55 protein-coding genes (2 of these 55 running past the window's edge) are annotated in these 55,998 nt (G+C 61.9%); 24 read left to right on the forward strand and 31 right to left on the reverse strand.

Annotation, left to right across the window (positions count from 1 at the left end):
• From glnT to E8Q41_RS19800, 9 genes are all read right to left on the reverse strand, one after another.
• A protein-coding gene (gene glnT, locus E8Q41_RS19760; RefSeq protein WP_137157268.1) for a type III glutamate--ammonia ligase crosses the window boundary here: on the reverse strand, positions 1–440 show its start. It extends 868 nt beyond the left edge of the window; 440 of the gene's 1,308 nt are visible here — the first part of the coding sequence; its start codon is at positions 438–440; its stop codon lies off the left edge, out of view.
• Between the two features lie 94 nt (positions 441–534).
• The gene (locus E8Q41_RS19765; protein ID WP_137157269.1) at positions 535–996 is read right to left on the reverse strand and encodes an OsmC family protein; all 462 of its coding nucleotides are present in this window, start codon (positions 994–996) and stop codon (positions 535–537) included.
• Position 997: 1 nt separating this feature from the next.
• The gene (locus tag E8Q41_RS19770) at positions 998–2,326 is read right to left on the reverse strand and encodes an FMN-binding glutamate synthase family protein (protein ID WP_137157270.1); all 1,329 of its coding nucleotides are present in this window, start codon (positions 2,324–2,326) and stop codon (positions 998–1,000) included.
• 14 nt (positions 2,327–2,340) lie between these two features.
• Positions 2,341–3,027 carry a GXGXG domain-containing protein gene (locus E8Q41_RS19775; protein ID WP_137157271.1) on the reverse strand — a complete coding sequence of 229 codons (687 nt, stop codon included), beginning with the start codon at positions 3,025–3,027 and terminating at the stop codon, positions 2,341–2,343.
• Between the two features lie 37 nt (positions 3,028–3,064).
• Complete coding sequence (locus E8Q41_RS19780; RefSeq protein ID WP_137157272.1) at positions 3,065–3,970, reverse strand: glutamine amidotransferase family protein; 906 nt, start codon at positions 3,968–3,970, stop codon at positions 3,065–3,067.
• A gap of 75 nt (positions 3,971–4,045) precedes the next feature.
• Positions 4,046–4,708: an XRE family transcriptional regulator gene (locus E8Q41_RS19785; RefSeq protein WP_137157273.1), complete on the reverse strand. Its 663-nt coding sequence runs from the start codon at positions 4,706–4,708 to the stop codon at positions 4,046–4,048.
• 73 nt (positions 4,709–4,781) lie between these two features.
• Entirely contained in the window at positions 4,782–5,675 is an 894-nt protein-coding gene (locus tag E8Q41_RS19790) for a GlxA family transcriptional regulator (RefSeq protein WP_137157343.1), read from the reverse strand.
• 68 nt (positions 5,676–5,743) lie between these two features.
• Complete coding sequence (locus E8Q41_RS19795; RefSeq protein WP_137157274.1) at positions 5,744–6,199, reverse strand: cyclic nucleotide-binding domain-containing protein; 456 nt, start codon at positions 6,197–6,199, stop codon at positions 5,744–5,746.
• Positions 6,200–6,212: 13 nt separating this feature from the next.
• Positions 6,213–6,896, reverse strand: coding sequence for a response regulator transcription factor (locus E8Q41_RS19800; RefSeq protein ID WP_137157275.1), 684 nt, complete (start codon positions 6,894–6,896; stop codon positions 6,213–6,215).
• Between the two features lie 151 nt (positions 6,897–7,047).
• Between E8Q41_RS19800 and E8Q41_RS19805 the strand changes: the two genes are divergently transcribed.
• Positions 7,048–7,578: a L,D-transpeptidase family protein gene (locus E8Q41_RS19805; protein WP_137157276.1), complete on the forward strand. Its 531-nt coding sequence runs from the start codon at positions 7,048–7,050 to the stop codon at positions 7,576–7,578.
• 25 nt (positions 7,579–7,603) lie between these two features.
• On the opposite strand, the gene E8Q41_RS19810 is transcribed toward E8Q41_RS19805, so the two are convergent.
• Positions 7,604–8,176 (reverse strand): histidine phosphatase family protein, encoded by a 573-nt coding sequence (locus tag E8Q41_RS19810; RefSeq protein ID WP_137157277.1) that lies wholly within the window; start codon positions 8,174–8,176, stop codon positions 7,604–7,606.
• 146 nt (positions 8,177–8,322) lie between these two features.
• Here E8Q41_RS19810 and E8Q41_RS19815 point away from each other — a divergent pair, with 146 nt between their 5' ends.
• Positions 8,323–9,153: an aldo/keto reductase gene (locus E8Q41_RS19815; RefSeq protein ID WP_137157278.1), complete on the forward strand. Its 831-nt coding sequence runs from the start codon at positions 8,323–8,325 to the stop codon at positions 9,151–9,153.
• 96 nt (positions 9,154–9,249) lie between these two features.
• On the opposite strand, the gene E8Q41_RS26175 is transcribed toward E8Q41_RS19815, so the two are convergent.
• From E8Q41_RS26175 to E8Q41_RS25990, 4 genes are all read right to left on the reverse strand, one after another.
• Positions 9,250–9,690 carry a hypothetical protein gene (locus E8Q41_RS26175; RefSeq protein ID WP_137157279.1) on the reverse strand — a complete coding sequence of 147 codons (441 nt, stop codon included), beginning with the start codon at positions 9,688–9,690 and terminating at the stop codon, positions 9,250–9,252.
• A 338-nt stretch (positions 9,691–10,028) separates the two neighbouring features.
• Positions 10,029–11,210 (reverse strand): hypothetical protein, encoded by a 1,182-nt coding sequence (locus E8Q41_RS19825; protein WP_137157280.1) that lies wholly within the window; start codon positions 11,208–11,210, stop codon positions 10,029–10,031.
• A gap of 80 nt (positions 11,211–11,290) precedes the next feature.
• Entirely contained in the window at positions 11,291–14,194 is a 2,904-nt protein-coding gene (locus tag E8Q41_RS19830; RefSeq protein WP_137157281.1) for a hypothetical protein, read from the reverse strand.
• Positions 14,155–14,541, reverse strand: a complete 387-nt coding sequence (locus E8Q41_RS25990) for a hypothetical protein (RefSeq protein WP_246660257.1) — start codon at positions 14,539–14,541, stop codon at positions 14,155–14,157. The genes E8Q41_RS19830 and E8Q41_RS25990 overlap by 40 nt, the downstream gene beginning before the upstream one ends.
• Here E8Q41_RS25990 and E8Q41_RS19835 point away from each other — a divergent pair.
• The 5 genes from E8Q41_RS19835 to E8Q41_RS19855 are packed head-to-tail and all read left to right on the forward strand — an operon-like array spanning position 14,440 to position 21,526.
• Positions 14,440–16,086 carry a type I secretion system permease/ATPase gene (locus E8Q41_RS19835; protein WP_246660256.1) on the forward strand — a complete coding sequence of 549 codons (1,647 nt, stop codon included), beginning with the start codon at positions 14,440–14,442 and terminating at the stop codon, positions 16,084–16,086. The two genes, E8Q41_RS25990 and E8Q41_RS19835, sit on opposite strands and share 102 nt — an antisense overlap.
• Before the next feature lie 13 nt (positions 16,087–16,099).
• Positions 16,100–17,488 (forward strand): HlyD family type I secretion periplasmic adaptor subunit, encoded by a 1,389-nt coding sequence (locus E8Q41_RS19840; protein ID WP_137157283.1) that lies wholly within the window; start codon positions 16,100–16,102, stop codon positions 17,486–17,488.
• 3 nt (positions 17,489–17,491) lie between these two features.
• Positions 17,492–19,534, forward strand: coding sequence for a glycosyltransferase (locus tag E8Q41_RS19845; protein WP_137157284.1), 2,043 nt, complete (start codon positions 17,492–17,494; stop codon positions 19,532–19,534).
• Positions 19,524–20,288, forward strand: a complete 765-nt coding sequence (locus E8Q41_RS19850) for a methyltransferase (protein ID WP_137157285.1) — start codon at positions 19,524–19,526, stop codon at positions 20,286–20,288. The genes E8Q41_RS19845 and E8Q41_RS19850 overlap by 11 nt, the downstream gene beginning before the upstream one ends.
• The gene (locus E8Q41_RS19855) at positions 20,285–21,526 is read left to right on the forward strand and encodes a glycosyltransferase (protein WP_170976543.1); all 1,242 of its coding nucleotides are present in this window, start codon (positions 20,285–20,287) and stop codon (positions 21,524–21,526) included. Before E8Q41_RS19850 ends, E8Q41_RS19855 begins: the two co-directional genes overlap by 4 nt.
• On the opposite strand, the gene E8Q41_RS19860 is transcribed toward E8Q41_RS19855, so the two are convergent.
• From E8Q41_RS19860 to E8Q41_RS19910, 11 genes are all read right to left on the reverse strand, one after another.
• Positions 21,514–22,743, reverse strand: coding sequence for a glycosyltransferase (locus E8Q41_RS19860; RefSeq protein ID WP_137157287.1), 1,230 nt, complete (start codon positions 22,741–22,743; stop codon positions 21,514–21,516). The genes E8Q41_RS19855 and E8Q41_RS19860 overlap by 13 nt on opposite strands.
• A gap of 8 nt (positions 22,744–22,751) precedes the next feature.
• Positions 22,752–23,327 (reverse strand): hypothetical protein, encoded by a 576-nt coding sequence (locus E8Q41_RS19865; protein WP_137157288.1) that lies wholly within the window; start codon positions 23,325–23,327, stop codon positions 22,752–22,754.
• Between the two features lie 13 nt (positions 23,328–23,340).
• A complete protein-coding gene (locus E8Q41_RS19870) occupies positions 23,341–24,144 on the reverse strand; it encodes an exodeoxyribonuclease III (protein ID WP_137157289.1) in 804 nt (267 codons plus the stop codon).
• A 110-nt stretch (positions 24,145–24,254) separates the two neighbouring features.
• Positions 24,255–24,902 (reverse strand): outer membrane lipoprotein carrier protein LolA, encoded by a 648-nt coding sequence (locus E8Q41_RS19875; protein WP_137157290.1) that lies wholly within the window; start codon positions 24,900–24,902, stop codon positions 24,255–24,257.
• A 78-nt stretch (positions 24,903–24,980) separates the two neighbouring features.
• Positions 24,981–27,656, reverse strand: a complete 2,676-nt coding sequence (locus E8Q41_RS19880) for a DNA translocase FtsK (protein WP_137157291.1) — start codon at positions 27,654–27,656, stop codon at positions 24,981–24,983.
• A 119-nt stretch (positions 27,657–27,775) separates the two neighbouring features.
• The gene (locus E8Q41_RS19885; RefSeq protein ID WP_137157292.1) at positions 27,776–29,152 is read right to left on the reverse strand and encodes an FGGY family carbohydrate kinase; all 1,377 of its coding nucleotides are present in this window, start codon (positions 29,150–29,152) and stop codon (positions 27,776–27,778) included.
• An 8-nt stretch (positions 29,153–29,160) separates the two neighbouring features.
• On the reverse strand, positions 29,161–30,168 hold the full coding sequence (locus tag E8Q41_RS19890) for an ABC transporter permease (protein ID WP_137157344.1): 1,008 nt from the start codon (positions 30,166–30,168) through the stop codon (positions 29,161–29,163).
• Positions 30,169–30,170: 2 nt separating this feature from the next.
• Positions 30,171–31,151: an ABC transporter permease gene (locus E8Q41_RS19895; RefSeq protein WP_137157293.1), complete on the reverse strand. Its 981-nt coding sequence runs from the start codon at positions 31,149–31,151 to the stop codon at positions 30,171–30,173.
• Positions 31,148–32,650, reverse strand: a complete 1,503-nt coding sequence (locus tag E8Q41_RS19900) for a sugar ABC transporter ATP-binding protein (protein ID WP_137157294.1) — start codon at positions 32,648–32,650, stop codon at positions 31,148–31,150. Before E8Q41_RS19900 ends, E8Q41_RS19895 begins: the two co-directional genes overlap by 4 nt.
• Positions 32,651–32,794: 144 nt before the next feature.
• On the reverse strand, positions 32,795–33,787 hold the full coding sequence (gene rhaS, locus E8Q41_RS19905) for a rhamnose ABC transporter substrate-binding protein (RefSeq protein WP_137157295.1): 993 nt from the start codon (positions 33,785–33,787) through the stop codon (positions 32,795–32,797).
• 49 nt (positions 33,788–33,836) lie between these two features.
• Positions 33,837–34,640, reverse strand: coding sequence for a DeoR/GlpR family DNA-binding transcription regulator (locus E8Q41_RS19910; protein WP_137157296.1), 804 nt, complete (start codon positions 34,638–34,640; stop codon positions 33,837–33,839).
• Positions 34,641–34,826: 186 nt separating this feature from the next.
• Here E8Q41_RS19910 and E8Q41_RS19915 point away from each other — a divergent pair, with 186 nt between their 5' ends.
• The 4 genes from E8Q41_RS19915 (at position 34,827) to E8Q41_RS19930 (ending at position 39,133) form a co-directional block, all read left to right on the forward strand.
• A complete protein-coding gene (locus tag E8Q41_RS19915) occupies positions 34,827–36,926 on the forward strand; it encodes a bifunctional rhamnulose-1-phosphate aldolase/short-chain dehydrogenase (protein WP_137157297.1) in 2,100 nt (699 codons plus the stop codon).
• A gap of 20 nt (positions 36,927–36,946) precedes the next feature.
• The gene (gene rhaI / locus E8Q41_RS19920; RefSeq protein WP_137157298.1) at positions 36,947–38,236 is read left to right on the forward strand and encodes an L-rhamnose catabolism isomerase; all 1,290 of its coding nucleotides are present in this window, start codon (positions 36,947–36,949) and stop codon (positions 38,234–38,236) included.
• Between the two features lie 131 nt (positions 38,237–38,367).
• Positions 38,368–38,625, forward strand: coding sequence for a GlsB/YeaQ/YmgE family stress response membrane protein (locus E8Q41_RS19925; protein ID WP_137157299.1), 258 nt, complete (start codon positions 38,368–38,370; stop codon positions 38,623–38,625).
• 79 nt (positions 38,626–38,704) lie between these two features.
• Positions 38,705–39,133: a metallopeptidase family protein gene (locus E8Q41_RS19930; RefSeq protein WP_137157300.1), complete on the forward strand. Its 429-nt coding sequence runs from the start codon at positions 38,705–38,707 to the stop codon at positions 39,131–39,133.
• Here the strand turns inward: E8Q41_RS19930 and E8Q41_RS19935 are convergent, their stop codons facing one another.
• The gene (locus E8Q41_RS19935) at positions 39,134–40,030 is read right to left on the reverse strand and encodes a LysR family transcriptional regulator (protein ID WP_137157301.1); all 897 of its coding nucleotides are present in this window, start codon (positions 40,028–40,030) and stop codon (positions 39,134–39,136) included.
• Positions 40,031–40,130: 100 nt separating this feature from the next.
• Here E8Q41_RS19935 and E8Q41_RS19940 point away from each other — a divergent pair, with 100 nt between their 5' ends.
• Positions 40,131–41,126, forward strand: coding sequence for an NAD-dependent epimerase/dehydratase family protein (locus E8Q41_RS19940; protein WP_170976544.1), 996 nt, complete (start codon positions 40,131–40,133; stop codon positions 41,124–41,126).
• 24 nt (positions 41,127–41,150) lie between these two features.
• On the opposite strand, the gene leuD is transcribed toward E8Q41_RS19940, so the two are convergent.
• Entirely contained in the window at positions 41,151–41,756 is a 606-nt protein-coding gene (leuD, locus tag E8Q41_RS19945) for a 3-isopropylmalate dehydratase small subunit (protein WP_137157303.1), read from the reverse strand.
• Positions 41,757–41,884: 128 nt separating this feature from the next.
• On the opposite strand from leuD, the gene E8Q41_RS19950 reads away from it, so the two are divergent.
• A complete protein-coding gene (locus tag E8Q41_RS19950) occupies positions 41,885–42,763 on the forward strand; it encodes a LysR family transcriptional regulator (RefSeq protein ID WP_137157345.1) in 879 nt (292 codons plus the stop codon).
• Between the two features lie 56 nt (positions 42,764–42,819).
• Here the strand turns inward: E8Q41_RS19950 and E8Q41_RS19955 are convergent, their stop codons facing one another.
• Positions 42,820–43,104, reverse strand: coding sequence for a type II toxin-antitoxin system ParD family antitoxin (locus tag E8Q41_RS19955; RefSeq protein WP_137157304.1), 285 nt, complete (start codon positions 43,102–43,104; stop codon positions 42,820–42,822).
• 309 nt (positions 43,105–43,413) lie between these two features.
• Between E8Q41_RS19955 and E8Q41_RS19960 the strand changes: the two genes are divergently transcribed.
• The gene (locus E8Q41_RS19960; protein ID WP_137157305.1) at positions 43,414–43,893 is read left to right on the forward strand and encodes a formate dehydrogenase subunit gamma; all 480 of its coding nucleotides are present in this window, start codon (positions 43,414–43,416) and stop codon (positions 43,891–43,893) included.
• A complete protein-coding gene (locus tag E8Q41_RS19965) occupies positions 43,890–45,446 on the forward strand; it encodes an NADH-quinone oxidoreductase subunit NuoF (protein WP_137157306.1) in 1,557 nt (518 codons plus the stop codon). The genes E8Q41_RS19960 and E8Q41_RS19965 overlap by 4 nt, the downstream gene beginning before the upstream one ends.
• 140 nt (positions 45,447–45,586) lie before the next feature.
• Here E8Q41_RS19965 and E8Q41_RS19970 read toward each other — a convergent pair whose 3' ends face one another.
• Entirely contained in the window at positions 45,587–46,012 is a 426-nt protein-coding gene (locus E8Q41_RS19970) for a type II toxin-antitoxin system HicB family antitoxin (RefSeq protein WP_137157307.1), read from the reverse strand.
• A gap of 33 nt (positions 46,013–46,045) precedes the next feature.
• The gene (locus E8Q41_RS19975; RefSeq protein WP_137157308.1) at positions 46,046–46,240 is read right to left on the reverse strand and encodes a hypothetical protein; all 195 of its coding nucleotides are present in this window, start codon (positions 46,238–46,240) and stop codon (positions 46,046–46,048) included.
• A 218-nt stretch (positions 46,241–46,458) separates the two neighbouring features.
• Here E8Q41_RS19975 and fdhF point away from each other — a divergent pair, with 218 nt between their 5' ends.
• From fdhF to E8Q41_RS19995, 3 genes are all read left to right on the forward strand, one after another.
• Positions 46,459–49,341, forward strand: a complete 2,883-nt coding sequence (gene fdhF, locus E8Q41_RS19980) for a formate dehydrogenase subunit alpha (protein WP_137157309.1) — start codon at positions 46,459–46,461, stop codon at positions 49,339–49,341.
• 207 nt (positions 49,342–49,548) lie between these two features.
• Complete coding sequence (fdhD, locus tag E8Q41_RS19990; protein WP_137157311.1) at positions 49,549–50,379, forward strand: formate dehydrogenase accessory sulfurtransferase FdhD; 831 nt, start codon at positions 49,549–49,551, stop codon at positions 50,377–50,379.
• Positions 50,369–50,602: a formate dehydrogenase subunit delta gene (locus tag E8Q41_RS19995; protein ID WP_137157312.1), complete on the forward strand. Its 234-nt coding sequence runs from the start codon at positions 50,369–50,371 to the stop codon at positions 50,600–50,602. Before fdhD ends, E8Q41_RS19995 begins: the two co-directional genes overlap by 11 nt.
• A gap of 77 nt (positions 50,603–50,679) precedes the next feature.
• On the opposite strand, the gene E8Q41_RS20000 is transcribed toward E8Q41_RS19995, so the two are convergent.
• Positions 50,680–52,587 (reverse strand): methyl-accepting chemotaxis protein, encoded by a 1,908-nt coding sequence (locus E8Q41_RS20000; protein WP_170976545.1) that lies wholly within the window; start codon positions 52,585–52,587, stop codon positions 50,680–50,682.
• Between the two features lie 360 nt (positions 52,588–52,947).
• Here E8Q41_RS20000 and E8Q41_RS20005 point away from each other — a divergent pair, with 360 nt between their 5' ends.
• The 6 genes from E8Q41_RS20005 to E8Q41_RS20025 all read left to right on the forward strand — a co-directional run.
• Positions 52,948–53,451 carry a hypothetical protein gene (locus E8Q41_RS20005; protein WP_137157313.1) on the forward strand — a complete coding sequence of 168 codons (504 nt, stop codon included), beginning with the start codon at positions 52,948–52,950 and terminating at the stop codon, positions 53,449–53,451.
• A 110-nt stretch (positions 53,452–53,561) separates the two neighbouring features.
• Positions 53,562–54,050 (forward strand): chemotaxis protein CheW, encoded by a 489-nt coding sequence (locus E8Q41_RS20010; protein ID WP_137157347.1) that lies wholly within the window; start codon positions 53,562–53,564, stop codon positions 54,048–54,050.
• A gap of 406 nt (positions 54,051–54,456) precedes the next feature.
• Positions 54,457–54,621 carry a hypothetical protein gene (locus E8Q41_RS25635; protein ID WP_170976546.1) on the forward strand — a complete coding sequence of 55 codons (165 nt, stop codon included), beginning with the start codon at positions 54,457–54,459 and terminating at the stop codon, positions 54,619–54,621.
• A 123-nt stretch (positions 54,622–54,744) separates the two neighbouring features.
• Positions 54,745–55,056 carry a hypothetical protein gene (locus E8Q41_RS20015; RefSeq protein WP_205910400.1) on the forward strand — a complete coding sequence of 104 codons (312 nt, stop codon included), beginning with the start codon at positions 54,745–54,747 and terminating at the stop codon, positions 55,054–55,056.
• Between the two features lie 45 nt (positions 55,057–55,101).
• Complete coding sequence (locus tag E8Q41_RS20020; protein ID WP_170976547.1) at positions 55,102–55,413, forward strand: ATPase inhibitor subunit zeta; 312 nt, start codon at positions 55,102–55,104, stop codon at positions 55,411–55,413.
• A gap of 11 nt (positions 55,414–55,424) precedes the next feature.
• Positions 55,425–55,998, forward strand: partial view of an exopolysaccharide biosynthesis protein gene (locus tag E8Q41_RS20025; RefSeq protein WP_137157315.1) — the 5' portion only. It continues 62 nt past the right edge of the window; 574 of the gene's 636 nt are visible here — the first part of the coding sequence; its start codon is at positions 55,425–55,427; its stop codon lies off the right edge, out of view.

A 55,998-nucleotide genomic window follows, 5' to 3' on the forward strand; every position in this document is an offset into this window, starting at 1 on the left:
CAGGGCTTTTCGGCGGTGTCGGCAGGGTCCGAAATGGTCGAACCGTCGGGCGTGATCAGGAAGAATTCGGCCTCGACGCCGGTCTTGACGCGCAGGCCTTTCTCGGCGGCTTCGGCGATGCGCTTCTTCAGCACCACGCGCGGCGCCTGTTCGACCAGTTCGTCCTCCATGATGCAATCGGCGGCCACCCAGGCGACGTCCTTCTTCCAGGGCAGCTGGATGACCGAGGACGGATCCGGCTTGGCGAAGAGGTCGGGATGGGCGGGCGTCATGTCGAGCCAGGTGGCGAAGCCGGCAAAGCCTGCGCCTTCCTCCTGCATGCCCCTGATCGCGGCGGTGGGGACCAGCTTGGCGCGCTGGGCGCCGAACAGGTCGGTATAGCTGACCATGAAATATTTGACGCCGCGCTCCTTGGCCCAGCTTTCAAGATCCAGTGTCATTTCAGTTCCCCTTGATGCGGGGCTCTACGGCCCCTGAAACATGTGGATGTCGCGAGGTCCGGACGCGCCTGCGGCGTTCTCTCCGGTCTCGCTCTCAGTCGACGGGCTCGCAGCGGATCTCGGTGCGAACCGAATTGGCGATGAAGCACTCCTCATGTGCGAGATGATGAAGGTCGTCGATCACAGACTTTTCCGGCGCATTGCCCTCCCAAGCGATGCGGGGCCGGAGCGTCACCCGGCTGACCCAGAAACGTCCCGAGGCGTTCTTTTCCATGACGCCTTCGGCGTGATCCTCATAACGATTGACCACCAGTCCCCGCTTTGCCGCGAGGTAGAGGAAGGTCATCATATGGCAGGACGAGAGGCTGGCGACGAAGGCCTCCTCCGGATCGACCCCTGCCGGGTCGGAAAAACGGGGCACGACATGCGGCGATGACGATGCCCTGAGAACCACACCGCCGTCGAACGCCCAGGAATGCCCGCGGCTGAAGCGGCTGTCCGAAAACACCTCGCTCTCCGCGCGCTCCCAGAGGATCGTGGCGGTGTAGCTCGCCATGTCAGAAGCCTCCCTTGCCCGGGTACCAGCTGGTGCCGGCAAGCGGCACCTGAGCCATGGCGGCGGCTTCCATCGTCAGCGCGCAGAGATCTTCCGGCTCGAGATTGTGCAGCTTGTTCTTGCCGCAGGCCCGGGCGATGGTCTGAGCCTCGAGCGTCATCACCTTGAGATAGTTGGCGAGACGGCGGCCGGCGGCGACAGGGTCGAGACGGGCGGCGAGCTCCGGATCCTGCGTGGTGATGCCGGCCGGGTCCTTGCCTTCATGCCAGTCGTCATAGGCGCCGGCGGTGGTGCCGAGCTTCTGATATTCTTCTTCCCATTTCGGGTCGTTGTCGCCGATGGCGACCAGCGCCGCCGTGCCGATGGCGACGGCGTCGGCGCCCAGCGCCAGGGCTTTCGCGACATCTGCGCCCGAGCGGATGCCGCCCGAAATCACCAGCTGCACCTTGCGATGCATGCCGAGATCCTGTAGCGCCTGGACGGCCGGACGGATGCAGGCGAGCGTCGGCATGCCGACATTCTCGATGAACACGTCTTGGGTGGCGGCGGTGCCGCCCTGCATGCCGTCGAGCACCACGACGTCGGCCCCGGCCTTCACCGCAAGCGCCGTGTCGTAATAAGGACGGGCACCGCCGACCTTCACATAGATCGGCTTTTCCCAATCGGTGATTTCGCGTAGTTCGAGGATCTTGATTTCGAGATCGTCGGGGCCGGTCCAGTCCGGATGGCGGCAGGCCGAGCGCTGGTCGATGCCTTTAGGCAGGTTGCGCATATTGGCGACGCGGTCGGAGATCTTCTGTCCGAGCAGCATGCCGCCGCCGCCGGGCTTGGCGCCCTGGCCGACCACGACTTCGATGGCGTCGGCGCGGCGCAGATCTTTCGGATTCATGCCGTAGCGCGACGGCAGATATTGATAGACGAGCTTCTCGGAATGGCCGCGTTCCTCATCGGTCATGCCGCCGTCGCCCGTCGTCGTCGAGGTGCCGGCGAGCGTCGCGCCGCGGCCGAGCGCTTCCTTGGCGTTGCCGGACAGCGCGCCGAAGCTCATGCCGGCGATGGTGATCGGCGTCTTGAGGTGGATCGGCTTCTTGGCAAAGCGGGTGCCGAGCACCACGGACGTGTCGCATTTCTCGCGATAGCCTTCGAGCGGATAGCGCGAGATCGAGGCGCCGAGAAACAGGAGGTCGTCGAAATGCGGAACCTTGCGCTTGGTGCCGGCGCCGCGGATGTCATAAATGCCGGTCGCTGCGGCGCGACGGATTTCGGCGAGTGTATAGTCGTCGAAGGTCGCGGATTTGCGGGGCGGGGTATAGGGATTGTGATAGGACATGATTTCCCCTTGCCTCAGTAAGCGTCGGCATTGTCGATGTTGAAATTGTAGAGCTTGCGCGCCGAGCCGTAGCGCTTGAACTCTTCGGGCTTGACCCCGGTCACGCCGCCCTTTTCGAGAAGCTCGGCGAGCTTTTCGAGATGTTCGGGCCGCATCTCCTTTTCGATGCAGTCGGCGCCGAGGCTTTTGACCGAGCCGCGCACGAACAGCTTGGCCTCGTAGAGCGAATCGCCGAGCGCTTCGCCCGCGTCGCCGCAGACCACGAGATGGCCAGACTGGCCCATGAAGGCCGACATATGGCCGATCGAGCCGTGCACGACGATGTCGATGCCCTTCATGGAAATGCCGCAGCGCGAGGCGGCGTTGCCCTTGATGACGAGCAGGCCGCCGCGACCGGTGGCGCCGGCATACTGGCTGGCGTCGCCTTCGATGACGACCGAGCCGCTCATCATGTTTTCGGCGACGCCGGGGCCTGCGGAGCCGTGCACGGTGACGGTCCCGCCGTCATTCATACCGGCGCAGTAATAGCCGACGGAGCCCTTGATCTCGACGGTGACGGGGCTGTCGATGCCGACGGCGACGGCGTGATGGCCGCGCGGATTGATGACTTCGAAACTGGTGTCGTTGGCGCCGGCGGCGAGGCCGTGCAGCGCTTTGTTGAGATCGCGCAGCGGCGTTTGCGACAGATCGAATACTGGCATGGATTTCTAACTTTCCTGTCTTGAAACGCGGACGGGCTCAGGCCGCCTTGTCGTGGTCCCAGAAATAGACGGTGGCCGGCTCCGGCTCCCAGACGCGGGCGTTCTCGATGCCCGGCAGGTTCACGAGCGCGCGGTATTCCGAGCCGAAGGCGACATATTGGTCGGTCTCGGCCATCACGGCGGGCTTGCAGGCGATGGGATCGCGCACCACGCCGAAGCCGGATTTGGTGCCGACCACGAAGGTGAAGAAGCCGTCGAGATCGTCGAGCGCGCCGGTCAGGGCTTCGCCGAGATCCTTGCCCTTGGCCATTTCGGCGGTGAGATAGGCGGCGGCGACTTCGGAATCGTTCTGAGTTTCGAAGCGCATGCCTTCGCGGATCAGTTCGCGGCGGAGATTGTTGTGGTTCGACAGCGAGCCGTTATGCACCAGGCACTGGTCCGGCCCGGTCGAAAAGGGATGGGCGCCGAGCGTGGTGACGGCGCTTTCGGTGGCCATGCGGGTATGGCCGATGCCATGCGTACCCTTCATGGCGCGGACGCCGAAACGGGCCACGACATCCTTGGGCAGGCCGACTTCCTTGTAGATCTCGACGCTTTCGCCCGAGCCCATCAGCCTGATGTCCGGACGGATCTCGGCAAGGATCTCGCGCATGCGCGGCAGGTCCGCCTGCGCGACCTCGATCACTGCATGCGTGCTCTTGCGCTCGACGGCGGCGTTGACGCCCGCCTTGGCGAGATCGGCGTCGAGGCCGGCGAAATCCGTCTCGGGCGAGGCCGATTGCACGGTGATTTTCGCCTTGCCGCTTTCCGCGCCGCCATAGATCGCGATGCCGGCGGAATCAGGTCCGCGATCGGTCATCGTGATCAGCATGTCCGAAAGCAGCGCGCCGAGTTCCGGCTCCAGGCTTTTGTCTTTGATGAAGAGGCCAACAATGCCGCACATGGGTTCATTCTCCAGTTCCTACGACTGGACGAATATCACCCACATGAAATTAGTTCAACTGTTATGAAAGAAAATTTAGCGGCGTCCGCGCGCTTTTTCCGGATAGGAAATGATCGAGAGATAGCGCGCCGGCAGTTTCACCAGCACTTCGGGTCCATGCGGCGCATCGGCGTCGAAATACAGGCTGTCGCCGGGGGTCATCGGATAGAGCTTGTCGCCATGGCGGTAATGGACCTCTCCCTCCAGCATATAGAGGAACTCCAGTCCCTCATGCTGAAACGTCGGGAAGACGTCCGAATCGGTGGTGAGCGTGATCAGATAGGGTTCGACCACCACGCCCGACGTGTTGTTGCCGATATGGCCGAGCAGATTGTATTGGTGGCCGGCGCGGGTGCCGCGGCGTTCGAGTTCCACGCCTTCGCCGGCTTTCACGAACATCGCGTTGCGGCTTTCCTCGAAACGCCGGAAAAAGGCGGTGACCGGCACGCCCAGCGCCTGGGCCAGCGCCTGCAGCGTGGTCAGCGACGGCGACGTGTTGCCGTTTTCGATCTTCGACAGCATGCCCAGCGAAATGCCGGTGGCGCTGGCGAGATCCGAGCCGGTGATGCCGAGCTTCTTGCGCAGCGTCCGCACTTCATGGCCGATGGCCCGCTCCAGATTGTTTTCTCTCGCCTCTTCGCGCACGGCGTGGGGGTTCTGAAACGGCAGGCCGTCATGGCCGGCTTTGATCGTCGACATCAGTTGTTCTTTCCGATTTTCCTCAAGGTGAAATTCGTAGCAGAAAATTCTCGCCACAGGAAAGAGGGTTTCGCTATTTTCGCAACTCGCTCGGGCTTTCGCCATAAAGCCTGCGAAAGGCGCGCGAAAATTGCGAGGCGCCGGAAAAGCCGCAGGCCAGCGCGATCTCGGCGATCTTCATCGGGCTCTGTCGTAGGAGGGACCGGCCATGCTCGAGCCGGATGCGCAGATATTCCTGTTGCGAGCTGGCGTTGAGATGGGCGGCGAACAGTCGGTCGAGATGGCGTTCGGAGACGCCGGCGAGCGCCGCGAGCTCCGCCCGGCTTGCCGGCTCCTCCACCGAATGCTCCATGCGTTCGAGCACGGCGATCAGGCCGGCATGGCGAATGCCGTAGCGCGCGGCCACCGACGAGCGTTGCGGACTGGTGGGCGGATCGACATGCCGATGCAAGAACCAGTCGCTCACGGCGCGAGCGAAATCGGGTCCATGCCGATCCTCGATCAGCGCATGCATGAGATCGAGGGGCGCGATGCCGCCGCCGCAGGTGATGCGGTCACGGTCGATCACGAAACGCACTCTTTCGGGCACGAGATCGGGCCAGCGCTCGGTCAGCGCCGCGGCGTGCTCCCAATGCACGGTGAAGCGGCGTCCCGACAGCAGGCCTGCAGCCGCCAGCAGAAATGGGCCGCCCGAAATGCCGCCCAGCGCCAGCCCCGCCCGCGCCATGCGTCTCAGAAAGGCGGTCAACGTCGTATTGGCGAGATAGCGGGCCGGATCGCCGCCGGCCACCACGAGCAGAAGATCGAGTTCGCCCGCATCGCGCGGCGGCGGTTCGACCGGGGCGAGCACGCCAATGGAGGCTTCCGCCATCTCGGTCTCGGCGCCGAAAAAGCGCAGATCGAAAAGCGGTTTGCCGGCCAACAGGTTTGCGGCGCGCAGCGGTTCGACCGCAGAGGCGAAGGACATCAGCGCATAGCCGGGAAGCAGCAGGAAGCCGATCCGGAAAAGTTCGTCGCTGGCGTCCCGTCGCGCCGTCACGTGAACCTCGCCGACAGGGCCTCCAGATCGGCCGCGAGCTTGGTGAAATTCTCCCTCAGCCGGGCTTCGAGCGATACGGCCACTTCGGGATATTCCTCCAGCATGCGGTGAAACAGCGCCCGGGAGATGCGGATCACCTCGCTCGCTTCGGCGGCGACGGCGGAGAACTGCCGTTCCACTTCGGCCACCATAGCGATTTCGGTCAGCATGGAGCCGGGACCGGCTTCGCCCGTTTTGTGCTCGCCGCGCGAGGGCGAATAGCGAACGAGGTCGATGCGGCCCATGGTCACCACATAGGCGCCGTCGGCCGCCTCGCCCTGACGAAACAGGATGCGGCCGGGCTCGATGCGGCGACGCTCGGCGCCGAAGGCCAGGAGCCGCAAATGGTCTTCACTCAGATCCCGGAAGATCGTCAGCCGCTGGAAGAGGGCAATATCGTCCTTGAGCGCCAAAGCCTGTCCTGCCTTACGGAATGATCTTGTAGCCGCCATTCTCGGTCACGAGAATTTCGGCGTTGGACGGATCGCGTTCGATCTTCTGGCGCAGGCGGTAGACATGCGTCTCCAGCGTATGCGTGGTGACGCCGGAATTGTAGCCCCAGACCTCCTCCAGCAATTCGTCGCGGCTCACAGATTTCTGGCCTGCGCGGAAGAGATAGCGGATGATCGCCGCTTCCTTTTCGGTCAGCCTGATCTTCTTGCCGTCCTGATCGGTCAGCAGTTTTTGCGCCGGCTTGAACAGATAGGGGCCGACATTGAAGGTCGCGTCCTCGCTCTGCTCATACTGGCGCAACTGGGCGCGGATGCGCGCAAGCAACACGGCGAAGCGGAAGGGCTTGGTGACATAGTCGTTGGCGCCGGCTTCGAGGCCGAGAATCGTGTCAGCGTCGGTGTCGTGCCCCGTCAGCATGATGATCGGGCTCTTGAAGCCGTTCTTGCGCAACAGTTTCACCGCTTCGCGGCCATCCATGTCGGGCAGGCCGACATCCATGATCAGCAGGTCGATCTGTTCGGAGCGGGCGGTGTGGATGCCCTTGGCGGCTGTGGCTTCCTCGACGACGCGGAATTCCTCGTAGAGCGCCAATTGTTCGACGAGCGCTTCGCGCAGATCCTGGTCGTCATCCACGAGAAGAAGGTTGCGGGCGTTCATGGCGTCGTTCTCTCATTTGCAACGAGTCAATCGATTGGTATGTCAGAATACGCAGCAAGGGCAAGGCCGGGGCGATTCCGCCTTCTCCTAGCTTCGGAAAAAACATCACCTGCAACACAAATCTCTGTGAAAAACGCGCCTGGAGCCGATAATGCCGCCAAAACCGCTCGCTGAAATCATCGTGCGTCTCGCGCCCGGCGATCCCAGTCGCGCCATTCTTCAGGCGGGTCATCTCACCTTTCGCGCCGCGCTCGGCCGTTCCGGCCGGTCGAGCCGCAAGCGCGAAGGCGATGGCGCAACCCCGATCGCGGCGATGAGGATCCTTTACGGCTTCTACCGCCGCGACCATGGCGCCCCGCCGCAATCCCGGCTGAAGCTGATTCCTATCCGGCAATGGATGCTGTGGTGCGACGCGCCCGGCGACGCCAATTACAACCGGCCAGTTCGGGCGCCCTTTCGGAAGAGCCACGAAAAGATGACGCGGAGCGATGGGCTCTACGACATCTGCCTCGTTCTCGACTGGAATGTCGCGATGAGGAAGCAGGGGGCGGGCTCGGCGATCTTCTTCCATCTCGCCCGCCCCGGCTACACGCCCACGGAAGGCTGCGTGGCGATCGCCAGACGCGACATGGAGCGTCTGCTGCCGCTGATCGGGCCGCAGACGGTGCTGCGCGCGCTCTGAAGCCGCGTCGCCCGGTGAGGCGCCGTCAGCTTTTCTTGGCCAACGATTTCGGCGTCACGAAGGTCTTGAGGCGGCCCTTGCCCGGCTGGATAGCGGCCCAGTCGGATGCGTCGAAATCGAAGACGGCCAGCCCCGCCGTCGGATATTTTTCGAGCAGCCGCTCGGCATGTTCGCCCTCGCGCGACGCCATCAGCTGACGGGCGAGATCTTCGAGACCGGGATTATGGCCGATGATCATCAATGTGTTCACCGTGGCCTCCGTCTCCCGGATCACCGCCAGCAGGGCCTCTGCGCTCGTCTCGTAGATCCGCGCCTCCGTCCGAGCGGCCAGTGCTCCCGGCAGCTGCTTCCGAACCAGCAACCATGTGTCTTCGGTTCGCCGCGCCGGCGAGACCAAAACGGCGTCGGGCGTCAGTCGACGCTTGGCCAGATAGGCGCCCATCAGCGGCGCGGCGCGGCGGCCGCGATCGGCCAGGGGTCTCGCAATATCGACGACTCCATCGGGCCAGGCCGATTTGGCGTGACGCAGGAGTATCAAACGTCTCAGGCGTGCGCTTTTTTCTGAATTAAGACGTGTTTCTTCTGGAACTTCGGTCATGGGGAATGTGTTCTGAGCCGCTGTGGTTGGATTGCTGGAAATAGAACCTATATCCGCTGCCGCGGCAAGGCTGGCGCGATGGGCGTTTTCTTGCTGCGCATCCCGGGGGCGGAAACCGTCCGGCCCACAGGCCAGGAGACTATTGAATGACGCACAATCCCTTTATCACCTTGAATGACGGCGCAAAGATCCCGCAGGTCGGCCTCGGCGTCTGGCAGACGCCCAATGACGGGGCAGCCGACGCCGTGCGCACGGCTATCGAGGCCGGCTATCGCCATGTCGATACGGCGGCGATCTATGAGAACGAAGAGGGCGTCGGCGACGGCATCCGCCAGTCGGGCCTGCCGCGCGGCGACCTTTTCCTCACCACCAAGCTCTGGAACGACCGGCAGGGTTACGACAGCGCGCTCCGCGCCTTCGACGAGAGTCTGAAACGGCTGAAGACCGATTATGTCGACCTCTATCTGATCCATTGGCCGTCGCCGCATCGTGGCCAGTATGTCGAGGCCTGGAAGGCGCTGGTTCGGCTGAAAGAAGAAGGCCGCGCCCGCTCGATCGGGGTCTCCAACTTTTATCCCGAGCATCTCGACCGCATCATCGCCGAAACCGGCGTGACCCCGGCCCTCAATCAGGTCGAACTGCATCCGGATTTCCAGCAGAAGCCGTTGCGCGACAAACACGCCGCCTTGGGCGTCGCCACCCAATCCTGGAGCCCGCTCGGCCAGGGCAAGTTGCTGGATCATCCCGCCATCGCCAGGATCGCGGCCACGCACGGCCGCAGCGCCGCCCAGGTGATCATCCGCTGGCATATCCAGACCGGCCTGATCGTCATTCCGAAATCGGTGACGCCCAGTCGAATCAGGGAGAATTTCGCAGTGTTCGATTTCGAGCTCGATGATTCGGACATGGCCAAACTCGCCGAGCTTGATTCGCCGTCGGCGCGAATCGGGCCCGATCCGATGACGGCGACATTCTGAGCGCGCCGGCCGCGTGTCTACCGCATAAAGAAACCCGCCGGCTCGCGCCGACGGGTCTCCCCTATCAATCTTCGGCGCCCGAAGGCGCGCCTGACATCACACGTCGAAGTGATCGCCCGGGTTCTTCTTGAGGTCGGACAGCTTGACGTCCTTGAGGGTGATCTTGTTGCCGCTGCCGAGATCGATGACAACGTCCTTGCCCTTCTGGGAAGCGAACTTCAGGACGTCGGCGTCCTTCTTGAGGTTCTTGAAGCCGGTCAGGCTGAGCTTGTCCTGCTCTTTGCCCTTGGCGGAGAAGTCGGTGATCGTGTCCTTGCCGTCGCCCTTGGCGAAGACGAACGTGTCTTTGCCGGCGCCGCCGACGAGCACGTCATTGCCCTTGCCGCCGAACAGCTTGTCGTTGCCCTTGCCGCCTTCGAGACGATCAGCTTGTCCGAGGCCCTTGAGCGTGTCGTTGCCGCCGAGGCCGAACAGCTTGTCCTTGAACTTGGTGCCGGTCAGCGTGTCTGCCTTGCTGGTTCCCTGCTTGGTCGCCATATCTAAATCCCCTAACTTTCGAATCGCGTTCTCGCAGCCGCAAAAAAACACGTTTGGAGAAGTTTTTCAATTCACAATATGGGCCCCTGTTGTTTTTTGAAGCTCCGCATCCAAAGTATCAGATGTGGCAAAAAAAATTAATTTGAATTTAACTGTATTATTTAAATTGCTCCGGATGCAGCAATCCAAATCACTACTTGCATGCGTGGAAACGGACAGTTTATATTCAGAATGCACAGCAAATCAGTCGGTGCATCGGGTGTATTTTCTCGTTGCGGTAAAATATTACTACATTTTCTCGAAGGTTTGTGAGTTTAAGGCTGGAAATATAAATGTGCCTAATTCTTTTCAATCGATTCTGAATATGCTTTCAAGTGGGTGTTCCTTATATTCTCTTCAGATGGCCGGGTTAAGCGAAAGTCAATGTATTTTTTATTCATCCATAAATTGTAGGGTATGAGATACTGGAAAACAATAAAGTCCAGATATTTATCGATTTCTTCGGCTGTGAAAGTTTCCCCTCTCAGGTGACGATCCACTTGACGCATAGCAATATGCGAGAGCGCGCTTTCTCCTAAAAGATATGTCGCTCTGCCCATCATGAAGGCTTCAAAAGCCACCGAAGAATTTATTGTAAGGATGCGTTTGCACCTATTCACAAATTCCAAGCTGTTTTGTGAATTGTCTAAAGTGGCAAGAAACTGGTCTTGTCCGAGCTTCATCAAGCAGAGAGGATGATTTCGCGCCAAGATCAAATTTTGAGGAAATATCTTCCGTGCAATGTACAGAGTATCGAGGTTTGATAGGCCATTCGAAAAGGCCACAAGATTGCTGTCGTCATCTACTTGCAGTGGAATTCCAAACTCAAAATCATAACTTCCCACTTCTCGCGAATAAAAAGATTTCGCTTCATCCGACAGAAGGAGGTCCGCTATCTCTTGCCGGCTTTTCCTGTTCTGCCGGTTTTTGTCTCTCTCAAATCGAATTGCAGCCTCAGTGTTACCGTTTACACCTCTGAAGTCGAACTGGAATGTAGATGTTTTCCAAACTGGCTCGCGAATATATCCTGCTTCCATGTGAATGACTGGAATATTCAGAATAGCGCATACCCGCTCAAGGGATGCGCAGTTTACGAAAGTCACTGCCGCCTTGATTGGGGATCTGCCATGCAGTGCGCCTATTTCTCGGAACAGGAACTCTTCATATTCGTGGAAGCCAGATTTAATCATCGTTTCAAGCAGTGTGAGCGGGTCTCGCTGACTGTCTGAAATCCGGGATATCATCTCGCGGGGAACGGTGATCTTGGCGACGGAAGACCAATTCGCTTCGTGTTCGAATTGGCCCACCATGCGGTAGACCCAGTCGCCATGAACGATGGCCCCGGGGTCCGAGAGTTGCCAGCCCGAGCCAATGAAACCAACTTCCTCGCTTGGGAAGTTTTTCATGGCCGGTATAACCATCCAGGAGTAGAGATGCCCGTTTGCTTTGACCGGAAACGGACAAAGATTAAACAAGTACATTTACGCCTCCTTTGCAGAGAAGATGCGATGTCGTTGGTCGTCAGTAGTTGTCTTCAATTGATTCAGTCTGCTTCATTCACTCACATGCAGAAAAATCGTCCGGCGTTGGCCAAGAGAATTTTATCCTCAACAATGGGCTTTACGAGCCACCCTCCGTCAATTTTCAACTTTAGGTACATTTTGAACGCCCGTCTGTTAACATCCGAAAGCGGTATCGACACACGGAAGCCGATATCGAAGTCCATAAGGCGCTGCAGACTTTGTGATACATCGGCGCGTAGTTTTCTTTCCGCATGGTAACTTGCCGATGGAACTGTTTCTGACAAATCGTCGACGAACTCCAACTGAATCATGATTGTGTCGGCTTTGCAGAGGCGCGCAGTTTCGTAAGCCCATCCATCGAACACCAATTGACCGGCAACTGGAATTCCCTTTTCGAGGTGCTCCTCATCAAATTCGCTGGTCGATGCGAATTTATCAAAATGAATCTCGAAATCAGTTGAGCTAACCGATGGACCAGCCTTCTGAGTGATCGCTCCGATGCAGCACAGCGAGACCGCTTCTACAACTTCGTTGGGAAACGTCGGTATTTCAATTTTGAATATACTGTTCTTGGCAGAGGTAGCGTTTATCGCTTCCCCGGCATAACTTCCTAGTCTGGTGCTGTATTCCGCGTCCAGGATCTGTACTTGTTCGGGATGACCCTTGCGCAATTTGCGCTCGCCTTCACAGTTGACGTAAAAATAGATCTCCTCGATCATAAAGAAGCCGTTGATATCCTGCACGTCAAGATAGAGCTCGCCCGAATGACCGGCAGCATCCATCTCGACATAAAAGCGTCCTTTGCTGTTGAGGGTCGCGGTTGACTCCAAAGCGCCTCTTTCGCCGCCGCAGTTCCAGCGCATCCGCGCGAAGGGATCACGGCTCTCTCTTTCTCGAACTGCCTGAATGCCGAAAGGGAGAAGATTCTGGAGATCAGGATTGTCGTGGCCAAATCCCTTGGCGCCCTGTGGCCAATACCAGTAGAGGAACTTTCCTTCGAGGATTTGGGTCGCCGCCATGTAGGGCTCTATGTCATCGAGATATTCCGGCGTCATAGGGTCATGGCTGTCTATGATGCTATCATCATGGTTCCATGATCTGAACATCTCTTTCTCGTTCGGCGTCGGAGCGAATGTAAACCGCGAGAGAATCCGGAGGGCTGCCTCCCTTAGGGGTTCTACCTCGACTTCTCCATAAGCGTCGTTCGCAAGTTCAACGAAATCGATGATGCCCGCCTGCAACATTGCTATCTGATGCAATTGCTCAGCATTCGTAGAGGGCTTCGAATGCAGGGATTTGCCGTTCAGGTAGCCGGCGGTGGAGCCGATTTCCGGAGTGCATACCTGCTCCAGAATTTCGACATATCTCATCAGCATATCTTCGACTTCACCCCAATCGAAGCCGTTGATGAGAAATCCCGCGACATTGCTGGTCTGCAAGGATGAGAAGGCGTGATTATTGAGCGCTAGGTAGAATCCTACAGTGTTTCTATCCTGAAATACTGGATGCTTGTCGACCTTCCTTTGTATCGATGCCGCCCAGCCCAGGTCGAGAAAGACAATGTTGTCATACTTTTTATCGCCTTCAGCCTCACCGACATACTTCTCGAACTGCGCGGTTACGGCTTCACCAAAGCTCTTTACCTTCGATATCAGCGTCTCGTTGGACAGGATGTATTCAATCACTCGGTCGCCGGAACCATCAGTTCCAATTGGCGCGCTTCTAAACTCAGCCGGCAATGCGTGCGCGTTCAAGCCAATCTTCGCGAGGAAGTCGTCGAGCGGTTCACGTCGGCGTGCTGACATGAGCGCGGTGAGCGCAGCAGCAGAAGGCTTTCGGAGCTCCATCTGGTTCAGCGTACGCCGCGACAACGCCAGCAACCGCACATCTTGGTTGGGGCAAATCGTCCTGTAGAGAGCAGACAGGAAGCCTCCTTCCCGCAGCAGACCCAACACCAATGGGTTTGCCAGAGATTTGACGTTATCTTCCACCCATTTCAGATAGCTGAATAAAACCGGTCCGAGGATCTCGAAACCAAACGAGTAGTAGCTCACCTCGGTATTCGGCTCATCTAGGAGCGGTCTTAGACTTCTAATTGAGGTCAATCTTCCGTGCCATGCGCCAATGCCCGAGGATTCCCAATAGCGCCGCTCGAGGGTCGGTTGCTTCAACTCTTGGTGAACCGTGCCCCAAAACGCACCGGCGCCATTCGGAACGAGACATGTTCTGATCCCATAGGAGATCGGCCTTTCGACATCGGCCCCAAAATTGTCGCCTATATGAAGCATCTCATAGGCATTGACTTTCTCGTTCTTCAATACGATTTCAAATAGCGTTCCGCCCTTTCCGGTTCCGAATTCCGAGGATGCGTAAAAGCGATCTATTTTATCGATTGTTCCGAGGCCGGTGATAAATTGCAGCTCCCCCGAGGTGTAATAAGTGTCGGATACAACAATTACTTTTTTTCCGAGTTTCTTTGCGTAATCTACGATTTCAATCATTTTCTGATTGAAGAACATGCAGTTTTTTTCGATTTCCAGCTCACATTTTATGAAGTCCTTGACGGAAATCGCTCCCCCTGCGAGTTTTTCTAGCTCGTTGTAAATCTGGGAGAGATTGACTTCATGCGATCCGCTCAAAATCATTTTCTCTCGTGCGCTCTGTTCTGCGCGGATACGCCAGTCCTTGAATCTGTGATTGTCTATATACGCAGGCAGCATCCCGTTCTTGCGCAGCGCCTCGCCAATTCTGCCGAAGATTTCGATTGGCCGGTTCGCGGAACGCTTGATGAGCGTATCGAAGCAGTCGAAGCTTACGACCTTCACTTCGGGAAGCGCGATCAAAGCTTTGAGTCGGTCATGCAGGGAATGAATCTTGTCTTCCTGGTATCGTTTGGGGGCACTCAAAATACGGTCAATGTTGTCCGGCGCAACTGCTTCCATGTTCCCAAATCTCCATCTTTATGGGTTTGGGGTATGACATTGGGCAGACGGTTGCAAGTGTGTTCCGGGGCGATAATTTCCTCGTCCCAGGAGGATTCTGCAGGTTGAATGAAATCAAAAGTTGTTTGACGCCAGATCGCAATGGGGCGATAAGAATTGGTGTGCAAGCCGACTGCTGAGGCCAAATGATCAGATCCAAAAATCCTGAAATCCTTGCTGTTGAAGGGGAATTCATCCGGGCTTTGGTGTTTTCCGCGATCGTAGGGTTCTTCTTGAACCTGGCGACGCTGGTCGGTCCCGTTTTTATGATTCAGGTCTACGGACGTGTGATTCCAAGCACGAGTCATGCCACTCTTTACGGGCTAATGACAATCGGCGCGTTTGGCGTCGTATTGTTTGGTGTCCTGGATTTTGTTCGTACTTGGACATATAGCGTGCTCGCTCATTCGCTGGCGCGGAGATTGAATCTCCCTGCCCTGAGAGCTGGAGTCATCAAATCGATGCGCGGCGGCCCCAACGAAGGTGGTAGTGCGATTCGAGATATTGCAGAGTTGCGTCATTTTGTGAGCAGCAACAGTTTGTCCACTTTGATCGACGCCTGTTGGTCTCTGATCTTCATCACGGCGCTGTTTTTTATTCATGCCGTCTACGCCTATGTCGCCATAGGTTTCATCGCCGTTATGTTGGTGTGCAACATCATTGCGGATGTTCTGACCCGCCAGACAATCAAGAAGGCCAACGAAGCGCAACATCACCATGCCCAGGAGGTCGCCAATTCGCTGCGGCATGCCGAGGCGATCGAGGCTATGGGCATGCTCCCGGCGCTCGTTCGGGTGTGGCGGCGTTCGCAAGGGGAAATGTTGGAGCAAGCCCGCATCGCGGGTGGGCGAACCAGCATAGTACTCGCTTTCACCAAGTCCCTGCAGAAAAGCCTGCCGATGGTCACCGTCGCCACGGGTGCCTTTCTCGTCCTCGACAATCAGATCAGCACGAGCGTGCTCTTCGCCGGCATGGTGCTTACTTCGCAGGCTGTCGGGCCATTTGCGAACATGGTCGAAAGCTGGCGCTCCTGGATCAATGCTGGCCAGGCCTGGACCCGCATCAAAACATTGGTCGAAGAGGAAGGCTCGGCGCGGCAGACCATGCCGGCGCCGGTCGGAGATGGCGATCTTCTGGTCGAGAATCTCGTCTATATCCCGGAAGGCCGCGACGTGCCGGTGCTGCATGGCATCAGCTTTTCAGTGTCGCCGGGCGAGGTGTTGGGGATCGCCGGTCCTTCGGGCGCCGGCAAGTCGACGCTGGCGCGCTGTCTCACCGGCATCATCAAGCCCACGGTCGGCGGCGTCTATCTCGATGGCCATTCGACCTGGCTCTGGGAGCGCGGCTCCTTCGGCAAGGCGGTCGGCTATTTGCCGCAATCGTTGTCGCTTCTCGACGGCACCATCCGCCAGACCATCGCCCGCATGCAGGACAGCGATCCGCGCGACGTCATCCGCGCCGCCCAGCAGGCCGGCGTGCACGAGATGATCGGCCGGCTGCCGCATGGCTATGACACGCCGGTGCAGGAAGGCATGCATATGCTCTCGGGGGGGCAACTGCAGCGTCTGGCGCTGGCCCGGGCGCTCTATGGCGAGCCGAAGCTGCTCATTCTGGACGAACCCAATTCCAATCTCGACCATGTCGGCGAGCAGGCGCTCGTCGCAGCCATCGAAAGCGTCAAGGCGCGCGGCGGCATCGTGGTGATGATCGCCCATCGCCCGTCGGTCATGGCCATCGCCGACAAGCTGATGGTGATCGAGGACGGTTCGATCAGCCAGTACGGCCCGCGCACCGAAGTCATCGAAATGATCATGCCGGGCGTTCGCGCCGTCACGCGCCGTCCGTCGGCCTGAAAGGAGCGCGCGCATGTCCGCATCCATCACTCTGCCGCCGACCGAATATCACCGCCAGCCCGCGGGTCAATCCGCTCTCAGCGCCTGGGATGAAGTGGTCGCCGAGGAGCGCGCTTCCCGCGTCTCTCTCGCCGGGCCGGTTCTGCTCGGCCTCGCCACATTGCTGTTCGGGGTCGGCGGCTTCGGCCTCTGGGCGGCGGTCACGCCGCTGTCCTCCGCAGCCATCGCTTCGGGCCGCGTCATCGTCGAAAGCAACACCAAGACGATAAGCCATATCGAGGGCGGCTCGCTTCTGGCGCTCGCCGTGCATGAGGGCCAGCACGTCAAGGAAGGCGATCTGCTGCTTCAGCTCGATTCCACCCGCAGCCGCGCCACGGTGGCGCAGCTGTCCCAGCAACTTTATGTCCTGCACGTTCGCCTCGAGCGGTTGATCGCCGAGCGCGACGAGCAGGATGTCCTGACGGTCACGGTCGCCCCGCCTGCTGCGGTGGATGCGGTGATGGCCCGGCAGTTGGTCGACACCGAAAAGAAGCTGTTTTCCGAGCGGCGCAGCCAGCGCGCCGGAGAAGACGCCGCCGGCCGGGCGACAATCGATCAACTCGACAGCCAGCGTGAAGCGCTGGTGGCGCGCCGCGCCTCCTGGATGGAGCAGCTGCATTTCGTCGCGCGGGACCTGAAAACGGTGACGTCGCTCGAATCCAAGCAGCTGGCGACCCAGACCGCGCTGCATGAGAAGACCATCCAATTGATCGACATGAAGACGCGCATCGCCGAATCCGACGCGTCGATCGCTGAAAACAGTCAGCGCCGCAAGCAATCGGAACTGGAAGTCGCCAATCGTCGCACGGAATATTTCCGGGCGCTTTCGGAGCAGATCCAGGCGGCGCAGGCCGAAATCGCCCGGTTGAGCCAGGAACTGATTGCGGCGCGCGACGTGGTCGCCAAGGCTGATATCCGCTCGCCGCAGGATGGCGTGGTGGCCAATATCCGGCTGAAGACGCCGGGTTCGGCCGTCGTCAGCGGTCAGGCGATCCTCGACATCGTCCCCGCCAATCAGCCGATGCTGATCGAAGGCCGCGCCCGCGCCATGGATATCGACACGGTGCATGTGGGGCAGAAGGCGGAAATTCACCTCAACGCCTTCGGAGCGTCGGAAAGTCGGCCGCTGATCGGCACGGTCAGTTATGTCGCCCCTGACGGCGTCGCCGACGAGCGCACGGGCGACGTGAACTTCGTGTTCCGCACCCAGATCGATCCGCGCGAACTGGCCAAGCAACCCAATCTCTTCCTCTATCCTGGCATGACCGCCACCGTGAACATCGTCACGGGCCAGCGCACCGCCATGGCCTATCTCGTGGGGCCCTTCCTCAAGAGTTTCAACCAGGCCTTCCGGGAGGACTGACGCATGGGTGAAAGCCGGCGAAGCGTCCCGCTCGCGCGGTTGGGCGAGGCGGTGGCCCTGTGCCGCGGGCCGCAAAACGAAGTGGACGCAAGGCGTGAATTCAGCTTTGTCGTCGATGGCGCGCCGCTTTGCGCGCTGTTGTTCGACGGCGCAGACGCGCTCGAGACGGCGCCGGAAATCGATCTGATTGCGGCCTTTGCGGCTTGGGGGGTCGCCCCCGAGGCCCGGGCGCATGCGCTGCGCATCCTCATGGAAACCGTGCGGCCGCTGTTTTCGCTCGAGCGCGATCCTGTCTTCGCGGCGCAGATGATCGTCGCCCTGGAAGCGCTTTCCCTCGGCGACGTCGGCGTCCGGCTCGAAACGATCGTCGGCCAGTCTTCTGCAGTCGGCGCAGTCACGGCCCGCACCCGCTTCAAGGGCGACGAACTGGTGTTCGCGTTCGGGGCCCAGGCGGGGGTAGCGCGCCTGGGTGGCCACTTTCCGTTTCTTGCGGCTCGGCGCGACGATGAAGCGCTGTTTCTTCTCGATTTCGACGATCAGCTGGAGCCCGACGCCGCCTTCTATTTGCTGGGGCGGCGCGCCTCGCTGCGCATGCGCATGGTCGCGTCCCAGTCGCCGAATGCATCGGCGTTTCTCATGCGCAATGACGGTGTCAATGCCGATTTCGCCCGCGTTCTGGGGCAGATGAAACCGGAGACGTCCACAAGTCTCAATCGCCTGTTGCGCGATCTTCCGGCGCAGTCCGTGCTGCACCAGCCGCTGTTCGGGGTTGCGATGGAGGTCGAAGTCGCGGCGCCGCTCGCGCATGGCCTGTTCGTCGCGGGCTGGTTCGATGATCCTGAAGGGCGGATCCAGTCGATCCATGTGGTCGACCACAGCCTGGTGGATCCAGACCTGAAGGCGGGCTGGAGGCTGTTTCCGGTTCTTGTTGACGCCGGCGCCGGCAAGCGCAGCGTGACCCGTTACTGCGCGTTCCTGCCGCGAAAACCTGATGCCCCGCTGTCTGTCGCCGCCCCGGAATTCCGCGTCGATCTCGACAATGGCGAAAGCCATCTCCTCCGCGCCCAGCCGACTTCATCGTCAGCAGTCCATTTGCGGGACGCCATTCTGAACACGATCGTCGGCTCAGGTCTCGATCCCGATGTTCTGTCGAACGTCTATCTGCCGGCGATCGGACCGTTGCAGGCGGATATCAATGGTCGGCAGGCGGTGCGGCGGGTCGAGGATTATGGAAGGCGATCCAGCCGGCGGGCGTCGATTGTCGTTCCGCTTTATCGCGAGATTGGCTTTCTCCGCTCGCAGCTGATGGCCTTCTCGGTGGATTCCTTCATCAGGGACCATGTGGAGGTCATCTATGTGGTCGATGATCCGACCATCGCCTCCATCGTTTCGGCCTATTGCGAGGGGGCGATGTTCGCCTTCACGCTCGATATTCGTGTTGCTATCCTTGAACGCAATGGCGGCTACGCACTCGCCAACAATTTCGGGGTCAGCCTTGCCGAAGGTGAATTTTTGGCGCTGCTCAATTCCGACGTCATTCCCGAGCGGCCTGGCTGGCTCAACATGATCGCCGAAAAACTCGCATTGCTGCCGGCTTTTTCGGTCGTCGGCCCACGGCTTCTCTATGGCGATGGATCGCTTCAGCATGCAGGAATGTATTTCGATCGCCTGTCCAGCGGTTTCTGGCAGAATTTCCACTTCTGGAAAGGCTATTCGCGTCTCTATCCGCCGGCGCTGACCGAGCGCGAGGTGCCCGCTGTGACCGGGGCATGCATGGTTTTGTCGCGAGAGGCCTTTGTCGAGGTCGGCGGCTTTACGCCGGATTACGTCGTCGGCGATTATGAGGACAGTGATCTCTGCCTGAAATTGCGGTCCAAGGGCGGAGTTTGCTATTATGCCGCTTCGGTCGAACTCCGACATTACGAACGGCAATCCATGCCGCAGGACACGGCCGCCGTTGACCGCGGCTCCACCCAGTATAATCGGGCGCTTCACACCCTGAAATGGGACACAACGATTCGGGAAGTCATGTCCGATGACCATTGAAAGACTCAACGAGGCGCTTGCGGCATTGCATGGCGGCCACGCGCCCGTTCCCCGGGCGGAAGACATCTTCATCGGCGATGGCGACTACACCGCAATCGCGGCGGAGTTTCTGAGCTATTTTGTCACCGTCGCGGGCTTGAAGCCTGATCACCGGGTTCTGGACATTGGCAGCGGCATCGGGCGGATGGCCTGCGGGCTTCGCCTTTTTCTCGATCCGCAGCGCGGCTCCTATCTCGGCTTCGATCCGGTGCAGGAAGGCGTGGCGTGGTGCCGCCAAGCCTATGCCGGCCAGGAGCATTTCCGCTTCGAATGGGTCGATCTCTATAACGAACTCTACAAACCCGACGGGACTATCCTGTCGACGGAATTCGTTTTTCCCGTCGAAGCTTCCAGCGTCGATCTCGCCATAGCAACATCGGTGTTCACCCATCTCTACGAGCCGGAAATCGCGGCCTATCTGCGGCAGACGGCCCGGGCGCTGACGCCGGAAGGAAGGCTGTTCGCGACGGCCTATCTTCATGACGGCGATCGTCCCGCCCCGAGCGACAGACCTCATCTGGTCTTCGACCAACAGGATCGCGATTATCCCCACAGGTGGCATGTCGAAGGCGCCCCGCCTCTGTCCGCAGTCTGCTTTTCCGAGGAATATTTTGCGCAACTCGTCGCAGAAAACACCGGTCGCCGCGCCGATATCCGACCCGGTCGATGGCGGGGAGGTCCGGGGCCATGGTTTCAGGATCTCGTGTTGATATGACGATGTCGCCCCCGCGCATTCTGCAGATCGCGCATAATCACCCGATATTCCATGCCGGCGGCACGGAGTTGACGGCTATGGCCCTGCATCGCCAGGCGCTTGCGGAAGGCGTGGACAGCTGGTTTCTCGGGGCTCTAGACGACACCCAGATCCGCCCAAATCAGGGTACGCAAATGATCGGCCTGTCCGAGGATGGACGGGAATCGGCGCTGTTTGCCGAGGATTTCAAAAGGTTCAGCCTCTCCCAAGAGGATTTCTTCGGGTTTCAGCGTGAACTTCAGGCCTATCTCCGCAGCGTGCGGCCGGATGTCGTTCACGTGCATCACATGCTCAATTTCGGCCTGGAGGCGCTCCATCTCATCCGCAACACCTTGCCCGACGCGCGGATGATCCTGACGCTTCACGACTATTATCTCATCTGCGCCAACAATGGTCAGCTCTTCAAGCACGACACGATGACGCGCTGTCGCGGACCTCAGCTGCATGACTGTCTGAAATGCATCCCGCAGATGACTGCCAACGATTTTTCGATGCGGCAGCTCGACATCACCCATGCGCTGCGGCTGTTCGATCATCTGGTCTCGCCGTCTTATTTCCTCAAGTCGATGTTTGAAGGCCAGTTTTCGCAATTTTCGCCCATCGAGGTTATCGAAAACGGCTATTTTGGCGAAGAGGCGCCTCCGCCGGTCCGGAGACGGATTTCCGGCGGACCTATCGTCTTCGGATATTTCGGCAATATATCGGCGGTGAAGGGTTTGCCGGATCTGCTCACGGCGGCCGACATCCTGCTCGAACGGGGCGTCGGCGAGTTCCGTATCCGGGTTCACGGCGCGCAACTGTTCGAGGATAAGCCGCTCACCGATCGGATGGCCCTTGCCAAAAGCAGGTTGGGTCACCGGCTCACCTTTCAAGGGGCCTATCAGGGACATGAAACCGGCCGCTTGATGTCCGAGGTGGATTGCGTCGTCTTTCCGTCGATCTGGTGGGAAAATGCGCCGCTCGTCATCAACGAGGCACTGTATTGCCAGCGACCGGTGATCGCCTATCCGCATGGCGGGGCGCCCGAGATCTTGAAGAGGCACGGCGGAGGACTGTTTCCAGCGTCGTCCGACCCCGAGGCCATGGCCGATTTGATGCAGGACGTCATTGAGCAACCCTCGCTGCTCGATATGGCGTTCGGTCGCGTCCCAGACCGCGCCGATTTGTTGCGCTCCTATATGCGGCTCTATCGTTCCTGATCCTTTGCCGGGATCGATGCAACGAGACTGAGGTGACGTCGGATTGCGGCCTCGGCTCTCCAACTGCGGAGAATGCGTCGCCGGGCAGCCTTGCGCATCTCCGCCACATCCGGTCCAGCCTCAAGCATTCTACCGATCGCCGATGCGATCGCCGGAGGATCGTCGAAGCCGACAAGCAAGCCCTCGCGGCCATGTTCGACGAATTCCCGAACGGGCGCGGTGTCGGAGCCAATGAAGGCGCAGCCGGCCGCCATAGCCTCGATCGCCGACCACGAGAGAACGAAGGGAACCGTCAGATAAATATGGGCCGCGGACACCTGCAGCGCCCGCAGATACTGCTCATAGGGAAGAACGCCGGTAAAATGCGTTCTGGCGGGATCGACCGCCGCCTTTTGCATGACTTGGTTGAAATGGTCCTCCCGGCCCGCTCCAGAGCCGTAATAGACTTTTCGGTCGCCCAGGATCAGGGCGTGCAGAGAGGGATCTTCGGCCTGCGCCAGTCCCAGGGCCTCGATGAAGGGCTGAAAGCCGCGAAAGGGATCCGCGCCGCGCGCGACATAGGTCGCCACCCGATCGCCCCGCACGAAGGACTTTCCCTCCGGCGTCGTGAACCGCGCTTTGGGGTCGGGACAAAACATCGTCGTGTCGACGCCGTCGGGCGCGATCCGGATACGGCGGCGGATCGCGTCCGGGAATTGCCGTCTCTGCCAATCGGTCGGCGCGATCATCAGATCCGCCCGCGCCAGATCCATCAGTGTGGGAAGATTGAGCAGGCTGTTCATGAAACGCGATTCGAAAGGACGTTCACCGGTCAGGAATTCGCCGCTTTCGGCTGTGTTGTTGAAGAACCATTCGCAATAGCGGATATGTTTGGCGTCCGGGAAAACGTCATGCAGAAAGGCGCCGGTGCCCCAGCCCGAATGGTCATAGACGAGGTCGGGGATCCAGCCGCTGTCCTTCAGTTCCACGGCGCGAAAGCCCGCGCTGGCCGCTTCCCGCACATATTGGTCAACATCATGCAGCACATGATCTTCGGGGCGATCGGAAACCGCTTCATCGCCATAGACAATGGCGCGCACGCCCTCGATCGGGCTGCTGGCTCTGCCGTCGTTGAGCCCTCGATGAAGGGCGACCACGTCGTGGCCTTCGGCCACATAATGCGACGCGATGCGCTTGAACTGTCCGGGAAAATAGTGATGGACGAACAGGATCCGCATGATCCGGCTCAGAAGAGCCCAAAGAAGCGCTTGGATTGCTTCTGTTTCTTGGAGGCTTCGAGAAGCGCCCGCATCTGTGAGTCGATCCGCATCACGAACACTTCGGACGCCTCGATGCGCTTTTCGAGCTTGGCGATCCGCATTTCGATCGCGTCGTCCCGAATGCCCGCCGTCGGCGTTTCGGCCGTCGCCCGCTGCATCTCGTGAATCCTGTCTATCTCTTCCTTGAGCGCGAAAAGCGCGGCCTCGTAGCGTTCCGAAAACACTTCGAACAGGTCGTCGAGTCGCCGGTCGTCATTCGTGGCGATGGGAAGGGCAATTTCCCCTTCCCGCACCGATTGGGCGATGATCATCAATCCGTGAAACGAGGTGATGTTCTGCGGCACCAGCACTTCAAAAGCGTGGTCGCCTTCGCCGATTCCGGCCTCGGGAAGGTCCGGGCGCATCAGATTGGCAACGCCGCTTGCGATGACCTGGGGGCCCTGCATGATGCGGATGACCAGGTGTTCGCCCGGCTTTTCCGAGTTATAGGCCCAGCCGTAAATCTTGTTGTTCTTCAACTCGTCAACACGGCCTGTCAGCATCGCTTCGTCCCCTTCAGAAAGTCAGATTGGCGATTACCGGCACATGGTCCGACGGCTTGTCCCAGCCGCGGGCGTCGCGCAGGATCTCGACGCCTGAAAGATGCGGAGCGAGATCGGGGGAGGACCAGACATGGTCAAGCCGGCGGCCGCGGTCGGAAGCGGCCCAGTCGGCGGCGCGGTAGCTCCACCAGGTGTAGAGCTTGGCGGGTTCGGGCGTATGCTGGCGCATCAGGTCCACCCAGCCGCCCTTGGCGATCACGTCGAGCAGGCCTTGGGTCTCCACAGGCGTGTGACTGACGATCTTCAGCATCTGCTTGTGCGACCAGACATCGTGTTCGAGCGGCGCGATATTGAGGTCGCCGACGAGAATGCTGGAGACGCCGGCTTCGGCGTCCGCCTTCAGCGCCTTCATCTCCTCAATGTAATCGAGCTTATGGGCGAATTTCGGGTTCTTGACCACATCGGGCTCGTCGCCGCCGGCCGGCACATAGAAATTGTGCAGGCGAATGCGCTTTCCCCCTGTCTCGAACACCGCCGAAACATGCCGGGCATGGCCGACATTGCCATGGTCGCGGCAGTCGATCTCGGAGAGTGGCAGCTTGGAGAGAATGGCGACGCCGTGATAGCCCTTCTGGCCGTTGATCGCCTGATGCTGGTAGCCGCGCGCCGTGAAAGCCTCGGCGGGGAACAGCTCATTGGCGCATTTGGTTTCCTGCAGGCAGAGAATGTCCGGGTTCTTCTCGTCGAGAAGTTTTTCCACGATCGGCAGTCTCAATCGGACGGAATTGATGTTCCAGGTGGCAAGGGTCAGCGTCATGAAGATTCGTCCGTTTGTTTTCGCCGGACACTAAACGAACGGCCCGAAAATCCAAATCGATTTTCGGGCCGTCGACACTGTCTGCCGGGATTGTCCGGGGAGAACGCCGCTCAGCGCTGCTTGGCGAGAATTTCCGGCGGCATGCGGAACACGCGGTCGTCGAAGGACACGCCGGTCTGGACGTTGAAGATCATCACGGAGGTGTCCTTGCCCTGATTGTCGGTGATGGTCCACTGTCTCAGGTCATAGGTCTTGGGGTCGAACATCATGGTGATGGTCGAATCGGCGAACAGCGAGCGGTCGCCGAGCTTGATGGTGATCAGATCGGGCTCTTCCTTGACGTCCCGCACCATCTTGCCGCTCAGGTCGATCTTGCTGTCGAGCAGCAGGGCGAGCGGCGTCTTCGACAGCGGATAGAGATCCCAGGTCTTCAGCTTCACATTGCCGATCGCCACGCTGCGGCCGTCCGAGATCACCCGCATCGGCGAGGGATTTTCATAGTTGAAGCGGATCTTGCCGGGACGTTCCAGGAAGAACTTGCCGCCGGTCTGCTCGCCGCGCGGGCCGAACTGCACGAATTCGCCCGACATCGTCTTCACCGATGAAAAATGGTCGGCGATGGTCTGGGCGACCGACTTGGACTGGGCGGCGGCGAAATCGACAGGCGACAATGCCAGCAAAGCCGTAAAAGCCAGTCCCGCCAGCACGGAGCGGCGGCTTGCGGTCTTTTCAGGCGTTTGAAGCGTCTTGCGCGTCATTCTGGTCTCCTTTTTGGCCTTTTCTCCATAGAAAGTGCGGCGCCTTCAAGGCGTTCCGCACGTCATGCGAAAAAGCGCCTAGCGTGCGATGATGTCGTCCTCGGTGGGTACGAGGATCTCGCGCTTGCCGGCATGGTTGGCCGGGCCGACGATCCCTTCCTTTTCCATCCGCTCGATGATCGAGGCGGCGCGGTTGTAGCCGATCCCCAGACGGCGCTGGATATAGGAGGTCGAGGCCTTGCCGTCGCGCAGCACCACGGCCACCGCCTGGTCGTAGGGATCGTCGGATTCGGCCAGGTTGCCCGTTCCCGCCGGGCCATGGCCGCCGTCGCCGTCTTCATCCTCGTCTTCGGTGATGGCGTCGAGATATTGCGGCGCGCCTTGCGTCTTCAGGAAGGCCACGACATCCTCGACCTCGCCGTCGGAGACGAAGGGGCCGTGGACGCGCTGGATGCGCCCGCCGCCGGCCATATAGAGCATGTCGCCCATGCCGAGCAGCTGTTCGGCGCCCTGTTCGCCGAGAATGGTGCGGCTGTCGATCTTCGACGTCACCTGGAAGGAGATGCGGGTCGGGAAGTTGGCCTTGATCGTGCCGGTGATCACGTCGACCGAGGGACGCTGGGTGGCCATGATCACATGGATGCCGGCGGCGCGGGCCATCTGCGCCAGCCGCTGCACGGCGCCTTCGATATCCTTGCCCGCCACCATCATCAGATCGGCCATTTCGTCGATGATGACGACGATATAAGGCAGCGGCTTGAGATCGAATTCCTCGCTCTCATAAATCGCCTCGCCCGTCTGCCGGTCGAAGCCGGTCTGCACGGTGCGGGTGATCTGTTCGCCCTTTTCCATCGCCTGGGTCACGCGGGCGTTGAAGCCGTCGATGTTGCGGACGCCGATCTTGGACATTTTCTTGTAGCGCTCTTCCATCTCGCGCACCGTCCATTTCAGCGCCACGACCGCCTTCTTGGGATCGGTGACGACGGGCGAGAGCAGATGCGGAATGCCGTCATAGACGGAGAGTTCGAGCATCTTCGGATCGATCATGATCAGGCGGCACTGTTCCGGCGTCATCTTGTAGAGCAGCGACAGGATCATGGTGTTGATGGCGACCGACTTGCCCGAGCCGGTGGTGCCGGCCACCAGCAGATGCGGCATCTTGGCGAGGTCGGCGATCACGGGTTCGCCGCCGATCGTCTTACCCAAGGCCACGCCGAGCTTGGCCTTGGAGCCGTCGAAATCGCGCGAGGCGAACATCTCGCGAAGATAGACCATCTCGCGATTGCGGTTGGGCAGTTCGATGCCGATGGCGTTGCGGCCGGGCACGACGGCCACGCGGGCGGCGATCGCGCTCATCGAGCGAGCGATGTCGTCGGCGAGACCGATGACGCGGGAGGATTTGATCCCCGGCGCCGGCTCGAGTTCATAAAGCGTCACCACAGGGCCGGGGCGGACATGGATGATGTTGCCCTTGACGCCGAAATCGTCGAGCACGCCTTCCAGAATGCGGGCGTTCTGCTCGAGCGCATCGGTTGAGAGCGTGGCGTCGCGCGCGACATTCTTCGGCTCTGCCAGCAGGCCGATCGGCGGCAGGTCGAAGCCGTTGTCGGTGCGTGGGCCGGGCTGGATGGGGCGCGCGGCCATGCGCGGCTGCGGCGCGCGGGCGGCCTGCGGCTGGGCGGGCGGCTGGATGGGGGCCGGGCGACGTGGGCCGCGCGGCTCGGCCTTCACCGCCCATTCGCCGTCGTCGTCATCGTCATCCGCCAGAAGCCCGGCAGGACGATGGCGGTCGAGCTCCAGCGCGTCGTCCTCGTCGTCCTCGTCGTCATAGCCGGCGTCGAGCGGCGGCGAGGAAATGATGCGGCGGAGATAGGGACGCTTGTCTTCGCTGAGGTCAGGCTCGACGCGGTGGCCCGCCGATTGCAGGCCGAATTCCTCGTCGTTGAGATCGAAGGGATGTTCGATGTCGCGGCGCGATTGCGGCCGTCCCGTCTTGCCGGTCAGGCGGCGGAGCCGCGCCTGCAGCGAAAACATCGCATGCGCCGCATAGCCCCTGACATAGGCAAGCGCGCTTTCGCGCTCGTCGTCTTCCTCGATCAGGCTCGCCTGCGGCGTCTGCCGCGCATGCCGGATCGGCAGAACGGCGCGGGCTTCGTCTTCCTCGTTTTCCTCCGGCTCCTCCGTGACGATCAGATTGGCGGCGAAGGCGAGCAGGCCGAAAGCGGGTGCGGCGCAGATCGCGCCGATCACGGCGGCGAGCACGCCTTCCGGATAGGCGCCGATGAACAGACCGGGAAATTTCAGGATCATGTCGCCGAACACGCCGCCGAGGCCGTTGGGAATCGGCCAGGTCGCCGGCGCCTGGAAGCAGGACAGGGCCCCCGCCGCCAGCACCGAACCGCCAAACCAGGCGGCGCCGCGCTTGATCAGCCGGTAGACCGGCACGTTCAGGATCATCATCAGCGCCCAGGCGAAGACGGGCAGCAGCGCCATCACCGAAGCGAGGCCGAAAAACTGCATCATCATGTCGGCGAAATAGGCGCCGGGGCCGCCGAGCAGATTGGTCGGCTCGCGGGAGGTGGCGTTGGAATAGCTGGGATCCAGCACGTCCCAGGTCGAGAGCGCAGTGATGGCGAGGCCGAGCAGGCCAAGCAGCGCAAAACCCGCCACCGCCTTGATCTGTCGCCAGAGAAAGGCCGTGAGGATAAAGCGCAGGGAGCGGTTTTCATACTCCGCCGGGATGCTTCTCGCCATGGATATCGACTCGCCGCGTTCGCAAATGCCATTCACGGCCGCGCAAAGGTGCGGCCAGATTGCTCGAACTCTAGCGGCAGAGGGTTAATCGAGCATTAACCATGGGCGTTCGGCGGGCGTTAACCCTGAGCCTTGTCCACACTTTCGCGCCAGCGGCCGGCGTAATCGACAAGGCGCGGATCGGGGGCGGTCGCCGTCTTGCCTGTCGCCGTCATGCGCCCGGCGCGACCGAGCGCGAGCGCTGCTGCGCCGGCGCTGGTGCCGGTCGCGCCCGCGCCGCCCGTTTCCACCGCCCGGCCGGTCACCGCGCCGAGCATGTCGAGATAATGGGCGTTGGCGGAGAAGGGGCCCTCGACGATGCTCGGCCCGTCGGCGCCGATCAGCTCCAGGCAGACACCGGTCATCAGACCGAGATAAAGCGAGGCGGCATAGAGCCGGGCTCCGGGCGTGAGCGCGTCGGCCTGATGCGTCCAGCCGCCCTTGCGGCCGATGAAGGGGCCGGTGTCGACCGGTTCCGAGGGCAGGAACATCACGCCGCCCTCGAGCACCGCGCGCTTGTCGTCCTCCGTCACTTCGGCCTGCGGATCGGCGCCCAGAGCCGCGAACGCCCGGCCGCCCATGAAGCGGGAGGATGGGACCGGGTCGCCATAGGCGTTGACATTCATCAGCGTGTCGCGGGCGGGGTCGAGCGCGATGGCCCTGCCGCCGATCGCAAAGCAGATCACCCAGGTTCCGGTCGAGACGACCGAGAAGGGCGCGGAGCGCGCCTTGAGATGGGTCAGCAGCGAGGCGTTGGAATCATGCAGGCCGCCGAACACCGGCAGACCTGCGGCGAGCCCCAGCTCGGCGGCGCTCTCGGACGTCAATCCACCCACCGGCTCGAAGGCGTCGCTCATCGGCGGCATCAGCCGACGCCAGTCCATTGCGTCGACCAGCGAGGAGTAATCGCGCTTTTCAGGATTCCAGAGATCGGTATGGGCGCCGAGCGAGGTCATTTCGCTGACGCGTTGGCCCGTCAGCCGGAAGGCCCAGTATTGCGGATAGGGGATGATGGTCGCAACCCGCGCGAAGTCCTCGGGAAAGCGCCTCTGCTGCCAGTAAAGCTGCGCGCCGACATTCAGCCCCGCCGCCAACCGGGGAGAGCCGGTCTCTTCGAAGGCAGGCCGGATCGCATCATAGTCGGCCGCCGTCTCGTCGAGGCCGTGATGCTCGTAATCGAGCATCGGCAGCGCGAGATCGCCCTTGTCGTCCATGAGGATGATCGAGGCGCCATGCGCGCTGATCGAGATCGCCTCGATCTGATGGTTCCGCGCGAGATCGGCCAGCGCCTCTTTGATGAAGCGCCAGAGGCCGTCGATGTCGTGATGGGGGTAGGGGGGCGCGTCGATCACCCGGTTGGGCGCGCGCCGGACATCGCTCTCCCTGCCTTCCACGAGATCGAACAGCGCCACTTTGGCGTTGGTCTTGCCGATATCGATGACCGCGATGAACCGCATGCTTGACCTCAGGCTTTGGCGCGGCGACGGCCGAGCCGGGCGATCAGCGTCGGCATGGCGATCACCAGGATCAGCATCAGGCCGATGAAGATCGACATCACGATGCCGGGCACGTTGAGAAGGCCGAGGCCGAAGGTGACGAGGCCCATGATCACCGCGGCGAGCACGACGCCGAGGATCGAGCCGGAGCCGCCATTGATGTTGATGCCGCCGAGCACGACCATGGTGATGGCTTCGAGTTCGAGGCCGGTGGCGATGGAGGGCCTGGTCGAGCCGAGCCGCGCCGTCAGGCAGACGGCGGCGAGGCCCGCCATCAGTCCGGTCAGCGCGAAGAGAATGAACTTCACCCGGCTCACCTTCACGCCCGAAAACATCGCCGCCGTCTGGTTGTTGCCGATCGCAAAGACGGTGCGGCCGAAACTCGTCCGGTGTAGCAGCACGTGGAAGAGGATGGCGAGGACGACGAACAGCACGAGCTCGAAGGAGAATACCCACCAGACATAGCCCTGGCCGAACCAGGAGAATTCGGAGGGGTAGCCGGTATAGGCCTTGTCGCCGAGAATGATGAAGGACACGCCGCGAAACAGGCTCATCGTGCCGATGGTCACCACGATCGAGGGCAGGCCGAGGCCGGTGACCAGATAGCCGTTGATCATGCCGCAGACCAGGCCGGCGGCCAGTCCCACCGCCACCAGTTCATAGGGGCCGGCGCCTGCCTTCAGCGCCGCGCCCATCAGCGTCGAGGCGACCGCGATGATCGAGGCGACCGACAGGTCGATCTCGCCGGAAATGATCACCAGCGCCAGCGCCAGCGCCACGATCGCCTTTTCGGTGAAGTTGAAGGTGGCGTCCGACAGGTTCCAGGGATCGAGGAAATAGGGCGAGGCGAAGGAATTGACGATGAAGATCGCCGCCATCACCGCAAACAGCAGGCTTTCCCAGCTCCTGACGGCTCGTTGCGCCGGCGTTCTCAGCCGATCCGGAATAGTCCGCGGGGTCATGGTTTCGGTTGCGATGCTCATGCGACGACCTCCGCGCTTTTGAGGATGACGCGCCCCTTCTTGCGTTCGGCGCGGGCGTTGAAGGCGACGGCGAGGATGATCACGGCGCCGGAGATCGCCAATTGCCAGAAGGGCGAAATGTTGATGACGGGGAGCGCATTCTTGATCACGCCGAGAAACAGCGAGCCGAGCACGGCGCCCGCGACCGAGCCGATGCCGCCGGCGATCGAGACGCCGCCGATCACGCAGGCTGCGACCACGTCGAGCTCGAAGCCGAGCGCGATGTCGACATAGGCGACCGCGTAGCGGGCGATCCACAGATAGCCGGCAAGCCCCGACAGCGCGCCCGACACGATGAAGGCGATGAAGCGGGTGCGGCCGGGATCGATGCCGGCATAGATGGCGGCGTTGGCGTTGCCGCCCACCGCATAGAAGGCGCGGCCGGTGGTGGTGCGGCCGAGCACAACGGCCATGATGACGATGACGACGATCGACGATAGGCTGAGCAGCGACAGGCCGAACAGATGATCGCGCGGCAACGCCTTGAAGGCGTCGGTCATCTCATGCGCATTGATCCATTTGCCGTTGGTCAGAAGGAAGATGACGCCGCGATAGACGGTCATCGTGCCCAAGGTCACGACGATCGGCGGCATGTCGAGCTTCCAGACCAGGAGGCCGTTGACCGCGCCGAGCGCTGCGCCCAGCGCCATCGCGATCAGCACGATCACCGGGATCGGCAGGCCGGGAAAGGCGTTGTTGAGCATGGCGGCCACCATGCCGGTCAGCGCCAGCGTCGCGGCTGTCGACAGATCCACGCATTTGGTCAGGATCACCGCCATCTGGCCGAGCGCCAGGATGATCAGGATCGAGGTGTCGGCATAGACATTGCCGAGACTCGCCGGCGAGATGAAGGCCGGAAAGCGGGCGGCGATCAGGAGCGCGAGCGCGACGATGGCGATCGACAGCTGGATTTCACGGTGGCGGAGCAGTTTGATCATGCCGCGTCTCCAATGCCGGCGGCGGCGCGCACAAGGGTTTCGGCGGTCAGTCCGTCGCGGGCGTATTCGCCCACGATGCGGCCTTCGCGCATCACGATCACCCGGTCGGCCATGCCGAGAATTTCAGGAATTTCCGAGGACACCATGATCACCGACAGGCCTTCGGCGGCCAGTTCGCTCATGAATTCATGCACGGCGGCCTTGGAGCCGATGTCGATGCCCTTGGTGGGTTCGTCGAGAATGATGACTTTGGGTTTGGTGGCCAGCCATTTGGCGATCACCACTTTCTGCTGGTTGCCGCCCGACAGCGTTCCGACCGGCTGGTCGAGTGAGGCGGCGCGCAGATCGAGCCGCTGAGTGTAGTCGCGCGCCAGCTTGAACTCTTCGGCGAGCCGCAGGAAGCCGCGCCGCGAGGTGCGCGACAAGGACGGCAGCGTCACATTCTCGAAGATCGGCATGGCGGTGATCGCGCCCTGGCGGCCGCGCTCTTCCGGCACATAGACGATCCCCCGGGCGATCGCCTCGTCGGGACTGCGGATGACGGCGACCTCGCCATCGATGCGGATCGCGCCCTTGGACGGTTTGGTCACGCCGATCAGCGACTGCATGAATTCCGAACGGCCGGCGCCCACCAGCCCGTAAAAGCCGAGGATTTCGCCGCGCCTGAGTTCGAAGCCGATATTGTCGAATTCGGTCGGATGGCAATAGCCCGCCACCGTCAGCACCGAGGGGCCGGGTTCGACCTGCTTCTTGGGGAAGACCTGGCCGATGTCGCGGCCCACCATCATGCGGACGAGCTGGTCCTGGCTCGCGTCGCGGATCAGGCCTTCGCCCACCATCTGGCCGTCGCGGAACACGGTGTAGCGGTCGGCGATCCGGAAGATCTCGTCGAATTTGTGGGTGATGAACAGGATCGCCTTGCCGTCGGCCTTCAGGCGTTCGACCAGTTCGTAGAGTTCGTGGATTTCCTTATGCGACAGCGCCGCCGTGGGTTCGTCCATGATCACCACGCGCGCGTCGACCGACAGCGCCCGGGCGATCGCGACCAGATGGCGCGAGGCGATCGAGAGGTCGCGCAGCCTGATGCGTGGATCGAATGTCGCGCCGGCGCGGGCCAGCAGCGTCTCGGCCTCGGCATACATCTTCTTCCAGTCGATCAGGCCGAAGCGGTTCTTGGGCGCATGTCCGAGGAAGATGTTTTCGGCGACCGAGAGTTCGTCGAACAGCACGGTTTCCTGGTGGATCGCCGTGATGCCCTGTTTCAACGCCGCAAAGGCGCTCGGCAGGTCGGCCTGTTTGCCGTTGATCTCGATTGCGCCTTCGTCGGGCTGGTAGATGCCGGTCATCACCTTGACCAGCGTCGATTTGCCGGCGCCGTTCTCGCCGATCAGCGCCGTGACCTGGCCGGGATGCAGCGCGAGGTCGACATTGGAGAGGGCGCGCACGCCGGGAAAGGATTTCGAGATTCCCTTCAGCCGGACCGTCGGTGTGTTGAGCATGGCGACGACATTCATGAAAGCTGAACCGAAAGAGAAAGAGCGACCGGCGCGGCGCGCAGCAAGGCTCGCCACCGTCTGAGGATGCGCCGTTCTCGCAAGGCTTGGCGGCCCGGCGAGAACGGCTTGTTCTGGGAAACGGCCGGATCAGAAGATCTTGGCGAATTCCTCGACATTCTTGGCGTCATAGACGAACGGGTCGGCCATCGCGCCTTCGCGGTTTTCGTCGAGCTTCACCGTGCCCATGCGGCCCATCGGGATTTCCGCGCCCGGTTCGGCCTTGGCCTTGCCGGTTGCGAGGTTGTAGGAAATGATCGTGGCGGCGTAGCCCAGATCGATCGGATTCCAGATCGCGAAGGACTTGGAGGCGCCCGACTTCACATGGCCGGCCATTTCCGAGGGCAGGCCGAGGCCGGTGACGTTGATCTTGCCGGTCAGCCCGGCGTCTTCCACCGCCTGCGCGGCGGCGACGATGCCGACGGAGGTCGGCGCGATGATCGCCTTGAGGTTCGGATAGGCTTTGATCAACCCTTGCGTCTCGGTGTAGGACTTGTCGGTCTTGTCGTCGCCATAGACGGTCGCGACGATGTTGATGCCCTTGTAGTTCGGCAGCACCTTCTTCATTTCCTCGATCCAGGTGTTCTGGTTCGTGGCGGTTGCGGTGGCCGAGAGAATGGCGACGTCGCCGCCTTCAGGCAGGTTGTCGGCGGCCATTTTCACGCACATATTGCCGATCAGCGCATTGGACGACGGGTTGAGATGCATCAGCCGTCCTTCGGGGGCGACGCCCGAGTCCCAGGAAATCACGGTGATGCCGCGATCCAGAGCCTTCTTCAGCGCCGGAGCCACCGCGTCGCGGTCATTGGCGGAAATGGCGATCGCGTCGACCTTCTGGGCGATCAGCGAATTGATCACTTCGATCTGGCCTTCGGCGGTGGTGTCGGTCGGGCCGGTATAGATGATGTCGACATCGCCGAGTTCCTTGGCCGCTTCCTGCGCGCCCTTGTTGGCGGCGTCGAAGAAGCCGATGCCCAGCGCCTTGACGACGAGGGCGATCTTCTTGTTCTCGGCATGCGCGACATTGGCGATGAGGGCCGTGGAAATGGCCGCCGTCACCAGCAGTTTCTTCAGAATACCCATGATGTCTCCTCCCTTGGGTTAAACTTGCCCCTCCGACCGCGCCGTCTCCTCACGACGCGGCGGATGATTTCTCGTTCGATCGCTCCTGCGCCACGATCAGAGTGACGCCCGCCTGCTCCAGCATGGCGGCGTGGCGGTCCTCGATGCCGGCGTCGGTGATCACGGTGGCGATCCGCCTGAGTTCGCAGAGGATCAGGCTCGACCGTTTGGCGAATTTCGAGGAATCCACCAGCACCACCAGTTCGTCGGCCTGGTCGATCAGTTTCTGTTCGGCCTGGATCAGCAGCGGATCTGCTTCCATCAGGCCGAGAGCGCCGAGCCCCTGCGCGCCCATGAACATGCGCTGGGCGTAGAAATTGCGCGTCACGTCATTGTCGAAAGGCGAGAGGATGATGTTCTGCTCGCGATAGATCACGCCGCCCGACAGCATCACCGTGTTCTTGGAGTTCTTCAGCAGATGTTCGGCGATCGGAAAGGAGTTGGTGAAGACTTGCAGCCGCCTGTTGACGAGGAAATGCACCATCTGGAACGTCGTGGTGCCGCCATTGATGATGATGGCGTCGCCATCGTCGCACAGCGCCACCGCCTCGCGGGCGATTGCTTGCTTCTGACGGGAATTGATCGTTTCGTTGACGCTGAAGGGCCGGCCGGCCAGACCCACGAATTGCGGCGGATGTAGCGCCTCGGCCCCGCCGCGCACCCGGCGCAGCTTCTTCTGCACATGCAGCGCGGCGATGTCGCGGCGGATGGTCGCCTCGGAACTGTCCGTGAGTTCTACGAGTTCCGGCACGGTCACCACGGGCTTTTCCTGCACCGCTGACATGATGATCCTGTGTCGTTCCTTCTCGTGCATCGGCTCTCCCCTTCCTCAGTTAAGTTTTCATTGATTTTCGTCAGTGTCAATCAGTATCGATCATATTATTTCATTGTGCGGCGCAATATGATTGCAAATGATCATTTGTGATTGACAAATCGTCCGTGGTCCTGTGAATTCGGCGCAAACAAACCGCGCCGGCGCGGATCTAGTGGAGGAAACATCATGAGCACACAAGCAGGCGGCGCGCGCCTCGCCAATCTTTGGGACAAGGCCAAGGCGGAGGCGATGGGCGAGCCGGAGCGGTTGATCTATCGCTCCAACCTCCTGGGGTCGGACAAGCGCATCACCAATTACGGCGGCGGCAACACCTCGGCCAAGGTCATGGAAAAGGATCCGCTAACCGGCCAGCTGGTGGAAGTCCTATGGGTCAAGGGCTCGGGCGGCGATGTCGGCACCATCAAGCGCGATGGTTTCGCCACGCTCTACATGGAGAAGCTGGAGGCGCTGAAGGGCCTCTATCGAGGTCTCGCCTTTGAAGACGAGATGGTCGATTACCTGCCGCATTGCACCTTCGCGCTTAATCCCCGCGCGGCCTCGATCGATACGCCGCTGCACGCCTATGTGCCGCGCAAGCATGTCGATCACATGCATCCCGACGCGATCATCGCGATTGCGGCGTCCCAGAACTCGAAGCAACTGACCGAAGAGATCTTCGGCGGCGAGATCGGCTGGTTGCCCTGGAAGCGGCCCGGGTTTGAGCTCGGCCTCTGGCTCGAAAAATTCTGCCGGGAAAATCCTGATGCCCGCGGCTGCGTGCTGGAAAGCCATGGCCTGTTCACCTGGGGCGACACGGCGGAAGAGTCCTATCTGACCACGGTCGAGATCATCAACAAGGCGATCGCCTGGCTGGAAGCGAAGATCACCGGCCCGGTGTTCGGCGGCGTCAAGCATCAGCCGCTCCCGGCAGAAGAGCGCCGCAAGGTCGCCGGCGCGCTGATGCCGGTCATTCGCGGCATGATCTCGGCCGCCGAGCCCAAGATCGGTCATTTCGACGATTCGCCCGCCGTGCTCGAATTCGTCGGCTCGAACGATCTCGCTCCGCTCGCAGCACTCGGCACATCCTGCCCCGACCACTTCCTGCGCACCAAGATCCGGCCGCTGGTGATCGATTTCGATCCCGCCAATCCGGATGTCGCCGCTGCGCTGGCCGGTCTCGACGGCGCCGTCGCCGCCTATCGCGAGGACTACAAGGCCTATTACGAGCGCTGCAAGCATGACAATTCGCCCGCCATCCGCGATCCCAATGCGGTGGTCTATCTCGTGCCCGGCGTCGGCATGATCACATTCGCCAAGGACAAGGCCACCGCGCGCATCTCGGGCGAATTCTATGTCAACGCCATCAATGTCATGCGCGGCGCGTCGTCTGTCTCCACCTATGTCGGTCTGCCCGAGCAGGAAGCCTTCGACATCGAATACTGGCTCCTGGAAGAGGCCAAGCTGCAGCGCATGCCCAAGCCGAAATCGCTGGCCGGCAAGGTCGCGCTGATCACCGGCGGCGCGGGCGGCATCGGCAAGGCCACCGCCGAACGCTTCCTGAAGGAGGGCGGCTGCGTGGTGCTCGCCGATATCGACCGGGGCGCGCTCGATGCGGCTGAGGCCGATTTCGCCGGCCGCCATGGCAAGGATCAGGTGCGCAGCGTGCTGATCGACGTCACCAGCGAAGCGCAGGTGGCGGCCGGCTTCGCCGACGCCGTGGCGGAATTCGGCGGCCTCGACATTCTGGTTTCCAATGCCGGCCTCGCCTCCTCGGCCTCGATCACCGAGACCACGCTCGATCTCTGGAACAAGAATATCGACATTCTCGCCAAGGGCTATTTCCTGGTGTCGCGCGAAGCCTTCAAGGTCTTCGAGACGCAGAAGATCGGCGGCAACATCGTCTTCGTCGCCTCCAAGAACGGGCTCGCCGCCTCGCCCAACGCCGCCGCCTATTGCACCGGCAAGGCCGCCGAAATCCATTTGGCCCGCTGCCTGGCGCTCGAAGGCGCCGACAAGGGCATCCGCGTCAACACCGTCAATCCCGATGCGGTGCTGCGCGGCTCCAAGATCTGGACCGGCGAATGGAAGGAGCAGCGCGCCGCCGCCTACAACATGTCCACCGACGATCTCGAGGCCCATTACCGCGCGCGATCGATGCTGAAACTGTCCGTCTACCCCGAAGATATCGCCGAAGGCATATATTTCTTCGCGTCTTCCGCATCTTCCAAATCAACTGGTAATATATTGAATGTAGATGCTGGTAATGCCCAGGCGTTTACGCGCTGAGGGGTTCGGGAGACAGTCGGATGGGAATTATAGCGTCCAGTGTCGTTGACAGCGACAATCACAAATATGTCGGCGCGCTCCGCCGCGAATACAATCACCTCGGCGAATTGCTTGCCCGGCGCGGCATCGACATCGACTGGGTGAAGAGCAAGGTCGCGGCCTACGGCGTCGCGGTGCCCTCCTGGGGCGTCGGCACGGGCGGCACCCGCTTCGCCCGCTTCCCCGGCCCCGGCGAACCGCGCGGCATCTTCGACAAGCTCGAAGATTGCTCCGTGATCCATCAGCTCACCCGTATCACGCCGACGGTGTCGCTGCACATCCCCTGGGACAAGGTGGACGATCTCGCCGCCCTCAAGCAGAAGGCCGACGATCTCGATCTCGCCTTCGACGCGATGAATTCGAATACTTTCCAGGACCAGCCGGATCAGGCGCGCTCCTACAAATACGGCTCGCTCAGCCATACCGATTACGCCACCCGCGAACAGGCCGTCGAGCATAATCTCGAATGTATCGAGATCGGCCAGGCGCTCGGCTCCAAGGCGCTGACGGTGTGGATCGGCGACGGCTCGAATTTCCCGGGCCAGGTCAATTTCACCAAGAGCTTCGAGCGCTATCTCGAGTCGATGAAAGCCGTCTATGCCGGCCTGCCGGACGACTGGCGGTTGTTCACAGAGCACAAGATGTTCGAGCCCGCCTTCTATTCGACGGTGGTGCAGGACTGGGGCACCAATTACCTCATCGCCCAGGAACTCGGCCCCAAGGCGCAGTGCCTCGTCGATCTGGGACACCACGCGCCCAACACCAATATCGAAATGATCGTCGCCCGGCTCATCCAGTTCGGCAAGCTCGGCGGCTTCCATTTCAATGACTCGAAATATGGCGACGACGATCTCGACACCGGTTCGGTCGATCCCTACCGGCTGTTCCTGGTGTTCAACGAACTCGTCGACGCCGAGGTCAACAAGGTCAAGGACTTCCGCCCGGCGCATATGCTCGACCAGAGCCATAACGTCACCGACCCGATCGAAAGCCTGATCGCCAGCGCCACCGAGGTCAGCCGCGCCTATGCCCAGGCGCTGATGGTCAATCGCGAGACGCTCGTCGCCTGCCAGGACAACAATGACGCGATCATGGCGACCGAAACGCTGAAGAGAGCCTTCCGCACCGATGTCGAGCCGATCCTCGCCATGGCGCGCTTGGAGCGCGGCGGCGCGATCAATCCGATCGGCGCCTATCGCGCTTCGAACTATCGGGCCAAGGTGGCGGCGGAGCGTCCGGCGGTCACATCCGGCGGCGGCGGCATCGTCTGATCCGCCACGCCCACCTTATCGTCATCCTCGACCCCGTGTGCAGCGCAAGACTGCAGGCGGGGCCGAGGCGCGATTGACAGAGGCCCCGGGACGCGCCACCTATGAACCATAGAGATCATAGGAGGGCGCGCATGGGCGTCGGAAGTCTTCTGGTATTCCTTGTTATCGGCGCGCTGGCCGGCTGGCTGGCGGGTCTGCTAGTGAAGGGCGGCGGCTTCGGCCTGCTCGGCAATATCGTTGTCGGCGTCGTCGGCGCGGTGATATCGGGCTTCCTGCTGCCGTCTCTCGGCTTCGGCGTGGGCGGCGGCTTCTTCTGGTCGGTGATCCACGCCACGATCGGCGCCGTCATCCTGCTGGTGATCCTTCGGATCATCCGCACCGGAACCTGAAACCGGCGCCGAAACTGACGATTTTCATACTCGCAAAAACAGCGGCCCGGCTTTATATACGGGCCGGACAGGAGTGATCATGGCGAGTATAGACCAGACGGATATTTGGCGGGACGCCTATGCCCCGTCGCTGGAAGCGATCGAACAATTGGCGCGCGAGGCCTATGGGCAGTTGCCCGACGATTTCCGCGCGCTCTGTCAGGATCTGATCATCCAGATTTCAGATTTTCCCACCGACGACATTTTCGAGGACATGGCGCTGGAAACGCCGTTCGATCTGCTCGGCCTGTTCGAGGGTCGCGGCGTTACCGAACGCTTTTCCGTTGAAAACGGCGAATTGCCCAATCGCGTCACGCTTTATCGCCGGCCTATCCTCGATTACTGGGCGGAGAACGAGGAGACGCTCGGCGACATCATCTCGCATGTGCTGATCCATGAGATCGGCCATCATTTCGGCCTCTCCGACGAGGATATCGAAGAAATCGAGGCGTCGGTCTCGACGGCCTGATCAGGGCTCGGCGCATTCGGCCGCATAGGCCTTGAGCTCCTCTTGCAGAAAATCCAGCGTGCGGCGGATGCGCCGGTTGGTCTTCAGTTCCTGATGCGCCGCCAGCCAGAGCGGCAGGCGCGGAAGCGGTAGATCGGTAAGCAGTCGCCGGAGATCGGCGTCGCGGGCGGCGATCGCCAGTTGCGCAAAGCCGATGCCGCCGCCCGCCCGCACCAGTTCCCATTGCGCCACTTCGTCATCAGTGCGGAAGCCGAAATCGTTCCTGCTCACCGTCAGACCGAATTGCCCCATGGCGTCGAGAATACGGGTGACGCGGTCATAACCAATCAGATCATGCTCTGCGAACTCCCTGAGCGACGCAGGCGCGCCGCGCCGGGCGAGATAGTCGCGATGGGCGAAGCAGCCCAGCGCGAGATCGCCGATCTTCTGGGCGATCAGGTCGTTCTGCGCCGGTCGCGCCATGCGGATGGCGATATCGGCGTCGCGGGCGAGCAGATTGGCGATGGCGTTGTCGGACACGAGTTCGATGTCCAACCCCGGCTCCGCCTGTTTCAGACGCGCCAGCATCGGCGGCAGCACATAGGTCGCCATCACCTGGCTTGCGGTGATCCTGACAGGTCCGCTTACCCGATCGCTTTGGCCTGCCGCTCGCAAGAGGAGATGATCGACATCGCGGCGGATCGAGCGGGCGTCATCGAGCAGCGCCATGCCCGCTTCGGTCAACTGCATGCCGGCGCGGCCGCGGCTGAACAGCGTCAGCCCGAGCCGCCGCTCGATTTCGTCGATATGCCTGCCGAGCGCGGGTTGGCTGACGCCGATCTTGCGCGCCGCCGCCAGCAGGCTGCCGCTTTCCGCCACGGTGACAAAGCTGCGGATGAGGTTCCAGTCGAGATCCATCTATTCGCTTTCGAATAGAACCTATAGGTTCTTGTCGATTTATTATAAACAAGCCGAGCGCTATCTTCCAGATATCACGCAGATTTCAGGAGAAAACATCATGCGCATCGCCGTTCTCGGAGCCAATGGAAGAGTAGCCCATGCGGTGGCCCGCGCTTTTCTCGGGCATGGCCATCAGGTCATCGCGATCACCCGTTCGGGGCGCTGCAGGGACTTGGTCGGCAAGGTTGATTATCGCGCCGCCGATGCGATGGTCGAGGGCGAGCTGATCGCCGCCACGCGCGGCGCCGACATTATCTTCAACGGCCTCAATCCGCTCTATCACCAATGGCCGATCTACGCCTTGCCGATGGCGCGCAATGTTATGGCGGCCGCCCGCGCCCATGGCGCGCGCCATCTGTTCATCGGCAATGTCTATAATTATGGCTATCGCATGCCGGTCGGCGCGGATGAAAAGACGGCTTTTTCGCCTGATACCGAGCATGCGCGGATTCGCATCGCCATGGAAACTCTTTTTGCAGAAGAGGCCGAACGGTCCGGCGTCCAGACCGTCATTCTCCGGGCCGGCGATTTCTACGGCACGGTCGCCAAGGGCGCCTGGTTCGATCAGGCCATGATCACCCGCATCCGCAAGGGCGTGCTGCTATGGCCGGGCGAGATGGATATTGCACATGCCTTCGCCTATCTGCCGGATCTCGCCGAAACCTTTGCGCGGCTGGGCGAACGGATGGCGGAACTGCCCGCCTTCGAAACCTTCAATTTTGAGGGACATACGCTCAGCGGCCATGCGTTTCACGCGCTCACGGAGAAAGCAGTCGGCAGACCCCTCACGTTCAAGCGCATGTCCTGGCTGCCGATGCGGCTCGCCGCGCCTTTCATGCCCGTCGTCAAGGCGCTGCTGACGATGACCTATCTCTGGCGGCAGCCGCATTCGCTCGACGACGCGAAGCTCCGGCGCTTCCTTGGCGCTATCCCTCGCACCGAACCCGTCGACGCCATCCGCCAGGCGTTGATCGATCAGGGCGTGACGGTCGCCGCAGATGCGAAAACGGCCCGCGTGAGCGAGCCGTCTCCTGTTCTTCAAGGCATGCGCTAGGATAAGTCCAGCGGAGAGAAGCGCTTACGCCCAGGGGCGCGAGGCGGCGGTCGACTTTTCGAAGGCGTCGATCGAGGCCGCCTTTTCGAGCGTCAGGCCGATATCGTCGAGGCCGTTCAGGAGGCAATGCTTCTTGAAAGCGTCGATGTCGAACTTGATGACGCCGCCGTCGGGGCCGCGGATTTCCTGGGCGGCCAGATCGACCGTCAGCGTGGCGTTCGCGCCGCGCGAGGCGTCGTCCAGCAGCTTTTCCAGCTCGTCCGGCTTCACCACGATCGGCAGGATGCCGTTCTTGAAACAGTTGTTGTAGAAAATGTCGGCGAAGCTGGTCGAGATCACACAGCGGATGCCGAAGTCGAGCAGCGCCCAGGGGGCGTGTTCACGGGAAGAGCCGCAGCCGAAATTGTCGCCGGCCACCAGGATCTCGGCCTTGCGATAGGCCGGCTTGTTCAGCACGAAATCGGGGTTTTCCGAACCGTCTTCCTTGAAGCGGGCTTCAGCGAACAGACCCGAACCCAGACCGGTGCGCTTGATGGTCTTCAGATAATCCTTGGGGATGATCATGTCCGTGTCGATATTGACGACGGGATAGGGTGCGGCAATGCCGGTCAGCGTGGTGAACTTGTCCATGGGTCTGGCCTTCTGGCGATGGGTCTTCGTTTGGATCAGCCCTCTAGCGCAGATCGCTTGGCTTTTGAAGGAAAATCTTGCAAACCGGTCCGAGGCCCGGCCGCATCTTGCCGGGCGGCGAGGCTGAGATGATCGACAAGCTGCAATTTTTCCTGACGCTGGCGCGCGAGCAGCATTTCGGCCGCGCCGCCGAGGAGTGCGGCGTCACCCAGCCGACGCTGTCGGCGGCGATCCGCCAGCTGGAAGGCGAACTCGGCGTGATGCTGGTCAATCGCGGCTCGCGCTTTCAGGGGCTGACGCCCGAGGGCCAGCGGGTGCTGGAATGGGCGCGCCGCATCGTCGGCGACGCCCGCACGATGAAAGAGGAGATGCGCGCCGCCCGCTCCGGTCTGTCTGGCCATGTCAGGATCTCGGCCATCCCGACCGCGCTGTCGCTGATCCCGAGGCTAACCGGTCCGTTTCAGGAAAAGCATCCCGCCGTCACCTTCTCGGTGCAGTCGGCGACCTCGCTCAAGATCCTCAGCCAGCTCGACAATCTCGAAACCGACATCGGCATCACCTATCTCGACAACGAGCCGCTCGGCCGCGTGGTCAGCGTTCCCCTGATCGAGGAGCGCTATCATCTCGTGATCTCGAAACAGGCGCCCGAAGCGAGCCGCGCCAGCATCACCTGGCGGGACGCGTCGGCCCTGCCGCTCTGCCTGCTGACCGCCGACATGCAGAACCGCCGCATCATCAACCGTCATCTCGGCGAAGCCGGCGCCAAGGTCGAGCCCAGGCTCGAAACCAATTCGATGATCGTGCTCTTCACCCATGTGCTGACGGGTCAATGGGCGTCAATCATGCCGGAGGAAGCCGCGCGCTCCTTCGGCTTTGCCGATCAGGTGGCGATCATCCCGCTCACCGATCCCGAGCCCAGCCATCTCGTCGGGCTGGTGGCGCTGGAGCGGGACCCGAACACGCCGCTGGTCTCGGCGCTGATCAATGCGGCGCGGGGGCTGCTTTAGGGAGCGTCGCGCATCATGATCGTCACTCGCTTCAGGGACGAAAATGACGCGATATCTCACGGCTCCGACGTCTCCCTGTGCGCCGCCGCCCTGGTGTCCAAGCGCTTACGGACGTCATCTGGCGACAGGCCCCGTTCGGGGTTGCTTTTCATCTTGTCGTAAGTCGGCGCAACGTCCTCGATCAACCACCGTTCGATGGAAGCGTCTCGCTCGGCCAAATATCTGAGGCTTTTGTCTATCGCCGCGCACGCATCTGCATATTCGCCAGCGTCGACTTTCGTTCCGGTCAAATCGGCGATATCCTGCGGCAAGGTGATGTTGAGAGAGTGTTTTGCGGCCATCGAGATCATCCTTCCAACGTTTAATCTGGCAGAGACTTCCTGCTTGGACCACTGTGTTCAACCTGGTCCAAAGGGCGCTTCGGGCGTTCACTCTCATTGGCGGCCTTGATAGAAATTTCCTATCGATCCACGAAACCGTCTTATTGACCTCGCGCTGATATTTCGTCACCCTCCTACGCTATGCGAGCGCGTGGCCGACAGAGTTCCGGTCAGGCGGCCTGTGTTCCGCACAGGCTCGGTGAGAGGCGAGGAGGGGGCCGGATGGCTTTCGCCCGACCGGACGCGACGATCTGAACCGGTGAGGACCGTATGAATATCCATGTGAAGCCCGATGGCGCGGTCGAAGCCGCGCTCGAGATCGTGCATCGGCTGAAGGGGCTCGAAGGCCCGCTTCTGCCGATCCTGCACGCCGTGCAGGACGAATTCGGCTATGTGCCGGAGGACTGTCTGCCGGTCATCGCCCGCGAGCTCAATCTGTCGCGCGCCGAGGTGCATGGCGTCGTCACCTTCTATCACGAATTTCGCCATCAGCCCGCCGGTCGCCATGTGCTGCGGCTCTGTCGCGCCGAGGCCTGCCAGTCGATGGGCGGGCGCGAGATCGCCGATCACGCCTGCGCGGAGCTCGGCCTCGATTGGCACGAGACCACGCCTGACGGCAAGGTCACGCTGGAGCCGGTCTATTGTCTGGGGCTCTGTTCCACCGCTCCCGCAGCGCAGCTGGACGGGGAGCTTCACGGACGCCTGACCCGGGACGACGTGTCCGCCCTCATCAAGGAGATCAGGGCATGAGTGTCAAGATCTACGTCCCCCGCGATTCCGCAGCTCTGGCGCTCGGCGCCGAAAAGGTCGCCCAGGCCTTCCATGCAGAGATCGCCGCCCGCGGCCTCGACGCCGTGGTGGTCCGCAACGGCTCGCGCGGCCTGCACTGGCTGGAGCCGATGGTGGAAGTGGCGACTCCTGAGGGCCGCATCGCCTATGGTCCGGTGAAAGCCTCCGATGTCGCGGGCCTGCTCGACGCCGGGCTGATGACGGGCGCGGAGCATCCGCTCTGTCATGGCCGCACCAAGGCCATTCCTTTCCTCCAGAACCAGACGCGGCTGACCTTCGCCCGCTGCGGGATCATCGATCCCCTGTCGCTTGAGGATTACCGCGCCCATGCCGGCCTCGCCGGGCTCGAAAAGGCCGTCAAGCTCGATCCCGCCGCCATCGTCCGCGAAGTCACCGAATCCGGCCTGCGCGGCCGCGGCGGCGCGGGCTTCCCGACCGGCATCAAGTGGAACACGGTCGCCCAGGCCCAGGCCGATCAGAAATACATCGTCTGCAACGCCGATGAAGGCGACAGCGGCACCTTTGCCGACCGCATGATCATGGAAGGCGATCCCTTCGTGCTGATCGAGGGCATGGCGATCGCCGGCCTCGCGGTGGGCGCGACCCGCGGCTATATCTACACCCGTTCGGAATATCCCAACGCCATCCTGATCATGCGCGAAGCCATCGAGATCGCCCGGAAAGCCGGCGTGCTCGGCCCCTCCGTGCTCGGCTCGGGCCGAGCGTTCGACATGGAAGTCCGCGTCGGCGCGGGCGCCTATGTCTGCGGGGAAGAGACGGCGCTGTTGAATTCGCTCGAAGGCAAGCGCGGCGTGGTCCGCGCCAAGCCGCCGCTGCCGGCGCTGCAGGGTTTCCTCGGCCGCCCGACCGTGGTCAACAACGTCATCTCGCTCGCCTCGGTGCCGGTGATCATGGACCGCGGCGCGACCTTCTACAAGGATTTCGGCATGGGCCGCTCTCGCGGCACGATCCCTATCCAGATCGCCGGCAATGTCAAATATGGCGGCCTCTACGAGACGGCCTTCGGCCTGTCGCTCGGAGAAATCGTGCTGCATATCGCCGGCGGCACGGCCACCGGCCGTCCTGTGAAGGCCGTGCAAGTCGGCGGCCCGCTGGGCGCCTATTTGCCTACCGATCTCTTCGACACGCTGTTCGATTACGAAGCCTTCGCGGCCAAGGACGGGCTGATCGGACATGCCGGCATCACGGTGTTCGACGACACCGCCGACATGCTGGCCCAGGCCAAATTCGCCTTCGAATTCTGCGCCGTCGAATCCTGCGGCAAATGCACCCCCTGCCGCATCGGCTCCACCCGCGGCGCCGAAGTGATCGACAAGATCCTTCAGGGCGTCGAGGTCGAGAAGAACATGGCGCTCATCAAGGATCTCTGCAACACGATGAAGTTCGGCTCGCTCTGCGCGCTCGGCGGCTTCACGCCCTATCCGGTGATGAGCGCGATCACGCATTTCCCGGAAGATTTCATTCCGGCCCCGATACGGGAGGCGGCGGAGTGAGGGCGCTTTCTTCTCCGTCATCCTCGGGCTTGTCCCGAGGATCTGCCAAAGTGGCCCTGCGAGCGACGGCGCCGAATGCTGACATTCAGACACAGCATATCCTCGGGACAAGCCCGAGGATGACGGCGGAGATGTCCGGTTCAGGCGGCCGCCTGAACCGTCACGAACATCTGCATGCCCAGCGCCCTCAACGCATCCTGAAGCGGGCCGATCTTGGAGGGATGGTCAGGGTCGAGAAGACGCCGCGCCTCGTTCTCGCTCTTACCCAGCCGTCTGGCGAGCTCGCTCTTGGAAATGCCCGCGTCGCGGAAGGCCTGAACGACCGCGAGCTTGGCGGCGACATCGGCGTCCACAGAGATCGGCGCGCCCTCGGCAGCTTGCGGCATAGGCAGATGTCTCGTTTCGGCAAGAATGCCCCTCAGCGCAAGGCCCAGCGCGTCGCGCGCATTGCTCAGCGCCTCTTCCCGTGTGTCGCCAGCGGTGATCGCCTCGGGAACGTCATCGAAAGTCACGATGAAGCCTCCATCCGGATCTTCCGTCACAGTGGCGAAATAGGCGTAGCGCATGGTTTCATTCCTTCCAATGCAGTTGCAGACTGTTCAGTCCAGTCCGAGCTGCTTCTTGACGAGCTTCATATAAGTCGGCGTCAGGTCCCCGGATTTGACCGTGCTCATCCGTCCGTCGCAGGTAACACGGTAGTGAGAGCCCTTGCCGCGATCCTCGAACACGTCGAACGGCTTGCCCATCTCGCGCGCCCGCTTTCGAAGTTCTCGGATAAACTGCTCGCGCTTCATCGGGGCTATCCAGTTCACGAGAAATCAATGTCGCACATTAATGTGCGAACGGCAAGCCTGATGCGCCTTGCTTTGTTGCGGGCGTCATCTTCGGGCTTGTCCCGAGGATCTACCAAGCTCGCCTTGCGCGCCACGCTCAGGACCGAACCGAACACAGACATTCAGACGCCGCAGATCCTCGGGACAAGCCCGAGGATGACGGCAGGGAGGTAAGCGTCATGTCCCTCATCCACGAAATCGACTACGGCACCCCTGCTTCCAAGTCCGAAAAGACCGTCACGCTCACCATCGACGGCCAGAAGATCAGCGTGCCCGAGGGCACGTCGATCATGCGCGCCTCGATGGAGGCCGGCATTCAGGTGCCGAAACTTTGCGCCACCGACATGGTCGACGCCTTCGGCTCCTGTCGCCTCTGTCTGGTGGAGATCGAGGGCCGCAACGGCACGCCCGCCTCCTGCACCACGCCGGTCGCTGATGGCCTGGTCGTTCACACCCAGACCTCTCGGCTGAAGGACATCCGCAAGGGCGTGATGGAGCTCTACATCTCCGACCATCCGCTCGACTGTCTCACCTGCGCCGCCAATGGCGATTGCGAATTGCAGGACATGGCCGGCGCGGTCGGCCTGCGCGATGTGCGCTACGGCTATGAGGGCGACAATCACGTCAAGGCCCGCTCGACCGGCGGCGAGGTCAACGCCCGCTGGATGGCGAAAGACGAGAGCAATCCCTATTTCACCTATGACCCCTCCAAATGCATCGTCTGTTCGCGCTGCGTGCGCGCCTGCGAGGAAGTGCAGGGCACATTCGCGCTGACCATCGAGGGCCGCGGTTTCGACAGCCGCGTGTCGCCCGGCATGCATGAGCAGTTCCTGAATTCCGAATGCGTCTCCTGCGGCGCCTGCGTGCAGGCCTGCCCCACCGCGACGCTGACGGAAAAGTCGGTGATCGAAATCGGCCAGCCCGAACATTCCAAGGTCACCACCTGCGCCTATTGCGGCGTCGGCTGTTCGTTCAAGGCGGAAATGCGCGGCGAGGAGCTGGTGCGGATGGTGCCGTGGAAGGATGGCAAGGCCAATCGCGGCCATTCCTGCGTCAAGGGCCGCTTCGCCTATGGCTACGCCACCCACAAGGATCGCATCCTCAACCCGATGATCCGCGAAAAGATTTCCGATCCCTGGCGCGAAGTGACCTGGGCGGAGGCCTATGCGCATGTCGCCTCGGAGTTCCGCCGCATCCAGTACCAGTATGGCCGCGAGTCGATCGGCGGCATCACCTCGTCGCGCTGCACCAATGAAGAAACCTATCTGGTGCAGAAGCTGATCCGCGCCGGCTTCGGAAACAACAATGTCGACACCTGCGCCCGCGTCTGCCATTCGCCGACCGGCTATGGCCTCGGCCAGGCCTTCGGCACCTCGGCCGGCACGCAGGATTTCGATTCCGTCGAGCATACCGACGTGGTCATCGTCATCGGGGCCAATCCCACCGAAGGACATCCTGTGTTCGGCTCGCGCCTCAAGAAGCGGCTGCGTCAGGGGGCCAAGCTGATCGTCATCGATCCGCGCAAGATCGAGCTCGTCTCGTCCCCGCATGTGAAGGCGGAGTATCACCTGCCGCTGAAGCCCGGCACCAATGTCGCGGTGGTCACCTCGCTCGCCCATGTCATCGTCACCGAAGGCCTGTTCAATGAGGCCTTCATCCGCGAGCGCTGCGACTGGTCTGAATTCGAGGACTGGGCGGAATTCGTCTCCGACGAACGCCACAGCCCCGAGGCTCTCGCCGCCGTCACCGGCGTCGATGCGGAGCTGGTGCGCGGCGCCGCCCGTCTGTTCGCCCGCGGCGGCAATGGCGCGATCTATTACGGTCTCGGCGTCACCGAGCACAGCCAGGGCTCGACCACGGTCATGGCCATCGCCAATCTCGCCATGGCCACCGGTAATATCGGTCGGCCCGGCGTCGGCGTGAATCCGCTGCGCGGCCAGAACAATGTCCAGGGCTCCTGCGACATGGGCTCCTTCCCGCATGAACTGCCGGGCTATCGTCATGTGTCCGACGACGCCACCCGCGCCGTGTTCGAGAAACTCTGGGGCGTGACGCTTTCCAACGAGCCGGGCCTGCGCATTCCCAACATGCTGGACGCCGCCGTCGAGGGCACGTTCAAGGGCATCTATATCCAGGGCGAGGACATTCTGCAGTCCGATCCCGACACCAAGCATGTGTCGGCGGGTCTGGCGGCGATGGAATGCGTCGTGGTGCAGGATCTCTTCCTCAACGAGACGGCCAATTACGCCCATGTCTTCCTGCCGGGCTCGACCTTTCTTGAGAAGGACGGCACCTTCACCAATGCCGAACGCCGCATCAACCGCGTCCGCCGGGTCATGAGCCCGAAAAACGGCTATGCCGATTGGGAAGTCACCCAGCATCTCGCCCAGGCGATGGGGCTCAACTGGACCTACAGCCATCCCTCCGAAATCATGGCCGAGATTGCCGCGACCACGCCCAGCTTCGCCGGCATCAGTTATGATTATCTGGAGAAGATGGGCTCGGTGCAGTGGCCCTGCAACGAGAAGGCCCCCGAGGGTTCGCCGATCATGCATGTCAACGGCTTCGTGCGCGGCAAGGGTAAGTTCATCCGCACCGAATATGTGGCGACCGACGAAAAGACCGGCCCGCGCTTCCCGCTGCTGCTCACCACCGGCCGCGTGCTCAGCCAGTACAATGTCGGCGCGCAGACGCGTCGCACCGGCAATACCGCCTGGCATCCCGAGGACCGGCTGGAAATCCATCCGCATGACGCTGAAAACCGCGGCATCCGCGATGGCGACTGGGTGCGGCTCGCCTCCCGCGCCGGCGAGACCTCGCTGCGGGCGCTGATCACCGAAAAGGTCGCGCCGGGCGTTGTCTACACCACCTTCCATCACCCGGTGACCCAGGCAAACGTCATCACCACCGATTTTTCCGACTGGGCGACCAACTGTCCGGAGTATAAGGTGACAGCGGTGCAAGTGTCGCCGTCGAACGGTCCGTCGGAATGGCAGGAGGATTACAGCGAACTCTCCAAGCTCAGCCGCCGCATCGCCGGCAAGCTGGAAGCTGCGGAGTAAGGTTGTTGATTGCATCGGTGGCGTACCCCCCTCTGCCCTGCCGGGCATCTCCCCCTCAAGGGGGGAGATTTGATGGGGCATCCGCTCGCCCACTCTCTAGCGTCACAAACGCAGCACTCGACATCTCTATGAGGCAGGGCGAACGCCTCTTGCCAATCTCCCCCCTTGAGGGGGAGATGTCCGGCAGGACAGAGGGGGGTATGACCCATGCCTGAAGCGCCTGACCCCTCTCGCCGCGTCCCCGACCTCATCTTCCGCAACGGCCGCCTTTCGCAAGATCACCGCATCGTCGCTGAGGAAGCCGCCGTCGCGCTCTCCTATGGCGGCTCGACGGAAGCGGTGATGATGGCCACCCCCGCCGATCTCGAAGATTTCGCCATCGGCTTCTCGCTGTCGGAAGGCATTGTCACTGGCATCGACGAGATCGAGTCGATCGCCATCGAACCCGCCTCGGGCGGCGTTGACCTGCAGATCGCGCTCAGCGACGATCTCGATCACACGCTGCGCGCCCGCCGCCGCGCCAAAGCCGGGCCGGTCGGTTGCGGGTTGTGCGGGGTGGAATCGATCGAGGAGGCGCTGAAGCCAGCAGCCGACGTCTCCGCCGCCACACTCCGTCTCGCGCCGTCGGATATCGCCAGCGCTATGGCGGCGCTGACCGCGCGCCAGCCGCTCAATGCGGAGACCCGCGCCGTCCACGCTGCGGCTTTTTATGTTCCGGGGCAGGGACTCATCGCCGTCCGCGAGGATGTCGGCCGCCACAATGCGCTCGACAAGCTGATCGGCGCCTTGGCCCGCGCGGGCGTCGATGGCGCGTCCGGCGCGGTGATCATGACCTCGCGGCTGTCGGTCGAACTGGTGCAGAAGACGGCCAAGCTCGGCGCTGCCGCGCTAATCGGCATATCCGCGCCGACAGCGCTCGCCATCGACATGGCCACCCGCGCCGGCATGACGCTCGTGGCGCTGGCGCGCGGCGAGGATTTCGACATTTTCACCGGCGCAGACCGGATCATCACGGGAGACAAAGCCGATGCAGCCTGACAAGCTCGTGCGCATGGCCAATCAGATCGCCACCTTCTTTCTGTCCCAGCCCGAGGCGGAGCGCGCGTCAGGCGTCGCTGTGCATATCAACAAATTCTGGGAGCCGCGCATGCGCCGCGCCTTCCTCGACCATGTCGACGCCGGCGGCGAGGGGCTGTTGCCGCTGGTCATCGAGGCGTCGAAACTGGTCAAGCGTCCGGAGCCGTTGAAGGCGGCGGGGTGAGCCGAGGCTCAGCACAAGAAAGCCTCGCCAGCGCAATCCGGCGAGGCCCGAATATTGTCTGCGCGTGGTCCCTGGGATCAGACGTCTTCCCAGCCATTGGTCTTCAGCGCCGTATTGCCATGGACGGCGCGCGCCACGCGACCGACCCCCCGGTCCGGCGAACTGACCGGTCGCGCCGCAAACGCTGGCGCAGCAGTGGGCGTGTCGGACCTGTTTGCGCCGATCTCGAAGCTTCTGATCAACTGGAACAGCGCATCCGCCTCTCGCGCCAGCGAATGGCTGGCGGCTGTGGATTGCTCCACCATCGCCGCGTTCTGCTGCGTGCCCTGGTCCATGGTGTTTACCGCCATATTGATCTCCTTGATACCCGTCGCCTGTTCTTTGGCGCCTTCGACGATGGCTGTCACATTGACGCTCACCGCCTGCACCTGCGACACGATGTGATCGAGCGCCTTGCCGGTTTCGGTCACCAGCCGCACTCCGTTCTGCACCTGCTCGCCGGATTTGGAAATCAGCGCCTTGATTTCCTTCGCCGCCGAGGCTGAACGCTGGGCGAGTTCGCGCACTTCCTGGGCAACCACCGCAAAGCCCTTGCCTGCCTCGCCCGCCCGGGCTGCCTCCACTCCGGCGTTCAGCGCGAGGAGATTGGTCTGGAAGGCTATCTCGTCGATCACGCCGATGATGCTGGAAATTCCGCGCGACGAAGATTCGATCGCCTCCATCGCGGCCACGGCGCGAGTCACGATGTCGCCCGAGCGTTCGGCCGAAAGGCGGGTCTCATGCACCTGCTTGGCGGCTTCTTCCGCCCTGCGGCTCGAATCGGACACGGTGGTGGTGATCTCCTCCAGCGCGGCAGCCGTTTCCTCCACCGAAGCCGCCTGCTGCTCCGTCCGCTTGGACAGGTCTTCGGCGGCGGCGCGGATCTGGCTGGAGCCCGCCGCGATGCCCTGGGCGTTCAGTCCCACCCGGCGCATCGCGTCCTCGAGCTTCGCCACCGCATCGTTGAAATCCATACGGACCTGATCGAGCCGCTCGGTGAAGGCGTTGGTGATGCGATAGGTCAGTTTTCCATCGGCCAATTGCCCGAGCGCGCGACCGATATTGTCGACGGCGAAGTGGACCGCTGCGGCTTCCTGCGCCTGAAGGCGCTCCCGGTCGAGGCGCTCCCGTTCCGACTGCGCGCGATTGGCCTCGGCCTCCTGTTCGAGTCGCATCCGGTCTCGCGCATTGTCGCGGAACACGGCGACGGTCGACGCCATCCGGCCGATTTCGTCCTCGCGGCCCTCGCCATAGATGTCGACGGCCAGGTTGCCTGCGGCGAGATCCGTCATCGCCCGCGTGATCGCGTTGACGGGCCGGATGACGCCCCGCGCCACGGTCCACATCGAAATTGCCGCGAGCGCGCCGCCGAACAGTGACAGGATCGTCATGGCCCGGATCAGGAAGGTCTTCAATTCTTCGCCGGTTTCCAGTTCCTGCTTTGCCACTGTCATCTGCAGTTCGACCAGCTTCGAGATGTCCTCACCCAGGGGATCGATTGTGGGATAGAGACGCTTGTCGTTGAATTCCGCGAGCGCAGCGAGGTCGCGCGATTGCAGGATGTTTCGCAGTTGTTCGATGCTCTCGGTTGCCCCCTGCCGCCGGAGATGGAAGTCATCCGCGAGGCTTTTTTCCTCGGTCGTCAGCTTGGTGGCGATATAGGCCTTCCAATATTGGTCGACTGCCGCCAGCGCCTGATCCACGCTCTCGAGCCCCTGCTCGGGCGTCAACGCGCCGGCCCTCACTTTATGCGCGGTGTCAACGATGCTGACGGCAAAACCGTCGCCGATGCGCTTGAGCTGTTCCATCGGAACGACGCGATCCACCACGATCGTTGTAGTGATGGCGGTTGCGCGCTCCATGGCGTAGAAGGCGAACGCTGATACTGCGACGAGCGCTGCCGTCAGTAGTGAGATGCAGGCCAGCAGTTTTGTGCTGATCGTCATTGTTGGTCGGCCCCATGATTAAGTGGAATTGGGGATACGTGCGAAAACAGGACGAGTTTGGGTGCACATTGAGCATTTATGCGAAATGTGGGTAATTCGACGAGCAATCACACTCTCTTCACATGCTATTGTGCGCTATTTTAGTGGTCCAAAATTTAAATAAATCTAAATTATTGATTAGGATTGTTCGAGGGTTGTCAGAAAGCGCGATGACGGCACAGGCGGCAATCTTGGCGCCCCTCCAGGGCCTCACCGCCCCAGTGTTGAGTATGCGATTGACGGATTTTGCGACGCTGGTATCCACACTGCGCACGCCGTGCTAGGACACCCTCCATAGTTTGACAGCCCGAGACCATCTCAATGCCCGCCGCCCTTTATGCCGATCTCATCGCCGACCTCCGCTCGCTCCTCACCGAGCTCGCCCAGGCGCCAGAGCGCTTCCAGAGCTGGGATGCGCATGTCGAGCTTGCCGCCGCCGGCGGGTTGGTGGTGTTGCAGACCAAGCGGGCCAAGGGGGTGGTCGACAGCCTGTTCTGGGGGCGTCCGCCCAAGGCCGCGGAGAACCGGCAGCTGCCCGAGGCGGCTGCTTACGCCGCCATCGATCGGTTCCTGGGGCTTGGCGCGCATCTTGCGCTTGCCGATGCGCTGCCTGCGGGCGTCACGCTCGATGAGGATTTTCCGCATTGTGCGGTCCGGTTTGCCTATCGCAAGAAAGGCGCGGCGAAATCGCGCTCGCTGTCGATGATCTTCATCGGCTTCAATGCTGCGGACGATGCGCATGCCTATGCGGCGCGAGCGGGCGAGACCTTGCTTTTGGCGGCGGCCCGACCGCTGATGGCCGACAGACTTCACGAGTGGCGATAGTCGCCCACCGCCAGGCCTGCACGCCAGCCTTGCGCCAGTTTTGGAGACTATAGCGATAGGTCAATATCATCTGTCGTCGCGGGGATCGGGGCGTGAGCATCAATATCGGCATGAGCGGGTCTTTGGAAATCATCGCTTTCAGGGTCAATGACCAGTCATTCTGCGTGAAAACCGGGTCGATCCGGGAAATCCGCGGCTGGGCCCCGGTCACGCCCATCCCGCACTCGCCCTATGAAGTGCTGGGCGTCATCAATCTGCGCGGCACGGTCATCCCGATCATCGATCTCGCCGTCAAGCTCGGCATGCCCGGCACCGAAGCCTCCGAGCGCAGCGCCATTATCGTCACCGACGTCAACAAGATGACGGTCGGTCTCCTGGTCGAGGGCGTTTCCGACATCCTCACCGTGCCCGCCGACAGTCTGCAGCCGATCCCGACCAGCGCCGGCCAAAGCACGGCCTTCGCCGACGGCATCCTGGCGCATCAGAACCAGATGATCTGTTTCCTCAACCTCGAAAACCTGTTTTCGACCACGCTCAGCTACGAGGGCGGCGGTGCCGTGGCCGCAGGCGGCGGAGCCGGCGGCTGGGAAGAATTCTGATCCGATAGCCTCGACTTACGAAAAACGGTCGCCGATCCCGCAAGGGGTCGGCGATTTTGCGTTTTCAACCTCTCCGTCGTAACCCTTGAGCTTGTCCCAAGGGTCTGAGCCATCTCGAAACGTGAAGCCATTGCAGATGCTTGAGACAGGCCCAAGCATGACGGAGAAGAGGTTTTCGCCCGAGGGGAAGCCTCCTTGCAGTATGGCGGTTGAGTCTCGATCACCTGTGCTCCTCCACCGCCCTCCGCCAAATTCCGAAAATTTTCCGCAATCCGGTCTAGAAAAGGCCGGAATCGATCCCCAGATTATGCCTCGACCCTGGTCCGGGCCCCTCTGGTAAAAGCCGCCGGCGCTTTTACGATGTCGGACCTTACCGACAGCGATTGCCGGCGAGAGGATCTGGGCCATGACCATTTTCCCCATGAAGACGCTTGCCCGCGAGCCGATGACCACCGGCGCCCGCAACCCCTTGCCCGCGCGGCTGGGGCCCGACGGAACCGCGCCGCGTCTGGCGTCGGGACGATTTCCCGCGACCATCAATCGCCGAACGGCGAGCGTCCATCGCGTCTGACCGGGCAAGGCGGCTCTCCATGCACGCGCCCCGCTCCATCCAGACTTTTCCCGCACACGTCACCCATGTCCGCGACGCAGAGCCCATGAGGCCGCTCCGGAAGGGTTTCAAAGGAGACCATGAATGTCCGACTTCATCGCCGCCCTGATCGCTTTCTTCGTCATCGATCCCTTGACGGCGGAGCTCGACGGCAAGATCGCCGGGTTGAAATCCGCCCCCGAGACCGCGGCCATCGTCCGCGATTGCGCCGGCGCGATCGGCCCGCAGCTCGTGCAGAAGGCGTCCGGCGATTATTGGTGGGCCGCCACCACCGCCTTCAGCGTCGCCACCGGCCTGACCGCGCCCGAATCCCTGCTCGCCGACGGACCCGCCTCCTGCCAGACCGCGCTTTCGCTTCTGAAGGGCGAAACCGGCGAAGAGCCCGGCGAAGCCTGACGCCCCCGACTTCTCAAGACCGACATGCAATCCCTGGAGACTTTGATGCCTTCCCATACCGCCGCCCTCCGCCGCGATCTCGCCGACCCCTCCGACAACGACAATATCCGCGCCCGCCGCAATGCGCTGATCGCCCATTGGGCGGCGGAGAGACTGTCCCTGTCGGGATGGGAGATCGAGGCCTATGCGGACATGCTGCATGCGGTGGATCATGAAGAGCCCGGCGACGCCGACGTGTTGCGGCAGTTGAAGCAGGATTTCGCCGAACGCGGCGTCGCAATCGATGATCGGGAACTCGAAAGCGCCCTCAGGCTTTCTCACAAGCAGGCGCTTCGCGAGACCTGGTGCACCGATTGACAGGCGACGGAATGGACGACACGACAGAACAGCAACAGCCGCGCCGCGGCGTGGCCACCGAGACGCTCGAACGTCTGGTGGCGCGCGCCGCGGCTGCGCCCGATGGCAGCCTGAGCCTCCACGAAGTGGTGGGGGCCATGGGCCGCACCAGCATCGCCTTCACTATTCTCATTCTGTCCCTGCCGCCGCTCTGCCCCATCCCCGGCCCGTTCGGCGTGGTGTTCGGCACCGTGCTGGCGCTGGTGTCGCTGCAGATCATGGCCGGCGCCCGGCATATCTGGCTGCCCGGCTTTCTCGGCAGGCGGCGGATCTCGGCGGGCGTGCTGGACGTGACCTTCCGCTACACCGCGCCCATCATGGCGCGGGTGGAGCGCTTGCTGAAACGCGACCGCATGAAAGGCCTGACGGGCCGCGGCGTGCAACGGATGCTGGGCCTGCCGGTGTTCCTCCTGGCGGTGGCGGTGGCGCTGCCGATCCCCTTCGGCAACTTCCTGCCGGTGCTGGCGCTGATGGTGATCGCGACCGCGCTCATCCAGCGTGACGGGCTGGCGGTAATCGGCGGGCTCGCGATGACGCTCGTGGCGC

The sequence above is a fragment of the Rhizobium sp. FKL33 genome (assembly GCF_005222915.1).
Lineage (GTDB): Bacteria > Pseudomonadota > Alphaproteobacteria > Rhizobiales > Rhizobiaceae > Rhizobium_E.

Coding starts and splice junctions, on each gene's coding strand:
- E8Q41_RS19765 (WP_137157269.1), bottom strand. CDS start 996: ATGGCGAGCTACACCGCCACGATCCTCTGGGAGCGCGCGGAGAGCGAG.
- E8Q41_RS19770 (WP_137157270.1), bottom strand. CDS start 2,326: ATGTCCTATCACAATCCCTATACCCCGCCCCGCAAATCCGCGACCTTC.
- E8Q41_RS19775 (WP_137157271.1), bottom strand. CDS start 3,027: ATGCCAGTATTCGATCTGTCGCAAACGCCGCTGCGCGATCTCAACAAA.
- E8Q41_RS19780 (WP_137157272.1), bottom strand. CDS start 3,970: ATGTGCGGCATTGTTGGCCTCTTCATCAAAGACAAAAGCCTGGAGCCG.
- E8Q41_RS19785 (WP_137157273.1), bottom strand. CDS start 4,708: ATGTCGACGATCAAAGCCGGCCATGACGGCCTGCCGTTTCAGAACCCC.
- E8Q41_RS19790 (WP_137157343.1), bottom strand. CDS start 5,675: ATGTCCTTCGCCTCTGCGGTCGAACCGCTGCGCGCCGCAAACCTGTTG.
- E8Q41_RS19800 (WP_137157275.1), bottom strand. CDS start 6,896: ATGAACGCCCGCAACCTTCTTCTCGTGGATGACGACCAGGATCTGCGC.
- E8Q41_RS19805 (WP_137157276.1), top strand. CDS start 7,048: ATGCCGCCAAAACCGCTCGCTGAAATCATCGTGCGTCTCGCGCCCGGC.
- E8Q41_RS19810 (WP_137157277.1), bottom strand. CDS start 8,176: ATGACCGAAGTTCCAGAAGAAACACGTCTTAATTCAGAAAAAAGCGCA.
- E8Q41_RS19815 (WP_137157278.1), top strand. CDS start 8,323: ATGACGCACAATCCCTTTATCACCTTGAATGACGGCGCAAAGATCCCG.
- E8Q41_RS26175 (WP_137157279.1), bottom strand. CDS start 9,690: ATGGCGACCAAGCAGGGAACCAGCAAGGCAGACACGCTGACCGGCACC.
- E8Q41_RS19825 (WP_137157280.1), bottom strand. CDS start 11,210: ATGTACTTGTTTAATCTTTGTCCGTTTCCGGTCAAAGCAAACGGGCAT.
- E8Q41_RS19830 (WP_137157281.1), bottom strand. CDS start 14,194: ATGGAAGCAGTTGCGCCGGACAACATTGACCGTATTTTGAGTGCCCCC.
- E8Q41_RS25990 (WP_246660257.1), bottom strand. CDS start 14,541: ATGACTCGTGCTTGGAATCACACGTCCGTAGACCTGAATCATAAAAAC.
- E8Q41_RS19840 (WP_137157283.1), top strand. CDS start 16,100: ATGTCCGCATCCATCACTCTGCCGCCGACCGAATATCACCGCCAGCCC.
- E8Q41_RS19845 (WP_137157284.1), top strand. CDS start 17,492: ATGGGTGAAAGCCGGCGAAGCGTCCCGCTCGCGCGGTTGGGCGAGGCG.
- E8Q41_RS19850 (WP_137157285.1), top strand. CDS start 19,524: ATGACCATTGAAAGACTCAACGAGGCGCTTGCGGCATTGCATGGCGGC.
- E8Q41_RS19855 (WP_170976543.1), top strand. CDS start 20,285: ATGACGATGTCGCCCCCGCGCATTCTGCAGATCGCGCATAATCACCCG.
- E8Q41_RS19860 (WP_137157287.1), bottom strand. CDS start 22,743: ATGCGGATCCTGTTCGTCCATCACTATTTTCCCGGACAGTTCAAGCGC.
- E8Q41_RS19865 (WP_137157288.1), bottom strand. CDS start 23,327: ATGCTGACAGGCCGTGTTGACGAGTTGAAGAACAACAAGATTTACGGC.
- E8Q41_RS19870 (WP_137157289.1), bottom strand. CDS start 24,144: ATGACGCTGACCCTTGCCACCTGGAACATCAATTCCGTCCGATTGAGA.
- E8Q41_RS19875 (WP_137157290.1), bottom strand. CDS start 24,902: ATGACGCGCAAGACGCTTCAAACGCCTGAAAAGACCGCAAGCCGCCGC.
- E8Q41_RS19880 (WP_137157291.1), bottom strand. CDS start 27,656: ATGGCGAGAAGCATCCCGGCGGAGTATGAAAACCGCTCCCTGCGCTTT.
- E8Q41_RS19885 (WP_137157292.1), bottom strand. CDS start 29,152: ATGCGGTTCATCGCGGTCATCGATATCGGCAAGACCAACGCCAAAGTG.
- E8Q41_RS19895 (WP_137157293.1), bottom strand. CDS start 31,151: ATGATCAAACTGCTCCGCCACCGTGAAATCCAGCTGTCGATCGCCATC.
- E8Q41_RS19900 (WP_137157294.1), bottom strand. CDS start 32,650: ATGCTCAACACACCGACGGTCCGGCTGAAGGGAATCTCGAAATCCTTT.
- rhaS (WP_137157295.1), bottom strand. CDS start 33,787: ATGGGTATTCTGAAGAAACTGCTGGTGACGGCGGCCATTTCCACGGCC.
- E8Q41_RS19910 (WP_137157296.1), bottom strand. CDS start 34,640: ATGCACGAGAAGGAACGACACAGGATCATCATGTCAGCGGTGCAGGAA.
- E8Q41_RS19915 (WP_137157297.1), top strand. CDS start 34,827: ATGAGCACACAAGCAGGCGGCGCGCGCCTCGCCAATCTTTGGGACAAG.
- rhaI (WP_137157298.1), top strand. CDS start 36,947: ATGGGAATTATAGCGTCCAGTGTCGTTGACAGCGACAATCACAAATAT.
- E8Q41_RS19925 (WP_137157299.1), top strand. CDS start 38,368: ATGGGCGTCGGAAGTCTTCTGGTATTCCTTGTTATCGGCGCGCTGGCC.
- E8Q41_RS19930 (WP_137157300.1), top strand. CDS start 38,705: ATGGCGAGTATAGACCAGACGGATATTTGGCGGGACGCCTATGCCCCG.
- E8Q41_RS19935 (WP_137157301.1), bottom strand. CDS start 40,030: ATGGATCTCGACTGGAACCTCATCCGCAGCTTTGTCACCGTGGCGGAA.
- E8Q41_RS19940 (WP_170976544.1), top strand. CDS start 40,131: ATGCGCATCGCCGTTCTCGGAGCCAATGGAAGAGTAGCCCATGCGGTG.
- leuD (WP_137157303.1), bottom strand. CDS start 41,756: ATGGACAAGTTCACCACGCTGACCGGCATTGCCGCACCCTATCCCGTC.
- E8Q41_RS19950 (WP_137157345.1), top strand. CDS start 41,885: ATGATCGACAAGCTGCAATTTTTCCTGACGCTGGCGCGCGAGCAGCAT.
- E8Q41_RS19955 (WP_137157304.1), bottom strand. CDS start 43,104: ATGGCCGCAAAACACTCTCTCAACATCACCTTGCCGCAGGATATCGCC.
- E8Q41_RS19960 (WP_137157305.1), top strand. CDS start 43,414: ATGAATATCCATGTGAAGCCCGATGGCGCGGTCGAAGCCGCGCTCGAG.
- E8Q41_RS19965 (WP_137157306.1), top strand. CDS start 43,890: ATGAGTGTCAAGATCTACGTCCCCCGCGATTCCGCAGCTCTGGCGCTC.
- E8Q41_RS19970 (WP_137157307.1), bottom strand. CDS start 46,012: ATGCGCTACGCCTATTTCGCCACTGTGACGGAAGATCCGGATGGAGGC.
- E8Q41_RS19975 (WP_137157308.1), bottom strand. CDS start 46,240: ATGAAGCGCGAGCAGTTTATCCGAGAACTTCGAAAGCGGGCGCGCGAG.
- fdhF (WP_137157309.1), top strand. CDS start 46,459: ATGTCCCTCATCCACGAAATCGACTACGGCACCCCTGCTTCCAAGTCC.
- fdhD (WP_137157311.1), top strand. CDS start 49,549: ATGCCTGAAGCGCCTGACCCCTCTCGCCGCGTCCCCGACCTCATCTTC.
- E8Q41_RS19995 (WP_137157312.1), top strand. CDS start 50,369: ATGCAGCCTGACAAGCTCGTGCGCATGGCCAATCAGATCGCCACCTTC.
- E8Q41_RS20000 (WP_170976545.1), bottom strand. CDS start 52,587: ATGACGATCAGCACAAAACTGCTGGCCTGCATCTCACTACTGACGGCA.
- E8Q41_RS20005 (WP_137157313.1), top strand. CDS start 52,948: ATGCCCGCCGCCCTTTATGCCGATCTCATCGCCGACCTCCGCTCGCTC.
- E8Q41_RS20010 (WP_137157347.1), top strand. CDS start 53,562: ATGAGCGGGTCTTTGGAAATCATCGCTTTCAGGGTCAATGACCAGTCA.
- E8Q41_RS25635 (WP_170976546.1), top strand. CDS start 54,457: ATGACCATTTTCCCCATGAAGACGCTTGCCCGCGAGCCGATGACCACC.
- E8Q41_RS20015 (WP_205910400.1), top strand. CDS start 54,745: ATGTCCGACTTCATCGCCGCCCTGATCGCTTTCTTCGTCATCGATCCC.
- E8Q41_RS20020 (WP_170976547.1), top strand. CDS start 55,102: ATGCCTTCCCATACCGCCGCCCTCCGCCGCGATCTCGCCGACCCCTCC.